The organism is Pseudomonas sp. B111 (genome assembly GCF_026428275.1).
GTDB lineage: Bacteria > Pseudomonadota > Gammaproteobacteria > Pseudomonadales > Pseudomonadaceae > Pseudomonas > Pseudomonas aeruginosa.
Map to the genome: position 1 here is coordinate 4,108,464 of NZ_CP097857.1, position 56,615 is coordinate 4,165,078.

Sequence of the window (56,615 nt, forward strand, 5' to 3'; positions counted from 1 at the left end):
GATGGGTTTGTCTCTGGTGTCGTTGGCAGGCATTTTCAGCAGGCCGCGGGCCTTCATCATCTCCAGGGCATCAGGGCCGCCCTGCTCCGCTGGACCCTCGAACCAGGCCTGAGAGATCGCACGATCTGCTGGATCTTTCTGGCGTGCGATTTGGATCAGCTCAGCACAGCCAACCTCCTCGGTCAGCATGTCCAGCACCGAGGCGGAACCCACGGCCTCTAGCTGGCGGCCATCACCGACTAAGATGAGTTTGGCGCCGGCCGCGTCGCAGTACCCAGCCAATTTGTGCAGGGTGCGCAGATCCGCGAGGCCCGCCTCATCGCAGATGATGACGTCGCTGGGACGCAGTTTTTCCCGGTACTGAGCGTTGTCGTTTTCCAGGCGCATCAGCAGCGAGTGGATTGTGCGAGCCTGGATGCCAGCCGAGTTCTGCAGCTCCGCGGCAGCTGCGCCAGACGGCGCCAGACCGATCACCCGGTTACCTGCAGACTCGTAGGCCTCGCGTAGCGCGGCCAGGCTGACGGATTTACCAGTACCGGCAGCGCCCTGGATGATCTGAAAGCGAGCCCCGGAAGTACAAAAACGAACGACTGCGCGCTGCTCGTCGCGCATAGGGTAGCCCTTTTCCCGCTCGATACGCGCGATGGACATTTCCACATCGAGCGGTTTGATCGTGAATCGAGCCTCAGGACGCTGAGCGGCATGGGCGTAGGCCAGCAGCTCGGCTTCGAGCTGGCGGTAGATCTCGGTCGTGAATTCGCGGTGGCGCCCTTCCTGCGGCAGCTCGATCACCCCGAGCTGACGGATAAGTCCAGCCTTGATTGCCGGGATCGCTGGCTCGCCTCCATGCAGAATCGCCAGCTGCGCAGCAGCGCGATCGAGGGCGTGCTCGCCAAATACGGAGGCGTTGCGGAACACAAGCTGTTCGGCGAAGAGCTTAGTTTCCGGGGTCAGGTCGCCGCGTTGCAGCTCCTGGTGAAGGTTCTGGAGTTGCTCGCGCCATTCGGCGCGGAGTTCGTCTGAGTCACGCTCCTTCTTTCCCTCGCGCGTGCGCTTGGCTGCGCCTCGTGCCGAATCAGCGCCACTCGCACCCATCTCGTCGAGCACCTTGAGGATCTCCATGCGGCGGGTGGAAAACTCCAGCACGGTTTCCCGGGAAATGCCGCCCACGCGAAGCCCGTTCCGCGCGAGGTCAGCTTCAAAATGCTTGGCAAGCTGAGGGAGATCCCGGCCGAGTGCGTGGGCTAGATAGCAATCAAATAGGGCCGCGAACTCTCCCTGACGCTTGTACAGCTCGCCACCATCGAGCGGCCGCCACTCGCCATCAGGCGTAAGGCAGGCGTTCGGAATCTCGATGTGAACATGGAGATGAGGTTCCTGGTTCCGATTGGTGAAGTGCAAATACGAAGCGGCCATGGCCTTTCCGGCGTAGCGCCCCACCCCTTGGGCGCCAAGCCTGTAGCCGAAGTACCCCTGTTTCTCCGCGTACTCAAAGGTCCTTCTCGAGGCCTCCATCATGGCCCGCTCAAAAATGATCTGCTGTTCGCGCGGTAGCGAGGCATAAACCAGCGAGAGGGTCTTATCCACGTTGAGGCTGGTCGAGAACCCCGCCGTCCCGGTGCCACGCTCAAGCTGATCCTGGCGGCGCTTGAGGACATAGGACTCCCTGGTGCGGGGGTTGATGCCGCTCATCAGGGCGGCGTAATCACCATCCTGTGGCGTGATACCCAACCCCATTGCCTCGGCGCCTTGACCGAGATACTCGGCCAGCAGCGTGTCGGCGCCGGGCTTGTGGTAGTAGTCCTCCCCCCCGGTAGACAGCACCTGATCGTGCTCGTCGCCGAGGACCTGGCCCTCGCCACGCTCGAAATAGTTCGCCCGCGCGCCGATATCGCCGCCGGTGAATTTGTCGATCGTGAAGATGGCCACCTCACGCACCCTCGGCGTTGAACAGAGACTTGAGGTGTTCAGCCACCGCGCGCTGCGCTCCCAACCGGCTCGCCTCCGCGATCCGAGCCCCCAAAAGGGCGAGTGAGGATTCAATCTCAGACCGGATCGCGAGCGACTCCTCGGGCTCCAGGGCGACGATTTTGGCCGTATGCAGAGCCAGATCACCGCGCACCAGGGCGACCAAATCTGCGGTCGGAACAGCCTCCAGGATGGTCTGCAGCACAGCCGATTTCGGGACCCGCAGGTCCCGAGCGAGGCGCTCGAACGCCTGCTGAGCGGCCTCAGTAGCCATGCTCTGTGTGTGGTTTTTCCTCTCGAAAGCCATTCCCTCTCCTGCCCTTCAGGGGTGGCTACTACCGCTGTAGTAGCTCGCCGATCTCTCGTAATGCCCGGGTGGTGCGGGCTGGCACGGATGCACCTCGCGAAGCGAGTGCAGCCGTGTTCTGCTTCCGCCACCAATATGCAAGCATTTCGCTTCTCTTTATGCAAGTTATGCTTGACTCGCATCAGTTTGCAACTAATATGAATAACAACCGCCAGATGTTTGCATCGTGTTTGCAACAAAAAGGCAAGGACAGGCGAAACCTTTGATAGAGTTGGAAAGCAGTTTCCAACTAATCACAACAAATCAAGGTGATCGCCATGTACGACCAACGCACTGACGCCGAGCGCGCCCGTGATGAGAAAGAAGAGCTGGAGTGGATCCGCATGCAGCAGGAAGAGGCCGACCGGAAAACGGCGGCATTGAAGGCCGAGCTGGAGCGCATGAAAGCAGCCGCACAATCAGGCAGCGGCCAAAAAAACGTAAGAGGAAGCGTCACGAAAGCTCTGCTCCCGCGAATCGACATCCTGCGCGAGGCAACGCGTTTAGGAACGCCCATTACGCAGCAGCAGGAAATGCTGGAACGAGCCGGGATCGTCGTCAGCTACAACAGCCTGCGGAAATTCATCCAAAAATTCCTGGCTCGTGAATATCGGGAGTTTCTGGCGAACGTCCGGACTACAGGTGCCGACCCTGATTTTGGGCGCGAGCTACACCCTGACGTAATCGAGAGGAACACCCCTTCTGAATCTGTAGCGACAACTGCAGCAACTCAAGAAAAGACCACCCCGCCTGCAAGCCAGGCACCGGCCGCCGCGGACCAGGCGAGACCTGAAAACGTGAACTCGCTCATCGAGCAGGTGCTCGGGCGAAAAGACCACTCAAGTTAGGAGTAACCCATGATTCGAATTCTCTGCACCTCGACCAAAGGTGGCGTCGGCAAATCCACCATCGCCCAGCAGGTGGCCACGACATATCTCCTAGATCGCGAGGGCACTGCCACGCTGATTGAGCTCGACGACCAGAACGTCGACTCGCGCTGGATGAAAAGCTCGGAAATCGAATCGCGCCAGATAGTAGTGGACGGTGATGCCGGCTTTGCCGTCCTCGATCTTTTTGAGGAATTCGCCGGTAAATCTTTCGTCCTGGATATCGGCAACCAGACCGCCGAGGCAGCGCTTGCCGCCATGGGCCGCAACGGCCTGCTCGGTCGGTTCGATCTGATCTTGGTGCCGGTCAAAGACGTGGGCCAGGACGTAGAAAACGCAAAGCGGACCATCAACAGAATCCGTGAAGATGAGCCTGCTGCAAAAATAGCTTTGGTGCTTAATGGGCTAAGCCGCAAAACCCAGGATCCCAACGACCGTCGCATCCGCGCTCTGTACGGCGACGTTTTTGACCTCGGCGAAGATCTCAATGTACCGGTTCTCATCATGCCCGGTGTTGAGGGGTATGGCCTGTCGCGCAACTTTGGGAAAACGCTGCTGGAAATCGCCGCCGGAGCAGACGCTCTGATCGCTCAGCTCCGCGAGCAGAGCCTGATCCTTGATCGCGATGGGAAAGGCAAAGACGCACGACGCTGTATGGTGCTGGTCGAGGTAGTAGCAATCGCGAAAGAAGCCAGCACCTGGATCAAGCAACTGCATGGCAAGTTCGACGAGCTCCGGGGAGCCGACCAGGAGGCTGCATGAGCACCCTGAGCGATGACAGTATCCAGAGCATCTTCGACCTGGTACACGAGCTCCGAACACTAGTTGTACGCCTTGAGGGCGTGGGAACGCAGCCAGGCCTGCTGGAGCTCACGGAGTCGCTAGCGTCGAAAATTGGTGCCGCTGGTAGCAGCGTCGGGCTATACGCCGATCGCCTAGCTGATGCTGCACAGTTGCATGAGCAGCTAAAAGCTTTGCCACGACAACTGCTTCGCCCAGAGGAGTCCCAAGCTTTCCGGGAATCTCTTGAGCGCGCTTTGCTCTCCGACACGACGCGAATCCTTCGTGTCGCTTACGAGGCGGCAATGAAATCTGGCTGTCTGGAAACGGTTGAAAATGCGCTCACAGAAATGCAGAAGCGTATCGACACCTCATCGTTGGAACGATGCCAGGCAGCAGAAGATCGGAGCAAAGCATTACAAGCTGAGCTAGAGCGGACACTGAAAGAACTGGCTGCGACCCGCGAGCGAGTTAAAGAGCACAACATTGCACTGAATAACGAACGCGATCTTTTGAGCACTCGATTTGCTGAGCACCTAGCGGCGGCACGTAAGTGGAGCTTAGCCAAATTTGCTACCGGGGCGATCCTAGGGGCCGTGTTGTCCATCCTCTACCTGGCCCCTCAGATCGAAGATTTCTTGGCATCTGAAATCATCTATAGGCCGATTCACGAACGGCGCTGATAACGCCAAACCACAGCAATGTAGAGAGGAAAATCGCATGAGCAATCGTGACGATGACGGGGATTTTCGCGCCCGGAAAAAGCGCGTGCTGATTAGTGGGGCCGACGCCCAAGCGTTCATCGAGGCACGCCGGAAAGAGCGTGAGGAGTTTCGACAGGCTGAAGGGAAGGATTTAGACGGGTTGGACCAGTTGGCCCGCGACCCCGCGATGGACGAGCTGCAGAAGAAGCACCAGGAGCAGCAGGAAACCCGCGAAGAAACTGACGCGGAGAAGAACCAGCTCACAACAAAACGACAGGAACAACAACTGCTGCAAGAACAGCAAGATCAGCAATCGAGGTCGATGTGATGGACAAGAAAGCAATGTATGCCGCCGCGGCTCTAGCCGCAGCGTTTATTGGGCCAGCAGGCGCATGCCCTCTCCAGGAGTGCATGCCAGGCCTGTCCGATGCGCCGTTTCAGTCGAGGGATCTAGACGATTTCGGCGGACTTTACGACCTAAAGCAGCCTGGCCAAGCGGTCCTGCACGTCGGGCTGATTGCGGCTGACTATCGCATTGCTCTGCTCGAAGCCGAGAACCGAGCTCTGCGCGCCGCTCTTACGGGTAGCCGCGCACTCGACGATAGCAGCCTCAAGTTTTTTCCAAGCCCTGCAAGCTTCATGGATGCGATGAACTCCGACATGAAACAGGTGAATGTGACAGGTCGGATGCCTCAACTACGGCATTTTGAGCAACGCGTTCGCAATGCAGAAACACGAGCAAAACTCACTGATGCGGGGCGGGCTCTGGGATCGGAAAGTACACGAATTGCAGCTGAGACGTCTGCAGAGTGAAAAGTTGGCTGACGAGAGCGGCAACTCTCGCCAGCCGATTCCGCGGCGGAACACCACGAAAGGAAGAAAGGTTATGGTAGAGCAATTCCGAAAATATATCGACGACCCACAGTCGCTCCTGCGCGACTGGCGGCTCGCACAAACGCGGGCGATGCGAGAAGCAGTCGCCGGTCAACTGGCCGAAGATGCGCCTGGGTGGCCAGTAGAGCAGATCCTGCATGATGATGTGAGCGAGCCAGAGCACCGGCCCGTTGATCGCGCCGGGCAAACCCGGCGCTTGTTGTTCGGTCGGGCTGCGCTGCATGTCGCCGCACGGATCGAGTCGCGCTTGCTCGCGCGGCAGTTCCTCCTCGCCCTCATTGCTCTGGTGGCCACGCTGTTACTCGGATCATTGGCATTGATCGCGAGCAAAGGGGGGCTGGTCTTTACTTGGGGATCTTCAGCAGCCGGTTTCAGCCTCGCTATGATCGGTGGTTACCTGCTGTACCTAGCCAGCGGCGTAGCACGTCGCGGATATGAGATTTTCCTACCTCGCGGGCCGATGCTGACTGACCCTGACAAGGCCGATCTCCGTCGATTGGCCGAGCGTGTACTGCTGCGCGTCGCACCTGATGATGTGCCCGCAGATCTCGCGGATCAGTACCGGCCGCTGACTGTCGATGCCGATGGCCAGCCGGTTGACGGACAAATTGTTGGTGACGATTACACGACAAGCTGGTTGCGCGAGGCCCTGAGTTCGATGCTGGCTGTTGTCGCGGCTGTGGGTCTTTCGGTTTTCGCGATTGGGCTTGCAATGACCGGGGTTCCGCTGTTCAGCCTGCTGACCTTGCCGCTCCTGGTGCTCGCTGTGATCTGGACAGGGATGAAAGTCTTCCTTCTTCCAGACCTCGCTAAGCGGCGGGGTCTGGACGCGCTCGAAGCGCTGCGTCGGTCGCCGACAGCAAAATTGGTTGACCAGGTGTCGCCTGTGGTTTTCCAGAAGTTCGAGGCGGCGAAGGTCGGCCAAATCACGCAGGCCACGGCCGATCAAACGCCATTTGTGGACCTCGGTCGGACTACAGGTTTGCTAAGTGGGCGGCGGGATCCATTCGCCCCAACCCAAGCGGGCATGCCCTGCGGTTTGAGCGTCGATGACCTCTCTACTCACCTACTCGCGCTTGGCGCGACTGGCGCAGGCAAAACCGCTGGTGTGCTGCGCCCAGTGATCGGTTCTTGGACTGATGCCGATGCAGGTGGACTTCTGGTGCTCGACGGAAAAGGGGTTTTACCCGAAGAGCTGGCTGACCTCGACGGATTCCAGGTGATCACGCCCGGGTTGCAGGTATTTGCCCCAATTGAAAATCTAACACCCGACCAGGTGGCTGATTCGTTGTACGAAATGTTCGCCGGGCAGAGCGAATCGAAAGACCCGTTCTGGGAAAAAGCAGCGGCCGAGCTGATTCGCTCTGCGGCGAAAACCCTCGCGCTGCTGGTCGATCTTGAGGTCGAAAGCTGGGATTGGACCTTAGGCCATTTGCATCATCTGATTTTCGGCGAGGGGATGATTGATGCGGCAAAGGCCGTGGTCGAATCTGCGCCGGAGTCGAAAGTGCTTTCGCTGATGCCTGGGCATGTACGCCGTGCGTACGATGACTTCACACGCACCTTCCCTGCCATGCCGGCCGACACCGCAAACTCTATTAAACAGAACGCGAGCGTCTGGCTCGGTTTGCTGGTCAACAACGCCCAGTTAAGCGCTTGGGCTGACGCCGCCACCGGTGTGCAGATTGAGCAGGCTCTTCACGGCGAACGAATTGGACTGCTGCTGCCCGAGTTCAAATTTGGCAAAGCCGGCGCCGTGATCACCAACTTCGCGAAGCAGCGCTTCTACAGCGAAATCAAACGTCGCGGCGAGGGTTGGAAATCCGAGCTGGATGGACACCGGCGCGTCATGCTCGTAGTCGATGAGTGCCAGGCGCTCATGACCGAGAGCGAAGCCGAAATTCTGCCGATCGCACGTTCCCTTGGCCTCTGCGCAGTGTTCGCGACTCAGAACATCGATGGTCTGCAGATCGCACTGAAAAACCAGCCGGCGCTGCTGCAGCAGATCCTCGGTCAGTTCCGTTCAATCATTGCTGTGGCGGTCAACACAGATGCCACATGTGAATTCGTCGCTGGCCGAATGGGCGCTGTACCACGGGCGATTTACAGCGAGGTCCCCGCACCTGCATCGGATGCCGCTGGAACCATCGCTGGGCTGCAGCTCGAAGCTGGCAGCTTCGGAGTCGGAACCGTAATGGCATCGGCCTCTTGGTCGAGCGAACTACGGGGGATGCGGGGAACTGGCGGCCTCGCCGGTGAAGCCTGGGCAATGGCGAGCCAGTTGGCGGAAAAATCGGGCGTGAGAAAAGCGTTCGAGCTACTCCCTGGTGCATTCAACCGGGAGGCGCGAGCAGGTTCGGCGAAGCTTGATACACATCCCCTGGTCAGCCCGGCCGAAGTGCGCGGGCTCACCGCAGAACGGTTCACCGCTCTGGCTGTGGTCAACCGCGCCGGCGTCGAACGGAGAGATCTGATCAAGCTCTCACCGCGGTTCGGCTTTGCTCAGCAGGAGGTGGCGTGATGACGTTTGAACGCGATGTCTTCGAGCAGCACAGCGCACTGCTTCAGTTGCGCTCGTCGAACGTCCATCCTGCGATTCCGGACCGAAACTGGTTACCGAGGCTGGCCTTGGCCGGGCTGATCTTGACTGGTGGCGCGATGGTCGCCGGAAAGCTGGAAGAGATACGCCGGGAAGAAGTCGCTCGGGTGGCCGCCGCGGAAAAAGCGGAGGCTGACCGTAAAGTTCAAGCTGAGCGGGTCGCGGCTGAGCAGGTTGCAGGCTTGAAAAAGCGGATTGAGGCCGTGCAAGCACAAATCAGCCAAGGGCGAGATGACCTCCTGAGCGACCTTCAGAGCGTAATTCGCGATGGTGAGACAATTGATGCCGTGGCGGTTGTACTGCGCCTATATCCAGCGCCCACGCACGATCTTCAGGCGCTCGATACAAGCGAGTTCGAGCAGTTTCTGGAGCTTGATCGCGAAGCCTGGATTGCAGGGAAAAAATCGCCACAGCTCGATGCGCACTACCAGGCAGAGAGGGCAAAGCTGACGTATGCATCGGATTATCTCAACCATTTCCAAGACGCTGTGAATTTCACTGCGCGGGGTCAAAAGCTTCCTGAGTGGATGGCTTACGAACGGTTCCGGGCTGCGCCCGTTGAAGCCCCGGAAGGGGGGAAAGTCGAACTGCAGGAGCGAGAGAAGACTGTGGCACAGGTTCCAGCCGAGCCGGAGCCGGAGCCGGAGCCGGAGGTTAAACCTAAAGAATTTGCTCTTCCAGCACCTAAACCCAGAACTGCACCTGCAGCTGGCGGACGAGTTCAGGTGCTTGATTGGTAAGCTGACCGACTCTCGCTGAACAGGAAGGCCCGGCAAGGTTACTTGCCGGCTTTTTCATGGGCATCTGAGCGAGCCGACTACCTCGTTGGATTGATGACTAAGCTCATGGTAGTTGCACTATCCGCGGCAGCGATGATAATGCAATCCATAAAGAGGAATGACTCATGGAAGATCATATATGCCCCATGAAATCCATAGCTGGCCCGACATTGCCAACGATTACGCTGGCACCTTATTAATAGGCAACGGCGCAAGCATCGCCGTTAGCAATAGATTTAAATATAACTCTATACTCGAATTTGCTCGAAATAACAATCTAATGACCGCTAATATCGAGCAGCTATTTAATTATTTCAACACAAGTGACTTTGAATTAATCTTAAGAATTGTCTGGCAATCGACATATGTAAACAAGTGCCTAAACATAAGAGATAACGCAACAGAGGAGGCATATATAAATATTCGCAACCTCTTGATACAAGTGGTTAGAGCCATACATCCAGAATACTCCGACGTATCTGAAAACCTTCAGAAGCTGTATACATTCACAAAGCGCTTTGATCGAATCATATCCTTAAACTATGATTTAGTTCTGTACTGGGTAATGATGTACGGAAACTCCATTCAAGACGGACACAGATTTAAAGATTGCTTCCTAGGGGCGCACTTTGACTGTAACTGGAAAAGATTTGAAGAACCGTACTATGGCGAAAATCATTGCACTCTAGTTTTTTATCCGCATGGAAATCTATACCTCTCTAGAAATCTTCGCCAAAGTGAGTTAAAGCTCAACGCCGACAGAGGAGATCTCTTGCGGAGCATACTAGAGAGCTGGGAGACAGGTGACAGAGTTCCACTATTTGTCAGCGAGGGATTAAAAGAGCAAAAAATCAGCTCCATACAAGGAAGTCATTATTTGGAAACCGTCTACCGAGAGACTCTAACGGCGCCGACAGAAAGCATTGTTATTTACGGCTGGGGCTTTGGACTTCAAGATACACATATATTAGAGCGACTATTGAAGTCAAACCCTAATAGAATAGCAATTTCTGCAAACCGAGCCGACCAAGCATACTGCAATAGAGTTTCAGAGATGATTACAGCAGCATTCGGCAACGTCGAGGTACAGTTTTTTGATCGCTCCAGCCCAAACTGCTGGAATAATTAAATTTCAATCTTTATTTTAAACCAAAACCATGAGCAATAGTAAAGGGCGCTAAATGGCGCCCTTTGTCATGCAACGCTTTAGTTTATTGCAGCCAGGAGTTCACAGCTTCAACTCCATACTGTTCCCGCCAAGCCTTCAGTACTTTGTGATTACCGCCCTTTGTCTCGACGACTTCACCTGTGTTGGGATTCTTGTAGACCTTAAATTGGCGCTGACGGCGTTGCACCACAACGGCAGGGGTGGAGTGAGGGGAAGGGTCAAGGATGTTAATCACATCTCTCAAGCTCATCCCGTACTCAGCTAACAGTGCCCGCAGTTTTTCCTCGAACTGAATTTCTTTTTTCAGTTCAGCATCATTCTTCAGTGCATCCAGTTGCTGCAACTGTGCGGCAAGTTGAGCCTCAAGACGTTTGAATTCGACAAGCTTACTCATTTATCGCCCCCACGTTGACTTTATCTTCCATCTCATCAAAAGCTCTTTGTCGAGAAAAATAATCTTCCAGAGCCTTCTCAAGCTGCCTTGCAAAAACAATATTTTTCAGCCAAAAGACAAGCTTAACCACAGCCCGATACTGAAAGACCATTTCCCTTACTTTATAGGCAATCTTGCTGCGCCCATACCTCCCCCCAAGCAACCTTATCTGCTCAGAGCGAATCTCCATCTCAATAAATTCGAGATTAAAAATCTCCCCCCACCGCTCAACATCACCCTTTTCTCTTCCTAAGTGTACCTCTAAGCGATCAGAGGGCGTCATATACTGCGTATACCCATAAGAGCAATCAAGGCTGGAGCCATCATCACGTAAGGCTTCTAACAGCTTAACTCTAATTCCACGGTATGGAGTCTCAACAAACCCATCATCAAATCTTAGGTCACGAAAGGGCAAGCTAGCCAATGCCGTCTGTATTGGCTTTTCTGTCAAATCAAACAGAGTAACCACATCTTGATACTCCGTTTTCTCGGATTCGCCTTTTACTAACAGAACCACCTTTTTGAATACATAACCCTTTCGAGCCCTCACCCAAATCAATGGGTTAACTAGTTTTCTTTTATAGTAATAGCGCCGCCACAGCACCCTGTACTCAATTTCATCACCTAGCTCGCTAGGCTTCCAGATGAACATCTCCCTGTAACCACTGTATAGCGTTGAAAGACTGTAGGCCCTGTAGAAAAGGATTTTATCCAGAAACTCAATTAACCCACCGAAAATCTTCTTTAAAACTCCACCAATGCCTATAGAAAGATCCAAGCCATCCTCCCTCGAAGCACTTCATCGCATCCAAGCAAATTGCGATCTCACGCGAGAACATCAATCCGCTTGTCACCTTCCTTATTGCCCAGCAGACCTCATCCGCTGAGCCACGCTCTTTAGATAATCCACTAGGTCATCTATCTGTTGCGAGGAGGTAGCGATCGGGTACTCCCCATGTGAGGCACGAAGCACATCATGGTGATCTACCCAAAATAGGTTGTTTTTGATGTAATCGATATACTGCTTACGCGGCAACTCATGCATCGTCGGAATGTCGATGACATCAACGCCAATTTCTAGAGAAAATTCGGTTCTCATATCTACTCCATGCTAAACAGCGCTGCTTTTAGGTATCACCGACTTGTTCGCCTCGCATTGCTTTTTGATAGTCCTCGTTGGACAACCCTGGCCGAATAGCAGTAAAACCGTTTGAGCCGCAATCAATACTGAAGCCAAGATCTCTAACGATTTCGTAAGGAACATCGGACTCCTCACTGATTTCCATCCAGTGATAGGACCGAATAGGCTCCCGCTGAGCCTGGATAAGGCGATTGGCTGCTTGTTCGATACGAGAAGCATAGCGGTTCGTTTCCGCTGCCTTTGCTTGCCTCTTAGCGTTCGCCCCGCGGTAATTATCTCGATGCACATGAACAGGATACGTAACCAACTCTTACTCCTTGAGCTTTGAGGACTATAGCCGAACACAGCCCGGCAAGATAACGTGCCGGGCTGCTAGTACCTCAGCGTGCCGACCAGTAGGTGTTGCCCTCGGGAATGACCCCTGGCGTCCGCCCGTAACGTTCAGCCACGATGACTGCAAGAGCAGGATACATAGTCTCCAGGTGGGGAACCATCATGGCCACGTATTCTTCAAACGACGGGTGCCTAGGCCAGTAACCGTCCGAAACCGCATCGTGAAATGACCTGTCGAACCAGCCACGAGTGATCATGAGAAGACCCGCAACGCGGTCTTCGACTTGTTCTGCATGGTTCGCTTGCTGGTAGCCGTCTTTCTTCATCCGTTCGCGCTCAACGTAGGTTCCAGGCCGATAACCCAACCTTTCATGCACCTCCATGAAGCGCTCATGCAGGTCGCGATGAGTTTTCAGATCTGGCTTATGATCCGCCGCGAAACGGAAGTCGCAGTACCGACAATGGCTGACGCCGTTCAATTCTGGAGTATCAACGTACCGGTTGATCAGCTCTTCGAACTGACGGTTAAGCTCGTGGTAGTTACGTACACCTGTAAGCTCTGCAGCTGCGATGTCGAGACGCTTCGCATGCGGCAGATCAGGGTGTGAGGCCTTGAGTTTTTTTGCGTGACGCTTGACGTTCTGGATGTCAGCGAAGGTGAGGGCGTGCTGCATACATCAGCCTCCAAAGGCTGGACCTGGTGTCCACTACGAGATCCCAATACAGGGCGGTTTGGTACAGTCACGGTAGTGCGTTGGCTTTGCCTTTGTGGACGGCGGGCACCTACCAGGCGCCTGGCAATACGATAGAGAGATGGTTCAGCTAGGGCAAGAGGAATCCTTGCCGTGGTATATACGGCCAGTATTTCAGCATTGCAGCCTCTCCTCGATCTCGTACCTAGCTAACAGCGCGGCCATCACCTCAAGGTGCTCGTCGTACTCCTGCAGTAGCACAGGATCTGCAGCGAGTTCGGACAGGTAGTCCGGCCCGAACTCGCCAGCAAGCGCCCCTCTCAGCATCCAGTCCTGGAACAAGGGACGAAGCACCTTCCCGGCCAACCCCGACTTTCCGTCCGGCCAGTAAAAGCGATGATCTGTAGTCGCGACGAAAGCGCATCGTTTCGCCCACTTCACGTAGTCGACTTCCCAGAAGATGCCGATCGCGTCCAGATGAATCGCAAACCACTGCGATCCGCTGGGCGCTTTCGATGGCCATGCTTTCCAGGCTTGCGGGTAGGCATTGCCGACCAGACCGGCGAACGCGGCTCCCGGGTAGTACGACATTCGATCTTGGCCGATCTGCAGGACGGGTACAGTTCGTTCGATGTGATCGAGGAGCAGATCGGCGAGGTGAGGTTTCATCATCGTTTGGATGCTACCGGGCCACCCTGCCCCGCTCAATTCCCGGCGGGATCAAAAATTCTCGATAAAATACATTATCGTTATAAATCTTCAGCTGCTCGGGGAGAACTCCAATGACATGGCGCGTGACCGTTGAAAAGGATGATGAAGGGAATCCAGTGGTGCCATTGCCCGATGAAGCCCTCGAATACCTGGGGGTCGGGATAGGCGACACACTGTATCTGTGGGAGGAGCACGTAGGCACTGAGCCCTGCCTCATTCTCTCGAAAACGCCTCAGGCACCTGGGCCGCTCGAACCGGCAGACTTGCCAGAACAGTCGTCGTGATCGCCAATGAGGTGGGGATCCAATCAATGAGGTGTTCCCCATGTTCTACGACGAAGACGACACTTGCCCGCTCTGCGGCCTGCCCTATCAGCCGGCGGAGTGGTACGCCGACCTGAGCGGCATCGGCGATGACTTGCCAAACCTGGTGGCCATCCAAGATGACGAAGAGCTGTGCCGTTGCACGGCCGAGGATGATGATGACTGATCTGATCGCGAAGCCAGCCGGAGGCCTGCAGGTCACCGGCGAGCGCCGGCTCACTGCTGCTGAGTTCCAGGGCCTGGCCGAGGTGCCGGCCGCGGCCGAGTGGTTCGCCAACCTGGATAACCCGCGCACACGTCGCGCCTACCAGGGCGACATCGAGGACTTCAGCGCCTTCATCGGCATCACCAGCCCGGACCAGTTCCGGGCTGTAACCCGGGCGCATGTGCTGGCATGGCGTCGCCAGCTCGAAAAGCGCGGCCTGGCCGGGGCGACGATCAGGCGAAAGCTCGCCGCGCTGGCCAGCCTGTTTGATCACCTTCTCGATGCGAACGCCGTCGCAGGCGGCAACCCAGTGCACGGCGTGAAGCGGCCGAGGATCGAAAGCAGCGAAGGCAAGACGCCGGCGCTTGGTGATCACCAGGCGAAAGCGCTGCTTGACGCGCCTGATCCGGCGACGATCAAGGGCCTGCGCGATCGTGCGATCTTGGCCGTGTTGCTTTACCACGGCCTACGGCGCGAGGAGGCGGCGCGCCTGGTCGTCCAGGACATCCTGGAGCGCCGAGGAATCAAGCATCTGCGTGTGCACGGCAAGGGCGGGAAGCTGCGCTATCTGCCGCTGCATCCGGTCGCCCTGGAGAGAATCCATGCGTACCTGGAGGCCTCTGGTCATAACCAGGAAGAGGCTACAGCACCGCTGTTCGTACCGCTGCGCGGGCGGAAAACTGGAGCCGGGGTGTCAGCCGAGGGGATTTACAGCCTGGTGGGCGGTTACGCCCGGGCTGCCGGCATCGAGGTCGCCGGCCTGGGCGTTCATGGCCTGAGGGCCACGGCTGCGACCAATGCCCTGGAGCATGAGGCCGATATCGCCAAGGTTCAGCAGTGGTTGGGACACGCAAACATCAGCACGACGCGGATATATGATCGCCGCGCCTCAAGGCCTGAAGACTCACCAACATATAAAGTCCGGTATTAAACCAAACGCTCTCAAAGCCCCTTTCCCAGGGGCTTTTTTCTATGCAGCAAAAATATTTTCAAACGTGCGTTTTAATACCTCGGTAAAAGCTACCAAAGTTATTCTTTTGAGATTGCGTTAATAAAATAGGCGATTTGTCGAGTGTTTACGCATGGTTGATAATTCAACCATGTAATGAGGACAAATCATGGCAACAGAAAAACCAGAATCTGAGATCCTTCTCGATAGCATCGAGAGGAAAACTCGCCGACTACGAAAGCTCCCTAAAGATATAGTCAACGCATCAAAGATTTTCGATCTTGTAAGCGAAGACATTGAGAAGCTTTCAGATCACGGATACAGCTACAGAAACTCACTTTCTTATATAAACAGATTGTTCTCTGAACGATTTGAAAGAACGAGCCTCGCCACAATGTGGAGCCGCTATAGGAGCAAGCACAATGCTTAAGCAATACATCTCTTGCATTAAAATTAGCCTTAAGCGTGAACACTTCGTAAAAATGGAAATGGCGGTAATTCTATTCTGCCTGCTAACAATTCTTTTAGGACCACCTCCAGCACCACGCTTAAATGAACTGCTTGAGAGTCAAGCCTCAACGCACCGGCAAGGCATTCGTCAAAAACAGGTTGTATTTGAACAAATACCTCCGCCTGAACTGCCTTACTTCGTGAAGGAGTAGTTGCCATGAATCCCTCCTTTTCGACATTGGTTGTAGTTTGGCTATTAGGCACCTGGTACGCGAATTTCCCGCCAGAGATCACAAGCCAGGCAACTGAGCTAACTCCTATTATAATTTTTGCAAGCTACTTCTCTCTTGTCGGGCTTGCAGGGTTTGGCATTCTTTCTTCTTGGGCAATGTTCCTTGGGATATTTCGGCTACGCCAGAATGGTAATTTCTTCGGTTCACGCGATGGAAATGAAGCCTTCTTCTATCCTCTCAGAATTGTTTTTGCACTTTGCATGTGCGCTCCAGTTATCCCAGCAGGGGCAACAAGTGGAACACAAGTAATTCTAACCCCCGGGCACCAATTGATAGCCAGCATAACCATAACCGGCAGCGAATGGGGAGATGATGCAGCTGTTACTAGCAACAGGTTAATGGGTGACTATATACATAGCGCCAACCCTGACTACTCAAATCCTGTCAAAGAGCGTGAAGCAAAAAATCTTATCAGGAATTGGCTCGACCTCGCATCGTCTGCTAGTGGATATCACACCAACAAAAACCCTCACGACATTCTACGAGATATGTCGTCTACGGAAATCGCAGAATTACTGATTGAAGGCCAGTGGCGTAGACAGTATACGTCCCCAAGTGATGCTGGCTATTTTGGCCCTAAATCAGCTACGCATCCCCATATATCAATGATTCTGGATTACACAAGAGTTCCGCTAATCCCACCAACGGACGAAATTGCTGCACGTATTAGTTACTCCTCTTCTGAAATGGACCACGAAACTGCGGGTGAAACAAGCACCGACTATGAGCTCAACTCTGAGAACATTTTGTGCCAGTTCGCTGGATCTGATTCTTTCGTTTGTCCAGAGGCTATAAATCAGCTAAGAGCCGTCAACGACAAGGCAATATCTGTTGGATTGGCAGCGGCCCAAAGAGACCTTTGGAAAAGGCTATACACCACTGCCTACAACACGCACAGCACAATATTTACGAACAACACAGAGCAAGCAGCTAAGCTTTCGGAGGACACTGAAAGCTATTTGAACGCTGAAACTAAATGGTACTCAGCAGTAGCAACACGCCTTATTAAAAACTACCTTGTTGAAACCCAAAAAAAGGCAACAGAGGACTATTACTCCAGTATGGAAAGTTGGGGCTGGATGACAATCGGAACCTTTGCCATGCGTGTCTCCAATGATTTTTCCCGCGCACAATCATATGGTAGCGGTGCGACATCTAAACTGTATCCGACAACAGCGCTATCTTCATTGACCAGTGCTGATGACATAACAAAACTTGGACAAACCACTTTGGAGCGTACTTCAGACGGCAAGATTCAAGGCATTGATCTCTATGAAGCATTAGGACTACCAATACTTAAAACCGATCCATCCAGAGCCAATCTACATACAATCGCTGCCTTTGGCCGTGAGCTTGCTGGCACAGGCATTATGTTTATATCCGGTTCTGGTCTGGCAAAGCTTTTTGGTAAAGATGGAAAAACAACTACCATTCTTGCAGTAATTGGTGGACTTCTTTTGCTGGCGGGCGCATTTCTTGGGTACATACTGCCAGTTGTATTTGCTATTTTTGGCCTTATGGGTGTTATCAGTTGGCTTACCTTCGTTGCCTCTGCGTTCTTTGGCGTTACCCTCTGGGGGGCTGCCTTCGCAGCTCCTAAAGGGGACGAACACACGTCGCAGATGGCCGCTAAAGGTTGGAATACACTGATTTTTTTGGGCTTCTATCCTGCTCTAGCAGTTGGCGGCCTCGCTGCCGCCGTGACTATTACAAGTATTGCGCTACCTCTTGTTAACGTCACGTTAGGTGGGGTGTGGGGAGCAATGACAGGATCCGCTGACCTCACTCAACCGTTCGATGCTCTTGCCGGTTATCTTATCGGCGCTGTCGTCATGGTTCTGGTGAACTCCATGCTGTTCTGGTCCGCCTGCATCACCTCTGCTCAACTAATCACCAATTTCCCTAGAACTGTTCTGAACATGGTTTCCTTTTCTGAGCCGGGTCTCAATCCGTATGAAAATACCGCTCCTGGGATAATGGGCAACGTCAGCTCAATGGTCCGGGCTCCTTTGTCGATGGCTACCACGGCGCTCACCAGACGCCTAGTAGGCGGTAATCCTAGGGCTCCTGAAGGGGGTGGACAGTAAATAAAAAGGCGGCCCTAGGGTCGCCTTTTTCATTGTCTTAAGAGGGTCACAGGTATTTTCTGAAAAGAGTTGGTATCTCTGCATATATGAACTCTTTCACACTGCTATTGAGGTTTTCACCAGGCTGAACCCTGTACCCATTTTCACGGGTATATTCAACATGGACGCCATCATATTGGCAGGGATTCAGATTGCCCGGCAAAGTTTGGATCGCACTCCGACTTGCGTAGTCAACCTGGATACCATCAATAAACACTCTAGTAACACAGGCATGGTTCCCACTGCTCTCTTTGACGACCTGAAGATGATACTTGTCACCGCGAAGGTTTTTCAGTGGAGGAACCTTCTTGTTGAAATAATCCGAAGCCTCAGCATTCCAATAGTCAGGCCTTACTTCTGGGCTTTTATCACACCCGCTTACAGTTACCGCTAGAGCAATGGCTAAGCCGAGTACGCTGATTGCAGTCTTCATTACACTGTTCCCCTACTCTCTATATTCAGTCTGATAGCCAGTGCATCCATCCGGCCGATCATTCCATCACCTTCGAGGTCAGCAACGCGAAATAGGCCAGAATTGTCAGCCATACGGCCCAGTTCTGAGCGTGACTGATCGATAGCATTTCGCTGTGTGCCGCCCATCCAACAACAACCATCGCGACAGGCCAGGTCAGGGCTGCGATGCAGCAAATGAATACCAGGAAGAACATCACCAGGCCGGCAATCCAACGAAAGAACCGAGGCGCAACCTCACCAGGAAAGGCCAGGCAGGCCTCCAGGCCGGCGACCAGGAAGCGCACGGGGTTGCGGGCGATCCGGCGAGCTGCGGAGAAACCAGGCCATACCAGGTTAAGCACGTTCATCAGCGATCTCCTCAGCCAGATCCTGCTGCGCTGCACGCCAGTCACGGATCAACTGCTTCAGTTCGTCGGCGCCGGCGCGGAGCTTCGCGCCAGTACCGGGGACCAAAGCGACCCGGCCGGAGTCGGCTAGGACGCAGTATTCTTCTGCCCGTAGGCGCAGCTCCTCGATCTCCTCCCGGCTGGCGGTCGCAGACTCGATCATCAGCGCCGCCTGTTCCAGGATCTCGCCCTGCTGCAGTAGCAGGGCGGTATCGAGGCCTGGCAGGGGTGCCAGGCGCAGGGTCATCACTTGGCCCCCTGTTCCAGGGCCACAGGCTGGATCGGAGCTTTCAGGCGGATCTCAACACGACGGTTCTGTGCCCTCCCCTCCTCGCTCGAATTGCTGGCGATCGGCTGAGACGGACCGGCTCCGTAGACCTGGATGCGGTTCTTTTCGATGCCCTGGCCGATGAGATGCTTGCCGACACTGATTGCGCGCTTCTGGCTCAGCTCGATGTTGCTGGCGTTGGAGCCCACGCTATCGGTGTGGCCGGTGACCTCGATGTTGTTGTCGCCGTACTGGCGGAAGCTGCCGGCCAGCTTGTCGAGGTTGAATTGAGCTGCTGGGCTGAGCTCAGTCGAACCAGTGTTGAAAGTGATCGCGCCAGGCATCACCAGCTTGATGTCGTCGCCCTGGCGTTGCACTTCGATCCCGGTGCCTGCGGTCGCCTTGCGCAATTCAGCTTCCTGTCGGTCGGCGTAAGCGCCATAGCCAGCGCCTGCCAGGCCACCGATACCTGCGCCGATCAACGCACCCTTGCCACGGTTGTCCTGGTTGATGAGCGCGCCTGCAGCTGCGCCGGCCAGGGTGCCGATGCTGCCCCAAGTCAAAGTTTGATTGCGACTACCGTCCTGATCGGTCGGGCCAATGCCAGCGCAGCCAGCGAGAGAGAGGATGCTGAGGATCAGCGATGCGGTGATGAGTTTTTTCATGTGTCGAGTCCTTTACTGCGACAGGTTGATTGAAGTTGCACGCGATTGCATGCGAAGCCGATTGAACGGCGGATCAACTTGAGGTCACAGCGAGCACTCGACAGAGCATTTCTTTTAATTGCCTAGCCTCCCCTGTCGCTGATCCTGGGAGGTTCGGTATATAGCAACCGCTCAAACAAAAAAAATCTTAACTTAATTATAATCCTCAAAACTCAATATACAAGCACCACAAACAAAAAATCGATGACTTTTACACACTAAAAAAGTACCATTTAATTAACCTTTGAAACGCTAGCCTTCGTAGAGTTTATCTAATGAAAAAATTTGAACGAGATAACTCTCTTGATCTAATCAAGTGGATCGCATTGATCACCATGATCATCGATCACTCCTGGTATATCCTGCCTGTTGAGTTACAAGAGACATTCCGCTGGATGCGCACCATCGGACGCCTCGCGTTCCCTCTCTTCTGCCTCGCAATCGCGGCGAATGTTTATCGGCAGCCGATAGGATATTCAGGCGGATTGAAATATCTCGGCGGAATGCTTTTATTTGCACTGATTAGCCAGCAACCTTATTCGAGATTTTTCGAGAGCAATTATTTAAATATCCTCTTCACCTTGGGCCTTGGTCTTGTCATCACTCAGGCGATACATCACCGAACGCCCTTACTGATCACTGCAGGGGTCGTAGCCCTGGCCGTCGCCACAGCTTATCGACCGATTCTGAGCTACGGCCTTGCTGGCGTACTTCTGCCAGCCGTTCTGCTGGCCGCTCTCCAGGCGCGCGTCATTGAAACCAGGATCGTCACTTGGTCGACTGCAGCTCTGATCGCGGTTCTCGCGAACACCGGCGCCGGAATCATGCTATTGCCCGATCTGCCTGCCAGGGCGCTGGCCAGTATCTCTGCAGCTGCCCTGGCGCCGCTGCTCGGCCTGGCACTACTGCAATTCCGCGTGCGGTCGATCAGGCCGGTCAGCACCTGGATGTACCCGCTTTATCCGATTCATATGCTGCTGTTCAGCTCCCTGTCGCTCGCCTGGATCTGAAGCGGCGAAGCCGCCACACAGCTCCCAACCACTCCCTTTCCCTTCTGGGGCTCTAAAGCGCCGTAAGGCGCTTAGTTGGGCAGGTATATCTGAATCCAATCTGTGCGCAGTAACCCCGACACCGAAAATCCTGAATCTCTGATGTTAAATACAATTTTAGAAACATGTTAGGGGCCCTACCTCATCGCTGGAGCCCGCGTGAAGACTGGTCTTCATCGTGTGTGCGCGCGCAGTAACCCCGATAATCCGCGCAGTAACCCCGAAGCAACGCGCAGCTACCCCGATGAGAGCTGCGCAGCTACCCCGACGCCTGTGGATAACTCATAGCCTCCTGCTTCTGACGTGAGGAATACGCGTCCATCGAACGATATCGCCTCCGATTGACCAATCTCTGATAACTCCCTCATTTTCTAATTCGTTAAGCGCACTCGGTAATGCCCGGCAATTGAAGTCGCGTGCGCGTCCTCGCGAACCGCTCCACACTCTGAGTTTGTCACAACCTATTCCGTGCCCCCCAACTTTATGTCCCGCAATATAATTTTGGAGATATTTTGCCAGAGGGCTTTTTAATCTCATCCGAACATCCATATCAATGAAAGCGAGATACTCATTTGCAAATATCGAAACAATCTCCGCATCCATCTCTATGGAGTACTGCCCACTCACGCCCCATCTTAATTTATCTATCAACCTAAAGCTTTCACCCCCCATTTGGCCTTGAACAAATATGGTGGCACTTGTAAGTCGCTCCATTGACTCATGAAGACGTCGATAACTCTCTGAAGAAAGATCGCTCCCACGACCAATTGCACGCAAGAATGATGATCGCTCGAAATATACCCTTTCGCCTGGGAAAGCACCTTGGGCCAACTGAATCGCATGCAAAAAAACATCATTGTCATACATATCTAACTCCTCGCCTGACATTCTTACTAAGCAATCAGACCGCCCCTCAAGAACTTGATTCTTTAAAGTTCTCCGCTCTCCTTTCTTGAGATTTGAAAACAAACTAGTCCTAGTCCACTGCGTCGGCATCGCTGATGCCATGACAGGTAGAAAGGGAAACTGATATTGAGAAGGAGCGGCCTCGCTGGTTTGGCGTCCAACTTCGGCTTGCATGGCATTTTTAGAATTTTCTCGTTCAGCAGCTTCTTGCAATCGCCTATGCAAAACTGCATGAACTCTTGAAGAGGTGCCGTGCGCAGCGTCTTCCCCCTGCCAAGGCTCATGCATACTGAGCCCCCCGATCCGCCAGCCTATTGCGAGCCAGCGTTTCGGACTTCCGCGGTCGCCCCGGCTTCCGCTTTTCGGGACTAAGAACAGGGTCATTGAGCCGGACGACGTGTTGCTGAAGCCATCGATCAACATCCTCTCGACGCCACAGCAGCCGGCCCGCCCCAGGAATGCGGCAGACAGGAGGTAACTTGTAGGGGTGCTTTGAGTGCTGATTTTTGATGGTGCCGGCCGACCGGCCTAAGATTTTGGCGAGATCATCGACTGTGAGAAGTTTTTCGAGAGACATAACTCATCCTCCCCCGATCCATGCATTGCAGGATCAGGTTTGGATGGGTGCGCGGCAGCGCCGGCGATTGCCAATTAGAACTGCTGGTTCAGCTCTAGAATGGGAACCGTGCCCGACGCGGGGTTTTGCCCTCAGCTGCTCCCGCTCTCCTCCATGTCTCACTAATTGGGTTCCGGCCCCATCAAAGCCGGTAGCTCGACATCATCAGGCGATAGCCTCGTTCGAGGCATCCTTTCTTCCGTAGCAGGTACTTCCGCTTTTCCCTACTACAGTGCTGAACCGAGGAACCCTGCTAACTCGTTTAGCTACACCAGCCACTACCAGGTGGCAGATGCCGAGCCAGGGCATTTTTCGTACCTCGCCAGCGCGATCTAGGACAGAGTAATCATCGGCGGTAATTCTCGCAACCGTCGCGGCACAATCTTGTCACACTGAGCGTGTGATTTCAGATGACTCATCGTGAACATGGATTATTGGTTAACAGCCTTAGACCCTTGATTTACAAGGCTTACACACCTGAAAGCCAGGTCTCACATCGTTCGTAAAATTGTCTTTATTTGCAGTTGCACTGCAAAGGCCCGACGGGAAAGGTTTCGCGGATCAGCGCGGGGGATGTCGACATGCAAGACTCCGATCACGGTCGGCGCGGCAAGCGCGCCATGGATTTCTATGAAACGCCAAGCATGGCACATCCGCCTGGTGCCGAGGACCGTCGGCGTCGGCTCAGGGCGCTTCGCGGTAGTCGCTGGGCAGCTTGCCGGTCCACTTGCGGAACGCCCGGCGGAAGTTCGACGAGTCGTTGAAGCCGAGCAACAGGGCAATCTCGTACAGCGGTAGCTGGGTGGTGGTCAGGTATTGCAGAGCCAGGCGCTTGCGCACATCGTCGAGGACCTGCTGGTAGGTGGTGCCCAGCGACGACAGGTGCCGGCGCAGGCTGCGCCCGCTGGTGTGCAGTTCGCGGGCGGCCTGTTCGAGATCGGGGAAGTCGCCGGGACGCGCCAGCAGCAGGCGGCGCACACGGGTCAGCAGGCCTTCCTGGACGTCCAGGGTGGCCAGCAGCGCCTCGCACTGCTGCTCGCACATCTGCACCGTGGCCGGGTTGGCCAGCGCCATCGGTCGTTCCAGGTACTCGCTGGGCATGCTCAGCCAGTGCCAGGGCTGCTCGAACTCCGCGGCCACCCCGAACACCTCGGCGTAGCGCCGGGCATGGGCCGGCGGCGGATAGGCGAAGCCGACCCGCACGTCCTGCAACGGCTCGCCGACCAGGAAGCAGGCGATGGAATACAGCGTCGCCATCAGGCCCTCGGCGGCGAACACCGAAGCGGCGCCCAGCGGCATCGACTCCACCGCGCGCAACTCGGCGCGGCCGTCATCGAGCACCAGTTCCAGTTCGTAGGCCAGGCCGAGCACCCGGTAGTACTTGAGGGCGAACTGGATGGCCTTGCCCAGGTTGGCGCTGGACAGCACCGCGTAGCCGAGGATGCCGTGGGCGGAGACGTTCAGGCGCTGGCCGAGCACCAGCCCCAGCGCCGGCTCGCCGCACAGGGCCTGGGCGCTGTAGGTGAGCTGGTTGAAGTCGAGGAAGGACAGGCGGCCGTTCGGGCTGTCCAGCACCTCGGGACGCACCCGCGCAGCGTCGAACAGCGCCTGGCGGGATACGCCGTACTCCGCGACAAGATCGAGTAGTGCCTCGGCATAGGCCACCGGCACCAGTTCGGCGGTGAAATTGAGCGGTTGTTTCATGGCTGTTTATTGTTCTGACCGCTGGCCGGATATGACCGGAAAGTTGGCAGAAGATAACCTTGTGAGGCTATCCCCCGCAAGCGATAGTCGATCCCATGGTCCTTCACCATCACAGGGAGCCGCTATGGCCAGCACCACCCCCGAAGGTCTGGAGATCCGCCCGCGTCATCTGGACTTCGACCTGCCCGATCCGATGCCGCGCCACTGGCACAGCGGCGACGCTTTCAAGACCCACATGTTCAACGCCATGTCGGTGCTGTTCCCCGATGGCGAGCGCTTCTTCATCGACTCCGTGCGCCACTACCGCGAGCGGGTCGAGGACCCGGCGCTGAAGCAACAGATCCGTGGCTTCATCGGCCAGGAAGGCCACCACAGCCGCGAGCACCTGGTCTACAGCGACCGCCTGCGCGCCCTCGGCTACGACATCGACCGCCTGGAAGGCGGCGCCAAACGGCGCATCCGCTTCGCCCAGCAGAAACTGCACCCGTCGCGGCAACTGGCGGCCACCGCGGCCCTGGAGCACCTCACCGCGATCATGGCCGACGGCCTGCTGAGCAACCCCAGGTGGCTGGAAGGCGCCGACCCGACCATGGCCCGCCTGTGGCGTTGGCACGCACTGGAGGAAACCGAGCACAAGGCGGTGGCCTACGACGTGTTCATGCTGGTCAACGGCAAGGCCAGGCTGCGCCGCCGGGCGATGGTCCAGGGCACCTTCTTCTTCGCCCTCGACACCACCAAAGGCCTGGTCCACATGCTCAAGCGCGACGGCCTGCTGTGGAACTTCAAGGTCTGGCGCGACGGCATCAAGTGGCTGTGGGGCAAGGACGGCGTGTTCCGCTCGCTGGTGGGCGTGTACCTGGACTTCTACAAGAAGGACTTCCACCCCTGGCAGCACAATAACCTGCACCTCATCGAGCAGTACCGCGACCAGTTCGAACCGGAACCGAAGGCCGCCTGACCCTCCTCGCCGCCCCTCCGCGCCGCGAGAGGGGCTTGCATCGCTTCCCTGCCCTGCCTGGTATTTCGGCCTTTCGTCCATGCATTAAAAAGCCCGCGACTGACCAGCGCGGGCTTCTTCATGACGGCCTGGGATCAGGCCATCAGGAAGCGCAGTGCATCCGCCGCGGTCTGCTCGGGAATCTCCTCCATGGGGATATGCCCGACGCCCGGATAGGTCTTCACCTGGATCCCCGGCAGGTCGCGTTGCCACAGCGGTACGTGCTTCGGCGAGATCCAGCGGTCGCGTTCGCCCCACATCAGCAGGGTCGGCGCGACGATCCGGGCGATGCGTTCGCCGGAGGTGCCGAGTTCCTCGCGGTTGACCTTCAGCAACACGCGGAAGATCTCCATCATGCCCTTGCGGTTGCCCGGGCGGCGGCTCAGGTCGTAGTAGCGGTCGACCACCCCCGGCTTGATCCGCCCCGGCTCGCCATAGACTTCCTTGATGCCCTGGGCGATCAGCGCTCGCGGCATCCACAGCGGCATCGCCAGGGTCGAGCCGGGCAGCGCCGCCGAGGCGATCATCCACGGCACCTTGCGCATCTGGTAACCGGCCGGGTCGATCAGCACCAACCGTTCCACCCGCTGCGGCTGCGCCAGGGCGAAGTTCCAGGCGATATAGCCGCCCAGGGAGTTGCCGGCGATCGAGGCCTTGTCGATCTTGAGGAAATCGAGCAACTGGCCGAGGATCGCCACCATGCGCTCGCCGGAGTAGCGGCTGTCACGCCCCGGCCCGGTCAGGCCGAAGCCCGGCACGTCGAAGCGTACGATGCGGAAGTACGGCGACATCGCCTTCACCCAGTCGTCCCAGGTGTGCAGCGAGGCGACCACGCCGTGGATCATCACCAGCACCGGCTTGTCGCGGCTGCCCTCGTCGCGGTAGTGCAGCGGGAAACCGTCCAACTCGATGAAGCGCGAGCCGCTGGACGGTGCGGCGTAGCGCTCGCGCAACGACTCCAGCGAGAGGGAGCCGAAGCCCAGGCGGGCGAATCCGACCGCCAGCGGCGGTTGCAGCAGATAGGGTGTCGCGGACATGGACGCACGTCTCCCGTCTTGTTGTTATGACAGGGCATCAGAGCATGGCCACGGCGGGCTGCGAGCCCAACCTAGGTTCTGTAGGCGCGAGCGGCGATTGCCCGGCTGTTACCCTTGCAGTCTCATCGGAGCCTGGGTGCTGGGACAGAGCGTACCCACCAGCAGGTCGCCGAGCACCCGCTTGACCCGCGGCAGCTCCAGCGGGTCGCTGGCATTGAGCAGCTCCAGCGAAGCCGCCTCCATCGCCCAGATCAGCACCCGGTAGGTCAGCGCATCGTGGGCCGCGCCCTGGGCGCCCAGGCGCTCGGCCCACAGCTCGATAATCTTCAGGTGCGCGCGCTGCCGGTGCGCCGCCAGCGGCGAGCCGGCATGCAGGGCCTCCTCCTGCATCATGCGGATGATCGGACCGACCGCCAGGTGGTAGTCGAAGAACAGCGAGACCATCGCCCGCAGCCAGTCCTCGTCGCTGCCGGCCTCGCTGCGCAGCCCGCCGAAGCGCGCCAGCAGCAATTGCACGGCGCTGTGGTAGATGCTTTCCAGCACCTCCAGCTTGCCGGCGAAATACTTGTAGAAAGTCCGCCGCGAGACCCGCGCCGCCTCCAGCAGGTCGTTGACCGTGGTCTCGGCGACTCCCTTGCGGGTGAACACCGGGATCGCCGCGAGCTGGATGTTGGTCCGTTGCAGATGCCCCACCAGCGGCCCCTCGCCCTGCGCCGCCTGGCGCGCCAGCGCGCCGTAGCCGCCGAGGTCCTCGAATACCGCCTGCAAGCCGTCCCACTGCGCCGTTGCCATCCCGTCCGCCCCAATCGAAGCGCGGGGTGACGGCGGCCCCGGCCATCGCTAACCTAGGCCGATCCACGCGCCCCGCAAGGAAAGTCCGTGCCGACCCTATCACGCCGCCTGCTCTGGCCGCTGGCCATCCTTTTACTGGTTCTCGGCCGCCCGCTCGCGGCCGCCGACCTCTACTACCTCGGCCAGCGCATCCCGGACATCCAGAAACCCTGGGACAGCCACGACTACCAGGTGTTGATCGACGCCCTGAAGAAGATCGAGGAAACCCAGAAGAACGCCCTGCCGCGACGCAGCGGCGAATTCACCGGGCCGCTCTACCTGCGCATGGTCAGCGAGGAAAACTTCCGCCCGCAGCTGAACATCTACAGCCCCCTGGAGATCCGCCAGAACGAGGCCCGCGAAGTGCTGTTCAAGCTCAAGGAGCTGATGCGCCTGTACTTCGACTTCCGCGCCGCCAAGCAGCCCTACGGCGCCGAGGCGCTGGGCCTGATGAGCTACTCGCTGCGCGAGCAGTCGATCCTGTTCACCCTCACCGTCGAATTCTGGATGACCCTGTCCCAGGCCGAACAGCGCAACCCCGCGCGCCTGCAGGGCATGCAGGAAACCAAGGCGGCCGCGGCGATGCTCACCGGCAGCGCCCTCGACTACCTCGGCCTCACCGCCCAGTTCGAGCGCCAGGACCTGGTGCTCTACTCCGCCGAACTGGCCAAGGAAATGCCCGAGCTGTTCATCCACCTGCCCTCCCCGGTGCGCACCCAGTTGCTGGAACGCATCGCCGCTTTCGCCAAGGACCACCCTTACCCCGAGGTCCGCGACAACATGCGCGACCTGCAACCGGTGTTGCAGGCGATCCAGGCCGACGTGGAAAAACAGCTGGCGCCCGGGCGGAACGCCAAGGCACCGGACAAACCCCTGGACCTGAGCCCACCTCCGGAGGGGAAACCCAGCGGCGTCAAAGGTTTATGAGCGGCGGATTGGACTCTCGCAGCCCTTTGCCGTAGACTGGTCGTCGACCTGTCAAGGTTTTGGGGCCGATTAGGATTCGACGCCGGTAACAAAACTTGAGGGGCATGCCGAGCTGGTAGCAGAACTCGTAAATTCGCTGCTGCAAACTTATAGTTGCCAACGACGACAACTACGCTCTAGCTGCTTAATGCGGCTAGCAGTCGCTAGGGGATGCCTGTAAACCCGAAACGACTGTCAGATAGAACAGGATCGCCGCCAAGTTCGCTGTAGACGTAACGGCTAAAACTCATACAGCTCGCTCCAAGCACCCTGCCACTCGGGCGGCGCGGAGTTAACTCAGTAGAGCTGGCTAAGCATGTAGAACCGATAGCGGAGAGCTGGCGGACGGGGGTTCAAATCCCCCCGGCTCCACCAATCAAATCGTTAAGTCTTTGATTTTTAAGACTTAACTGATCAAGGGGTTCAAACCGAGTCTGGAAATTTCTCGCAAATTTCCAATTACGACGAGGTTGAACCCCATGATCCATCTCTCTCATTACCTGTACCGCGACCACGCAGATCGCCTGACCTTCCGGCTGATCCTGCCCAGCCTCCTGCAACAACGTTTTCCTTCCGTGGGCCGCGAAATTCGCTGGTCGCTCGACGGTGTCCCGCTGGACGACGCTCGGGAGCTGGCCCTGAATCTCGCTCGGCGCATTCGCGATTTGCGCTTCCGTCTGGGCGACATCAAGACCGCCGAAGGCCTGCAGCAGGAACTCCAGCGGATTCAAGGCTCGATTCCGCCGCTGAGCCGTCAGAGTGCCCCCAGCCCGGCCGCGCGCCCCCACAGTTCGCAGGTCGCCTGCCCGGTTCAGGACCTCAGCCTCAGTGTCGGTCGTCAACGCTTCGAACAACTGCGCCTGACGCCGACCTTCCTGTTGCGAGACCAGCAGCAGCTCACCTTGCAGGCACCCTTGCCGGAGCTGCTCGGGGCCGCCTATCCATTGATGCTGAAGACCCAGGTGTTCGACCTGCACACCCTGAATCCCCAGGAAGGCGAGCAGCGTGCCGCTTTCATCCTGCAAGGCCTGGCGGAGCTGAGCGAGCGACTTCAACATTGCCTGGATCGCGGTGAATGGCTGCCCCTCTACCAGGCCAGCTTCCATCTCGAGGCCCTGCGTCGCTACCTGCTTCCGGAACACGGCCTGCACTTTCACCATGACCCGCGCTGGCTGCCACTGCGCCCACAGGATTTGCGCGAGCGCGACCACGAGTACCTACGCCGTCTAGACGCCCCGGCCGGTTCCGACACACCGAGCCATCGGTTGCATCCAGCGACCGGCGGCGCACATCGGCTGGACATCAGCACGCCTCAACTGCTGCGCGAGCACTACCCCCAACTGCCGGATCAGTTGACCCTCGACCTGCACACACAGGATCTACACGAGGCTGTGCTGAAGGCGGGCTTTGTGCTGGAGCGCTTCGACTGGCTGACCGATCTGGTGAGGCAGGGCCAGCACTTTGGCGGAGGCATTCCAAGCCTGCACGAATTGCGTCTGCACGTGGAGGCAATTCGGGGCCGCTTGCGCACCGATGACGACCATCCCCAGCCTCCGCGCCCCACGCAACCCGACGCTGCCGCCTCAACGCGAGACGCCAGTTGGACCTTGCCCAGCGCGCACGCCGATACGGTGCCAGCCAATCCCCTCGGCGCATTGTTCGCCAATGGCTTCCAGCCCCGCAGCGAACAGCGCACTGAGGGCCAGATGAGTGTCCATCAACTGATGGAGCGCTACCGGCGCGAGCAGGAGCTGACCGGCCAGTGGTCCCATCAAGGCACGCGCTTTCTCAACTGCGCACGCCTGGAAGTAGTCTGCGAGCTGTTGGGGCCTACGCGCCCCATTGCGTCGATCACCACCGAAGACTTTCGCAATCTGCGCACTGTGCTGCTGATGTACCCCCGCAACCGCCGACAGATCAGCGAGCTGAACGACACACCGATCCACGTCCTGATCGCACAAGGGGGCTATGAAGCCATTCACGCCAAAACGGCGAAGAAGTACTTCGACCTGGCCAAGGGCATGTTTCGCTTCGCCTACGACAATGAGTGGATCGGCCGCGACATCGCGGGCCCGGTTCGGCTCAAGGAAATATCCCGGAAGAAGAGCAGCCGCATCCGCCGCGCCTACACGCAGCAGGAACTGCAGATGCTGTTCAACGGCCCGGTGTACACCGTCAGCGAGGTCCCGCGCTGGCGCATGGACAACTACAAGTTCTGGCTGCCGCTGCTCGGGCTGTTTACCGGCTCCCGGCTCAACGAACTCTGCCAACTCACCCTGGAGGATATTTGCCAGAGCCCCGGAGGTATCTGGGTCATACGCCACAACCTCAACCACCCGCACAAGCTGCTGAAGAACGCCAGCAGTGAGCGAGACATTCCGCTGCACTCGGTGCTCATCGAGAAAGGTTTTCTGGAGTTCGTCGCGCAACGCAGTGCCGAAGCCTCATCGCGCAAGGAGCTGCTGTTTCCCGAAATGCGCGCGGACATTCGCCGGGCTCACAGCCATCTCGCCTCGCGCTGGTTCTGTGGCGACCCGCAACGGGTCGGCTACTTACAGCAGTGTGGCTTTCCTCGACGCAATGGGCTCAGTTTCCATTCGCTACGCCACACCTTCGTCAACCAGTTGCGCCAGACCGGCGTGGACCAGCCACGTATTCAAGCGCTGACAGGGCATATCAATGACTCGACGACCGGGGAGTATGGCAATGGCTACAGCATGGAGCTCAAGCAGGAGACCATGGAGATGTTGCGCTTCCACCTCGACCTCAGCCATGTCAGCTATGAGCACTTTCAGGCCCTACAGAAACGCAGCTTTCGCCCCGGTCGCCCCACCTCGGCACGACACCTGACCAGTGCGATCCGAAACACCTCGCCGGCCGAGAAACCGGACAACCAGGCACTGGTGGATTGGCTGAAGCAACAACACGACCCACAGTAACCCGTCTGAATGCCAGGCGCCGGTCAGAGTGCCGGCGTCACCATCGACCGCATCCATGGGCTCAGCCCGCCTCCTTACGTTCCCCTTCACACAAAAAATTTCCTACCTATTGATTTTTCTACAACCTCCGCCAGCCGGAGGTTTAAAAATAATCAAGCATCGTTTTAACGCATATCGACATACAGCAACGCTCATACTCTCTTGACAGAGTTAAAACCGTTTCTATATTGGGGCCACAAGCTTGGTAGCCCCAGGCTTGGTCATAGAAAGAGTCTCCTTATGGCCTCACTTCGGAGCCAAGGAGTTGCAATGTCATGCACTAATACTCTGACCTTTACTGTCCCGCAACATAATACGCTCGACCCGCTCATGCTGGCCGCCACAATTCAAGCGCTGCTCAATAACCCTCAGCACTTGAACACCCTCCCCGGTCAGTCTCTACGAGAGACGGCAGCCCCACACAGCTCACCAGCTCCATCGCAGCAGGTCACGCTGCAGTATGCCGCCAACGCCATGGTTCATGAGTACGCCGCGCTTGGACATTGGGAGTACGGCTCCACCTACAAATACCGCTCACAACTGCAGCAAATCATTAACTTGCTGGGCCCTGATCGTCTGACGAGTTCCTTGTGTACGAGCGACCTCACTACGCTGAAAGACTCCCTGAAGTTCAAGAGCAAGAACTCCTTGTATCTACCTGCGATCGACTCCTCGCGGATTCACGATGCGAGCATTGAAGGCAATATCGGCGGCGAAACCATTTACCGCTACTTCAACCTGTTGAAGCGCTTCATCGTTTTTTGCCAGGAATCCAAGTATTCGCTCGGCCAGATAGATATGAGCGTAAAACTTGCCGGGCAATCCCCCAGTACGGACCACTACGCAACGTTCGACTCAACCGAGCTCCATGCGATCTTCAGCAGTCGTGTCTACACCACCGAACCGACCGATCGGTTCCGCTGGACGCCCTACAGTTATTACTTCTGGCTTCCATTGCTTGGCGTGTTCACGGGTGCACGCCCTGGTGAGCTGTGCCAACTGAATGCCGGTGACATCTTCGAAGAGTCCAGCCTCCCCGTCGTACGCATCACCGACAGAGGCCCCCTGCAGCGCCTGAAGACCGAAGCCAGCGCCCGGTCCATACCACTTCATCCTCAACTGATCGCCACAGGTTTCCTCGACTTCGTCGCCATGCGACGCCAGCAGGGCGGCCGATTCCAACCGCTGTTCCCCGAGTTGCCCTATGACCGGCGACATGGTCATGCCCGCGCGGCCTCCCGCTGGTTCAGTGGCCAAGGCAGCACTGACTTGGGTTACCTCAGCGCCTGCGGCCTCAGTAAAGGAATGGGCTACTGCCTCTACAGTTTTCGCCACACATTCATTGACCTACTGCGTAAAGCCGGGGTGCAGGAGATGATGATCAAGACGCTCGTCGGCCATGCCATGGAGGACGACATGACCATCAACTATGGCCAGAATTTCTCCCTGGCCCAACGATACGAGAAGCTTGCTCAACTTCATCTGGATATCGATCTCTCGCACGTCGCGTGGGAGAGCTACCAACGTCTCCAGCGGCTCAAACCGCATTGCCAGAAGAACAGGAGAGCTGCGTCTTAGTGCTGCTGCCGCCCATCACGCGGCCATTTCCAGGAGGCAACCCACCTCCTGGCTGTCAAAGGTTGGCTGCTTTAACGAGCGAGGCAGAACGTCCCCTGCAAAGCCGCCTACGACTCACGGAGCGGGCAATTCCGACTGGGGACGGGGTCGCCCATTCAGCAGCCCTTCATCGTGCTCATCCATGACCTGAGAACGTTGTATGGGTACAGCTCCCAGCATCCTGGGTGGGCCCCCTTCGCCCTTCAACTGCCGCAGCTGACTCGAAAGCTGCATTCCCATCGTTCTGGGAGCGAGCCTGACTCCACTACAGGACTGCAGATGTCCATCACGCCAGCAATCAAAACCAGGCAATGGGAAGGACACGCTGCCGATGTGCCCCCGAACGCTCGCCTGAAGCCCAATCTGCACCTGCTCTGCCAAGCCATCCATAACGTCGCGGCGCTCACATCCATAGTTCACGTGAACGAAGATATCGGTCACACCGTTCCGGGTGAACTGGATGGTCGGCTCGATTCCCCGTGCGCTCAGCACCAAGAGGTCCGCCTCAGTTACATTGACCAGATGCAGCCAGCTGTCAGCCGATGTGAGCGACAACTGCACATTGTAGCCCTGGCTGTTCAGCACCTGTAAGTTGGACCAAGCAGAGTGAACCTGCTCACTCGCAGTCAAATTGCAGAGTGGCTCGTTGCCGGGTCTAGCGCACGCGATACTCCACCGCGTAAACCTGCGATCCAGCTCCCATACCATGTCCATAATGGTCTGCAAGTCCTCGGTTTCGAGCGCAGAATGCACACCCTGGCGCAGCAAAGCCGCCTTCCCCAGGCGAGAGGCTCGGCGCATATAGGGCGTGAAGTGAGGCTCGGGACTCAGTCCTGCACCTGCGGATACGAGGACCTCAACACGGTTTTGAACTCCGTCAACATCGCTCGAAGCTCGCTCATTTCCGCCCTCATTTCCTGAACCTCGTTGCGCATCAACACACGCATTTCCTTGAGCAGCACCTGGTTCTCCAGTGCCAGTGATGTCATGCCCTGAAGCAACGGGTACATCGCCTCCGCCAGTTCCTCGCTGGTCGACACTTTCGCCCTCCGCATGGCATCCAACTTTACGGACAGGGCCAGAGACATCTCCTCCGTCCGGAGTTGGACCTCCTGCCGAGCCATCTCCTCGGCCATTTTCAGCTTGCTCATTCATCCACCATCCCAATCGAAATCTATCTGCTTCTGTTGGTTCATACCCCACAACCGAAATGCCACGCAGCGCCAGCTCGAACCACATCCGCCTGCGGAATACCTCACCTCCGGTAACACCTACTCGCTTCACCCCAAGCAGCCGAGAACGCTCGGCCATTGCCTCGTAAACAGATTGATGGGCGGATCTGGCAACGCACACCTTGGGCGACTCGATGAATGCGGTCCGTGTCGGCTTGTTCCTCCATACCCAATCGATGCGTTGATCACTGACAGGCTTGGCAATAAATCGCTTGAGCGTTGGAGGCTTCCCTTGTGGCAAAGCCGGTACGGAAGGATCGGCCTCCATGTGTATCGACCCCGGATCGACGGGATCAACCGCGAAAGGCCGTAGCAGGTGAAGATGCTGCGATGGCGCAAAGTTGAGCTGTTTGGCGAGCGCCGACCATGCGTAGCCCTTCCCCAGGTCACTTCCTTTCATAGGAAACCCATCCCCATACTGAAACGAGATTCCAGAGACTCGACCAGTACTCGCTATACGGGGGATTGGCGTGACACCGGCATCGAGCAGGCGCTGCCAGAAAACAGGAAATGGGGGATTTCCAGCCAACGCCACATCGACTATTTGCTGAAGCAACATTCGGTTTGAGGGCTGCCCGGTGCGAATGGCCATATTCAGCTCATTGCCCGTTGGCGACCTTTTCCGAGCCGGCTCCCCACCAGGCCGTCCAACGGTCACCTGATACAAGCCATGTTTCACTTCCAGCCGAGCTGCGGCAGCTTCCCAGAGTCGAAAATCCATGCGCGGATTCCAGATCCGTCCACCACGCTCGACGACAGAAAATACGATGTGGACATGCAGGTGAGCCTTATCACCATGCACGACATACATCGCCTGCCGATCTCCAGGAGCGACTTCAGCCATCGCTTCTTTAGCCAGCTCAATCGCCTGCTCGGCTGTCAATTGATCAGCCTTGTGCTCGGCATCGCCGGGGAAAAAACTCAACACGGAATGCACAAAATAGTCCTCCGGTGGCTTTTTCCCGCAGCGCTCCCGAGCAGTGAATTCCCACAGCGAAGCAGCCCACTGTTTCGCATAGCTGAGCGGTGTCTCGCCGGGCAACATCGGCAACGCGTTGATCGACTCATGCCGCAGCACGCGCTCATTTGACTTGCCCTTACGAGACAGCAGATACCGAACCAGGATGCGCAAATGTCGCTTCGAACGATGTTTGCGGACCTTAAAAATCATCCAGCAGCCCCCGCAGGGCACGCAGTTCGGCTGCGATTTCACGCAGTGCTGCGTCATCCACAAGCAGTCCAGCATTGGCCGAGTGAGCCAACTGATTGAGATTGTTGCCGATGCGAGACAAGTGATTGATCGACTCAGCGTCCCAGACTGGGATTGGCGGAATGATTTCGCGATCCAGCGCGGCCCGGACCAGCCAATCGGCAACGCTGAGATGGAGACCACGTGCTTTGGCGGTGATGATTTTCTTGTCGTGAGGAGTTATTCGGAGGCATAGCCTCGCTGTTTTTCTATCCATGATGAGCACCTTGTTATTATTTTTATGTCAATGCTATTGACGCATTAAGTACGCCTTTTCTTTTTCAAGCGAAGCGCCGAAAAAGCGAGCCGCGTGGGGAGGAACGAAGTGACGTACAACGCCTTTGCTCGCAATCGCGCGGCCTCAAATAAAGTATCTCACAGCTAAACCTACGAAAAACGCCGACAGGGAAACTTGGTCGTTTTCCAGGGAAATTCGGTAAGTTACCCTCAGGTTAGCCACCTTTTATGAGCGCACAGTCGTCGAGTGTCTTTCCCACTCAGGCCTTTCTTTTCCAAATTTGGACACCTAACGTCCGAATTCGGCCGTGCCATTCCGATTTCGGCCGCGCGTGGCCATACGCGGTGGTCGTCTGCCGTATTTGGCTCATTGCCACCGAAATCGCCGAAGAAAAACCGAATTGGGAAAGGAGGTGCCAATGGCTCAGCTACGTATGATCAACGAACCTGGACTGGTCGAGCAGGTGCAATCCAGCCTTTACGAGGCCGGAATGATCTCCCTGACCGAGGTCAGAGACTGCATCTCGAACCCCAGGATCCGGGATTTCTACGTGCGAGATCTCGACACCTCGGGTCTTCCGCTCGCCGGTATCAGTGCCCTGAGTGAAATCAGCATGCTGGCGGACAACTGGCAGAAAACCTATGCCATCAGCCTTGACGGCTGGCGAGACAGGCAGGGGTCGCTTCAGCTTGTCGATGGCTTCCACTTCCAGGACCCGAGCATCTCGATCGTACAGGTCTGGTACTGCGATCCACTAGAGATTCGCTCGCACGAACTGAACTGGCTGCTCGCACTGGCAGTGTCATTCACCGATTGCGAATTGCGTCGCTGCGAACGGACCTGCGGGGCGATGAACGAAGTACTCGTACCCCATGGCTTTGCGCTGGAGGACTCCTGGTTCTGAGGGCAGAACGAATCACCTAGCTCTTGAGTGAGGGCAACACTTATGGACAAAAACCTGGAATCCATCCTGTGCTCACGGTACCCCAAGCTTCTCCCTGCGCAGGGGCACGGATGCCTTCAGTTATTCGGCGTCGAATGCCACGACGGCTGGTTCGGCCTGATTTACGCGGCATGCAATTTGATACAGCAGCACATCGATTGCATAGGCTCAGAACAGGCCATTGCCTCACAGATAAAGGAAAAATTTGGCGGGCTTCGCTTTTACCACCACGGAGGGGATGACTACGTCACGGCGATAGTAGACCTTGTGGAGCAACTATCAGTGTCAGTTTGCGAGCTATGCGGGGCCCCGGGCTGCATCCACGAGCGGGATGGCTGGCTCGGCGCTCGTTGCCAACTGCATGAGCAATACAATGAAACACCACCGCCAGATTCGAGCGCCTGGCTCAGGCGGGGGGAGTCGCTGACTGAGGTACTGAAGGCAGCACTCGTGCTCTTCGCCTTCAACTCAAGCCAAACATCCCGCTGGTTGGCATCTCCGGCGAGAGCCTTCGATATGAAATCCCCTGTCGAACAACTGCAAGAGCACAACGGCTTTCGTGATGTGATGACTCTGATCGGGCGGATTGAGTATGGAGTGCTCCGGTAATCGAATCCGCGTGGCCAACCATCAGCTCAACACCAACCAGACTGGACCGGTTGGCGTCGCATAGCTGTCACGAAGCAATGCCGGCGCCAAGGGATGACTGCCCCGGGTGTCTGCTACACCATGGGCTTCTGACCTTGGCCTCGCTTTATTAGCTCTATTGCGTTGATTAGCTGTACAGCTAATCAATCTGGATTACAAAATCTGCGATGGCACACTCCGTGGATAGACACCAGCAGTCCCACTTCGAACGAGAGATGCTTGAGCTAGTCCGGCAGGCCCTGACAGAGGCTTTCGGCAGAAGCGTTCAAGCAGAATCCAGATCCACGATCATTACCTCTGCTCACTCCGTTAGCCTGCTCAAGATCGACTGGGATGGGGAACCCGCATTTGTTGCGATTGAGGTCATCCGAACTGCCTATCCCCGAGATATCCATGGGGTGCTGTGGCGCCTTGATACACTAGAGTTGTGCCCAGGAAGGGCAAAGCCAGGGACTCTCATAAAGCTGATCGCCGCTGCGCACCTCAGCCCCGGAGCGAAGTCAGCACTCAAAGACAAGGGCTACGCCTTCTTCGAACGCAGCGGAAGTCTTTTTCTGCGTACGGAAAAAATGCTCATCAATATCGAGTTCCCGTCCACGTCGTCAGCCCGTTCACACTCCGTTGATCTATTCACAGAAGCCCGTGAAAGGGCTGTACATGGACTGCTCAAAAACGCCTCTCAATGGATGGCAGGCGCAGACCTCGCAGAGCAAGCACGGACCTCCACATACACCTGTTCCGTCGTGCTACAGGAACTGGAACGTCGAGAGTGGTGCGAATCTCAAGGTGCAGGTCGAACTAAACGGCGGAGGCTCGTTCAGCCTGGAAAGCTTCTGGATGAGTGGGCTGAACATTGGCGGCAGCGAGACGTAAACAGGAGCCGCTGGTACATCTTCGTCGAACATCCTCGCCTGCTGATCGATCGGCTTAGCGAGCTGGTAAAGGAATCTGGCGTTGACTTTCCTTGGGCCTTTACCGGGGCAGCGGCAGCAAACATCTACGCCCCTTTGCTCACCCATGTTGATTCAGCTGAAATCATCGTTCCACCTGGGTATGCGACTATTCTGGGGACAACACTTAATATGAAACCCGCGCCGAAAGGCAGCAACGTCACGATCGTCGAGCGTGGTGGCGCCAGCCTGCAGTTTCGAGAGTGCTCCCCCTTGCATCCCCCCTACTTCGCCGGTCCATATATCCAGTACCTCGATCTGCTCGATGGGCGTGGAAGAAATAAAGAACTGGCAATCCATCTCAGAGAAAGACTGGAGCAGAAATGGGTGACAGTAAGCCTGTAATCTGGAAAACATCATCACGAGGTTTCAATCCACGCCCTCTCGCACGGAGTGCGACCAAAGCTCGATGCTCAGAAGGCCTAGGCAGTCTCCCAAACATGTTTTCAACGTGCGATTCGAAACGCAACGCCTCGCCCTTGGTCTTGAAGGTCTTCCGGAACCGCTTCACTGGCGATACCCGAACGTCGACCGTCCAACGTCCGTCTTCCAGCTTCGTGATCGCCACTAGACAGCCCTCCCCCAACGAAGATTTCGCTCTTCAAGGAGGTCTTTCACGTGCTTATAGATCGCGTCGAGGTCCTTTCCCTTTGCGGCGTAATGGTCGCGAATGACGGGCCAGCATTCCCATTCCTGAAGTCTGGCCATCACCCGTGAAGACCAGTACGCCATCCTCAACGGCTGGCTCAATCATGCCGAGAATCTGGAGCTGGAAGTCACTGGAGTACGGCAACCGGACGGCAGCATTAGCCGTTCAGCGCTGGAGCAAGCGAAAAGCATCTTCAGGAGCGAGGTTTACAGCAAGCATGAGGAGTTGGCCGAGCGCTCAGCCGGCACCCAGGCAACCGCTAGCAGCAAACCCCAACCGAGCGTTGCCCCCTCAAGCCCCCAGCTCACCCTAGTGCAACTGCATGCACTCCAGCAGATCGATGCGGAAGAGCTGGAGGGGCCGCTTACCAGTCGAACCCGAGATGAGTATGAGCGCTATGTGGAGCGAATCATTCGGCTGCCGCGGGGCGCTACAGGAGTCGAAAATTCTGTGATGGCGCCTCCATGATGGGGGGCAACAATGCCAGTCAGGCCACGCAGATGGTTAGCAGGAATGGAGGGGTAATCGGCATCCCCGGTAAGCAGAACCTTTTCAGGGCGGTGTTCCAGTTTAGCCAAGAGGGCAAGTGATTCATTGTTCCTCAGGTAGGCTGCGCTGGACTCGCGCCGTTGCGACGGGCTGCAACGTACGACGGTGTAGTGGGTGAAGTCCAGCCTGGCTCGTTTGGCCGGCCAAAAAGTCAGAGCGGGGCTGCCGTCGGAAAGGGTGGTGCGGCTCAGCGTCAAAACGAAGTGGATGTGACTTGGGCCAAGTTTGTGTCGGTGACACCGCGGACGCCGCATCAGCCAGGGCCTGCGAAGGGCCTCATCCTTGTACTTGACGACTGAGCGCCAATGGCAACGCTGTGGGTCAAACAGAGCTCGTCCGGAGTGGAACGCAAATCCCCAGTGGTCCCAATCGAGATGAGACAGAATGACTGGCTGGGACCGCTGCCTCGGCGAGCTGGAATAAAGGGATTGAACGGCCCGGGCAGACGGCGAGACTTACCATTAAAGGACAGCGGCCAACCGAGATCGAAGAAAACAACGGGATGCTCAAACGCGTCTACCAAGGCGCAGAAGTTCTGCCTGCCCCACATCGTAGACAGCTACGCCGCGAATTTTTCCTCCACAGTCGAAGACGACCAGGCTCGAAGCGTTAGCGTCGGCAACGGCCGGCAACTCAGCGAGCGCTGCGAGCGCATTCAAATTGCGCTTCGCCACCGAAGTGGATTTTACCTTCACCCAAAATGACGTTCGAGCACCGTCTTCATCCCCTTCGAAGGAAATCGCCGAGGCTTCGAAACTGTCTTCTTCGCCAAAGCGATCGGTTCCAATCGACAGTTCGAGCCAGCCGGGACTGTCCACCAAGGCCTCGGCTCGCTCCGACTCCAGAGTGGCCGTCAGCAGGAAAACTGGGAAGTGATGATCCAGATCTTCGACAACCCTTTCGCGCTCGAGCGTTTTGAGGGCTGTGGCGGCGGATTTGGGTATAGCGTCAATGACCACGGTGGCGAGATCACCGGGGGCCTCGGAATCACTAACGACGGTTTCGAATGAAGCGTAATAGTCGACCCATCGGGTTTTTCCCCTACCCCAGCTTTCCATGCTGCTGTCTGTTCCTTGAAATATATTGAGCGGACGCCGGATTACCGAATGAGGCCTGAGCGACTCCGAACCAGGCTGGGTGCGATGGTATCGTGGGGTAAGGCATTACGCCACCATCAGATTACTCAGCACGCAGTTCAGGACCAATCCGTGCCAGTCCATCGACACACGTTTCTCAGCGAATACTTCCGAGAAGCAAAGCTTGTTCCGGGCGGGGGAGTTCGCCTTTGCATGATTTCAACGTCGCATGTGGATGGCGAACAGCGATTGTAGAAGGCGCGCATTTACCAGGTCATTGGTGCCCTCACTCAAATGCGCAAACATGATTACAGTCCCCCGTAGGATAATTTCCGGCTTCTAAGGACCAAGCAACTACACGCGCGAATTATCTGGGCGTCGTCCCCAAGCGCCGCACTTCATCATCAAGGGCGGTCATCGCTTTCATCAGGTACCGTTCTACCGCATTCGGCGCCCAGTGCCCAGACGACTCTAGAAGGCGCGGACGCACGAAATGGTAGTCACTCAGTGGAGCGTTCAGAGTCGTGGACAGATCGTGGCCGCGCGCGGATAACTCAGCAAAGTGCCGTTCGATACTGCCATCCAGCGAGACGAGAGCTTGATCGTCGAGAATCCAGACGTCGCCGCCGAAGTTCGGAAAGGACGCCAGTTGGTAGGAGATCAACATCTGCCCGATATTCTGACTGAGCTCGTGCAGTCCGTCTTGCACTTGCCCCGGATCAGGAGCAGCGTCGTAGTGCTCGGTCAGTGACCTTTCCAGGTTGGAATACCCCTCAACGACAGCGGGCAACCAACGGGAATAAGCTGCCTGAACCTTGCGAGCGTCAGCGACGCTTTGTGGCAGGTGCTTCAGTTCGACAACCGCATTGTCAAACCGGCGTACCTGCTCAATTAGAGACGCATCCCCCACTTGCGTGGCCATTTCGTGCAAGCGTCCCATTGCACGGGTGGAGACCTCGATGTTCTCTGCCTCATAGGGGGAGCCATTGAGGTTGTAGTAGAGCAGCGCATTGACAGCTGCCCGGATCGCCAGAGTACGCATCTCATGCAACGCCTGTCGGTCCTGTGCTCCCAGAGCCTCTCCCCTGGCACAAGCCAGCAGCATCAATATCAACAGGTAACTCTGAAACCGATTGTCTTTCTTGTTATCGCGATTCAAGTAGAAGTTCCTTCACAAATCCTGTGATGCCTTCGACCCAATGGCAATGTCCGGCCCCAGGCAGAGCTGAACCTACCCTCAACGATTTCCCTAGGCTCAGCTGAAATTTCCGTCGGTGAATGCCGACCAATCGCGCCACTGCTCCACTTCGCGACTCAACGCCGCCAGTTTTCCTGTCATTACCTGCAGGGCATCGGAACCGGCCAGGTAGCGCAGCGGCGGATGCTCTTCACCGGCCAGTCTCACAAGCATCGCACCTAGCTTGGCGGGATCACCATTCTGTTGGTGATTGTTAGCCGCCGACGACGCCTTGATACGACGACTGAGCTCAGCATAGTCCTCCAGGCTGATGCTGCCCAAAGCAGCCGAACTGCCATCGAGAAAGTCGGTACGAAAGGCGCCTGGCTCGACCAGGGTTACGCGAATGCCGAACTGCGCCACTTCTTGGGCAAGGGATTCGGAAAACCCCTCCACAGCGAACTTCGCCGAACAATACAGCGCCGCACCAGCCATGCCGGTCACACCAGCAATGGAGGAAACATTGAAGATGTGTCCACTACGCTGTCGGCGCAACGTTGGCAGCACTGCACGGCAGACATGGAACAGACCGAAGACATTGGTTGCGAACTGCCGCTCTGCAGCTCCGGCGTCGTTCTCCTCGAAGGGACCCAGTTGGCCATATCCCGCATTATTCACGACAACATCAATACGCCCGAAACGTTGTACTGCTGCCTCAACCACGGTCGCCGCCTGGCCAGCTTCGGTGACATCTAATTGCAGAGCCAGTACACGCTCGGCAAAGGGCTCGAACGCCCGCTCGAGACGAGTCAGATGGCGTCCTGTCGCAACGACATTGTCACCTGCCTCCAGCGCTGCTCTGGCAATGGCCTCGCCGAGACCACGAGTGGCCCCCGTGACGAACCAAGTCTTCCTCATTGTTGTTCTCCGGGCTCGATGGATTGCTGGGCCAGCCAATGTCGAAGGCTGGCTTGATGATTGCCTGGAAATCATATGAACAAATTTTACATTTATGTTCAAATAAGATTTCATAAAACCGTGTCACTGCCTTGCAACTCCCCCTGAGGACTACACCGTGCTGATCGATATCCATGCTCACCTCGTGACAAAGGGAATGCTGAACCGCCATGAGTTCTGGGGTCCCTTCATGAAGACCACAGGCTTCACCGTCGGTCACTTTTCCCTGGGCACCAAGCAGCCGTCCAAAGCGCAAAGCGACGAGGAAGCAGAAGCCAACTTACTAGCTCGCATGACCCATGAAAGCCGCCGGCGTCTGATGGCCGAGCGCGGCGTAGACAAACTGGTAGTCTCTGCACCCTCTCATGCATTCATGTACTGGGCAGGTGAGTTCGGGAGCGAATACGCACGCATATGCAATGACGAGATGGCCACCTATTGCCGTCGGGATCCGCAGCATTTCGACTTCTGGTGCCATGCAAACCTGGCCGAACCGGAAACAGCGACAAGGGAGATCGAGCGCGCTGTCCAGCACCTAGGCGCCAAGGGGGTCTGTGTCGGCGGTACCAATTTCAATGGTATCGAGACCCATGACGAACGCCTGTTTCCGGTCTGGGAGAAAATCGAGCAGTTGGATGTGCCTATCATGGTGCACGGCTTCAACCAGTCCATCTACTGGGGCGAGAAGCACACCGACGACAAGTTCGAGACCACCTCGATCGTTGGTGACTGCGTCGATGAAACGCTGTTCTTCTGGTACCTGATCTGCGGTGGTGCGCTGGATGCGTTTCCCAAGCTCAAGGCTTACATCACCCATGCTGGCGGTATGGCGGTGTTTCAGCTCGGCCGCCTCAGCGAACTGAATCAGGCCATGGCACCGGACGCCCGCAACCGCAGGCCATTGATGGACTACCTGGACAACTTCTACTTTGACCTCGACGTTCATGCGCCAGGCCTGCGCCGTGGCGTGGTGGAGGTCGTCGGTGTGGATCGGCTGGTCTACGGCACTAACTTCGGGGGAGCCTATGCCCATGGCGACCTCACCGAGAACCTGGGCTTGAGCGAAGATGACCGGGAGAAGATTCGCAGTGGCAATGCGATCCGTTTGCTCAAACTGGAACCCTAGGCCAGCCGCTGATCATCCCGAGGCGGGCTCAGGTGTTGGAGCACCTGGGTCCCGTACCTCCCGTACCGTTCCTGGTCCCACTGCGCGACATCGGTACGAGTCCCTGCACCACAGCGATGCCAAACAGAATCAGGCCGCCACCAATAGCGTGATAGCCATGCAGTTCCTCGCCCATCAGTAGCACTGCCAGCAAGCCGGTGAACAATGGCGTGAGGTTCATGAACACCGCAATTTTCTCCGCTCCAATCTCCCCAAGCGCATGGTTCCAAAGCCCAGGCGCCAGCGCCGACGCGAACAAACCGGCATAAGCCACCAACGGCAAGTTGCGTGCTGTCAGTTGTACCGAAGGGGTCAGCAGGAACGCTGGTAGCAACACGATCAAGCCACAGAAAACCTGCACATAGAGTGATTCCCAAGTCGCTATCGGCAATCGCCAGCGCTTGAGCAGCAGGCAGTAGACCGCATAGGACAGCGACGCCATGAGCATGAGGAACTCGCCCAAGCCCATGCCTTCTCGCCACAGCCGACTCGGCCGTCCGGCACTGATAAGCAGGGCGAGCCCGCAGAATGAAACCAGACAACCGAGCCAGACAGTACGCGTCGGCCGTACCCCCATCAACGGTAATGCCAGCAGTGTGGTCAGCAACGGCATGGTGCCCAGAATAAGGCCCATCGAGGTGGCAGAAACCTTATGCGCGGCGAAATAGGCCAGCGACTGATACAGAGCCATACCCAGCACTCCAAGGGCAAAAAGCTGCCAGAAGTGCCGGCGGATCAACCGCCGCTGCTTCCAGACCCTGGGCAGCAGCCAGGGACTAAGCACGATGAGCGCTAGGAGCCAGCGATAGAAGGAAATGGCCGCCGGCTCGATAGCACCGACGGCCAGTCGATTGACTACCGTGCTACCGGCCCAGATCAGCGACGCTAGAATGGGGAGCAGATAGATCATGAGTCATCCGTCCTAACGAACCCGGGCGTCACTGGAAACCAGCGCACATCCAGACAGGCTCCCCGCTTCGCGTACGACAATGCCCTTCAGGTCTCAGGGCGTACGTAATAGCCGACCGCCACGGCATATCGCCCTACCTGGCGAAGCAGGGTGTTCTTCTGCTCAAGGCGGCTGTTCGCAGGGTTGCGCCACAGATAGCTCACCTCTGCATATCCACCGCCCTTCTTCAGTGCCTCGAGCATCTGTATACCGATCCGCTTTTGGTCGGCGGACTGCAAGGCACGGAATTGAGTGCCAACCAGGCGCAGGTTGTAACCGTGGGCGCTGAACTTCAAAGTATCCAGATCGACGATGAATACATACAGGTCATCACGGATAAACTCCACGTCCAGGCTGTTGACCTGCTCGATCACCTTCGCGGGGTTGGCTGCCATCGCGGCACTCGCGCGCGCTAACAGTTGGATAGCCTCCTGCTTGCTGGAGCGAGGCATGTAATAGCCAACCGCGAAGATCCGCTCACCAACGCGCCTGAAAAACACTCGTTTGCGCTCGGCCTTGCCATCAACCCAGTTCACCCAGTGGTAGTCGGCGGTATGGGTTTCACCATCCTCTGGCAACGCCAACGCAGCCTTGAAGGACTTGTTCAATTCAGCGTCGAGCACGCCACCGATATTGCGCCCCACCAGGTTCGCCGACGGCCCGCCGCTGGCCAACATCACGCCACTAGTGTCGACGACATAGACATAGAGCTGGCCATCGATGAACTCTCCCTGACGACTGAAGGCCGCAAAAGCAGCCTCCCCCTTTGCCCGGTAGTAGGCAACAGCCCGTTCCAACAGACGATTGGCCTGCGTGGCCTCCGCCGCATAATTTCCTTCGTCCTGGGCCAGGGCGCTGGACAGGTAAAGCATACCGAGCAGCAGTAGCAAGACATGGCGAAAGATAGACAACTTGGAGGTCATTGGCGCGAAGCCCTCCGATCACAGGGTACGTCCAATGATTTCCTTCATGATTTCAGAGGTGCCGCCATAGATGCGTGCAACCCGTGCATCCACCCAGGCGCGGCTGACCTTGTATTCGCTCATGAAGCCGTAGCCACCGTGCAACTGGAGGAACTCGTCGAGCAACTTGCCCTGCATCTCCGAACCGAGCAACTTGGCCATGGCGGCGACATCCGCCGGTAGTTCACCACGCATCACCTTGGCCAGGCAGTCGTCGACGAAAACCCGCAGCATGGTCGCCTGCGCCTTGGCCTCGGCGAGCTTGAAACGGGTGTTCTGGAAATCCAGTACCGGCTTTCCAAATACCTTACGATCGCGGGTGTATTCGATGGTTTCTTCCAGCAGGGTATGGATCGACTGCGCCGCACGGATGGCGATGATCAGACGCTCCCAGGCCAACTGGTGGGTCAGATACTTGAATCCCTGCCCCTCCTCGCCCAGGCGGTTGCTAGCCGGCACCCGCACCTCGTCAAAGAACAGCTCGGCGGTATCTTGCCCCTTGAGGCCAATCTTCTCCAGCAAGCGCCCCTTGGAGAAGCCCTTGCGCTCTTCCTCGATACAGATCAAGGTCAGTTCCTTGGCCGCCGGGTCGAGCTTGGTGGCAGTGACTACCAGTCCGGCATTACCACCATTGGTGATGAAGGTCTTCTGTCCAGAAACGATGTAGTCTCCGCCATCGCGGCGTGCCAGTGTGCGCATCGAGCGTAGGTCGCTGCCGATGCCCGGTTCGCTCATGGCGATCACGCCAATCAGCTCGCCACTGACCATCCGTGGCAGCCACTTCTGCTTCTGCTCTTCGCTGCCATAGGCGACGATGTAGGGTGCGACTATCTCCGAGTGAGTGGTGAAACCCACGGCAGTCGCATTGGCCCTGGCCAACTCTTCGATCATCACTGCGGAGTGGCCGAAATCGCCACCGGAGCCGCCATATTCTTCCGGCACCGTGGAGCACAGCAGCCCGGTCTCGCCCGCTTTCAGCCAGACATCCTTGGGCACGATGCCATTCTTTTCCCACTCATGCAGATGAGGCACGATCTCGCGATCGACGAAACGTCGCGCCTGCTCGCGGAACAAGTTATGGTCTTCACGAAAAACACCACGCATAACTATCACTCCAATTCAGTCGGTCTTCTCAACGGTCCAGATAATCCGGCTTGCGCTTGTCCAAGAATGCGGAGACCGCTTCCCGGTGGTCTTCCGTGTGGTGGGCCAGCGACTGGTATGCGGCGGACAGCTCCAGCAGCGAATCGAGGCGCAGGTGCTGGCCCTCTCGCAGCAACCGCTTGCACAGACGCAGCGCATGCCCCGGATTGCCAGCGATGCGCTGTGCAAGCGACAGAGCCTCGGCCTGGAGCGCCTCGTGGGTGCAGACCTGTTCCACTAACCCCCACTCCAACGCCTTGGCGGCATTGATGGTGTCACCGGTGAAGGCCATCAGACTTGCCTTGGGGATGCCGATGATGCGTGGCAGCAACCAGGCCCCCCCATCGCCCGGGACAATCCCCAGTCGGACGAAACTTTCCGCGAACAGTGCCGTGGTCGACGCCAGTCGGACATCGCACATGCAAGCCAGGTCTAGTCCAGCACCTATCGCCGGGCCGTTGATGGCGGCAATCACCGGGACATCCAGTTCGTACAACGCCAGCGGGATGCGCTGGATACCATCACGATAGGTATTACGCAGTTCGTAAGGGGACCCGGCGAATATCCCCTCGCGACTGCGCATGTCCTTGACATTGCCACCGGCGCAGAAGGCGCTGCCATTGCCGGTAAGCACCATGACCCGCACCGAGTGATCCCGACGCAGTTCGGCGCAAAGGTCGACGAACTCTTGGATTTGCTCCGGCGAGGTCAGCGCGTTGCGGGTTTCCGGGTGGTTCATGCGTACGGTGACGATAGCGCCGTCCCGCTCGATCTGCAGAAAGGGATTCATGCTGTAGTCACCCGAGTTCAGGTAGTGATTGGGCTGCGTGCCCTGTAAGCAACGGCCAGTAGCCTTGGCCGCCAGCGGCGCAGGCCAGTTGACCGATACGCTGACTCCACAGACTGGCCGAGCCGAACTCGCTACGCCAGGCCCACAGGCGACGAGACAACAGGTGCAGCGAGTACTCTTGGGTAAAGCCGATGGCACCGTGCACGGAATGGGCGATACCGGCGCCGACGCTGGCGGCCTCGGCGGTACTGACCTTCGCAACAGCAATACTGAGGGCGGCCAAAGCGCTGTCCGACTCGACGAAGGCGGCCTCCGCTGCGACACCAGCGGCCGCCGCCTGCTCAGCTAATACCGCGAGCTGTTGCTGGATAGCCTGAAAGGCACCGATCGGACGGCCGAATTGGTGGCGTTCGCAAGCGTAGCCGGAGGTCATTTCCAGCAGCGCTCGCAAGGCCCCAGCGATTTGCGCGGAACGCAGCAGCGCTCCCCCCAGTAGCAGGACATCACCTGACATTCCCGTGGGCAGTGGCGCGCTGGCAAGCACCGGAGCCGAACTGAAGCGCAAACCATCGCGCGGCTCGCCAGCCACATTCAGGGCCAGGAACTGTGCGACCGCCGCGGTACGATCCAACAGGACCACACGTGGGCCATCGGCGGCATCAGCAATGGCCACCACGGCATCGGTATGCCGGCCCCAAGGCACGTCATGCACAAGGCCATCCACCTTGTCGCCCCGTAGGCTGAGCTGGGCGCTGGCGGCAAAGCTGAGGACATCACCACGCCCCTCGAGCCCGGCCTTGCCAAGCAGCCAGTTGGCAAGTAGCGCTTCCCCTAGGGGGATTGGTGCAGCAAAACGGCCGGCGGCACGTGCCAGCACATAGAGATCAGCCCACCCCGCCTCGGCACCACCCAGGGCTTCGGGTACGGCAGCCAGGCTGAAACCGGAGTCCTTCAGGACGCTCCAGAGTTCGGCCGGCCACACACCACCCTCGCAGCCGAGCACGTATTCCGGCGTGGCTAAGTTGCCGAAAAGGCGCTCGATGGTTGATTCGAATAGTTCTCGCATAGTTATCGCAACCCCAGGCCGCGCGCGATGATGCCGCGCAGGATTTCGCGGGTACCGCCGCGCAGAGAGAAGGAAGGCGCCATCTGCATCAGATAGGCCAGAACCCGGGCATGCTCGCTACCGCCAACCAGGCGAGGTTCGGCCTCGAGCAGGAGTTGGGCAACCTCGGGCAGTTCCTGCTCAAATAGATTTCCCAGATCCTTGACGCAGGAAGCAGCCCAGGTCGGATGCTCGCCGGCAGCCAGTTGCGCAGTGACTGCCAGCGACATGTTGCGCAAGGTCAGTAACTTAGCCGTGAGGCGACCGATCTCGCGGCACTGCAGGGCATCCGGGCTATGACCCAGCGCATCGACCAGTGTTGTAAGCAAGGCCATGCAACTGAGGAAGCGTTCCGGACCGCTACGCTCGAAAGCCAGTTCGGCGGTGACCTGCTCCCAGCCCTTGCCTTCGGTACCGATCAGCGCATCCGCATCGAGCTGAACGTTGTCGAAGAACACCTCGTTGAAATGCTCGCCACCGGCCAGGTCGCGGATAGGACGGACGGTGACCCCCGGTAGACTCAGATCGACGATGAACTGCGACATGCCCTCATGGCGCGCCGCCTGTTTCTCGCCGGTGCGCACCAGTGCAATCATGAAATGCGAGTGCTGGGCGTTTGTGGTCCACACCTTCTGCCCGTTGAGCAGCCAACCGCCGTCATTGCGGCGAGCTGAGGTCTTGATCGACGCCAGGTCGGAGCCGGAGTTCGGCTCGCTCATGCCAATACAGAAGTAGCTTTCGCCGCGGCAGATCGGCGGCAGGTAATACTCTTTCTGCGCCTCACTCCCGAAACGATTTATCAGCGGGCCGCTCTGCCGATCGGCAATCCAGTGTGCCGATACCGGCGCGCCGGCTGCCAACAACTCTTCGATGATCACGTAGCGCGAGAAAGGGCCGGCTTCACTGCCGCCATAGCGCCTGGGCAACGCCATACCGACCCACCCCTGGGCGCCGAGTTGGCGACTGAACCTCGCGTCAAAACCCATCCAGGATTGCGCCATAGCAGTCGGTGGATAATCGCCAAGACGGTCTTGGAGAAATGCCCGCACCTCGTGACGGAGCGACTCCGCCTCAAGGGGAATCTTGCTGTAAGTGAATTGAGCGATAGACATGCGAACTCTCGAAATGGGGCACAAGGCCAATCACGGAAAGGTGATCCGAAACCTGCCAGCCCTCTTCCGACACAGGGAAGAGGGCTGGCAGGTGCCTTATCAGAGAGCGGTGCCAGCGTCTGCCTTAGCGAACATCGCATTAATATCGCCGGAAGTGACAGGTTTTCCGTCGGCACGTCCGTGGTCGGCGCCGCCGAGACCCAGAGCCGGCTCGGTCTTCACGTGCGCAGCTTGGGCGCGCAGGGCACCGACCGTGCAGTTGTCGCGACCAAGGATCGCGAACGGGTCGTAGGAGAACTCGCGCATGGCGTTGAGGTGAGTGACCTTGTCGATGGTCTCCTTGGGCAAGTGTCTCAGGCCCTCCCAGGCCGTTTCCGGCGAGTTCGGCCAGGTGCAGTCGGAGTGCGGGTAGTCGCTTTCCCAAGTGACCATCTCTTCATTCATGAACTTCAGGTTCTGCAGCCCGAAGTTATCCTCGATGAAGCAGGTGATGAAATGCTTCTTAAAGATGTCGCTGGGCATCTGCCCGCCGAAGTTGGAGTTGGTCCAGGCGTTGTGATGGCGATGAGTGAAATCAGCGCGCTCCAGCAGGTAAGGGATCCAGCCGATACTGCCCTCAGAAAGAGCCATGCGCAGCTTCGGGAATTTTTTCCACATCGGCGCCCAAATCCAATCGGCCGCCGAGTTGGCGATGGAGATCGGCATTGAGGTGATCCAGGCATCGATCGGAGACAAGTCGGAAGCGTGCTCTGCCTTGACGCCCGTGCCAATGTGACAACAGATCACTACGTTGTAGTCAGAACAGGCTTTCCACAGCGGATCCCAGTAGTCGCTGTGGATCGACGGGTAACCATGAATCGCGGGATTGTCCGACAGCGACAGGGCATGCACGCCTTGCTTAGCCAGACGTGCAACCTCTGCAGCAGCGGCCTGCATGTCCCACCAAGGTACTAGCATCAGAGGAATGAAGCGTCCCGGGGCGGCGTTGCACCAGTCATGCAGGTGCCAGTCGTTGTAAGCCTGAATGGCCGCCAGGGACACGTCACGGTCCGCATGTACCTGGAAGCGCTGGCCGGCGAAGCCGGGGAAGGTCGGGAAGCAGAGCGAACCGAGTACGCCATTGGCATTCATGTCGTCCACACGGTCCCTGATATTCCAGGTGCCGCGACGCATCTGCTCATAGCCCAGCGGCTCCATGCCGTACTCCTCCTTGGGCCGGCCTACCACCGAATTGAGCCCCATGTAACCGGTGGCCTGCTCCTCGAAGACCCACACATCGCGCTCTCCGCGCTTGACGACGTGGGGCTCGCGCCCCTTGAAGCGGGCCGGCATGTGGCGTGCAAAGGCATTCGGCGGCTCGATCGCGTGGTCATCAACGCTGACGAGAATCAGATCTTCAATCTTCATTGTTGTTTTCCCCTTGGCTTACGGGTTCCTGATGTGCCCCTGATCATAGTGCACGCCCGAAATAAATTAAACACTTTATTTAAAAATGTTCAATTAACTCCTCTGCCAGGAGCACCATGGCGCGCCCCGCAAAGCGCTGGGCGCATGCCTCAATCCCAGATCACATGCAGGTGATGGGGGCCACGCAATTGCGCTCCGATAATTTGCGGAGCCGGTTTGTCGACATCGAGACGAATGTTCGGCATCAGGTCGAGGACAGCATTGAGCGCACAGTTGATTTCCGTCTTGGCGACGAACTGGCCAATACACATATGCGGACCGAAGCCGAAGCCGAATGACGGTTTGGCCTTGCGGTCGATGTCGAAACTATCGGCCCGCTCGAACGCATCCTCATCGCGGTTGGCAGAGGTGACAATGCACGAGACCATGGCCCCCTTGGGAATGGCCACACCGCGAATTTCGACATCCTTGGCCGCCTGGCGCACCTTGAAGGTGGCTACCGGTTCGTAGCGCACCGCTTCGTCGATGGTCCTGGGGACCAAGCTGCGGTCCTCGCGAATACGCGCGAGCAACTCCGGCCGCTCCAGCAGCAGAGTCATCAAGGTGCCGAAGGTGCGAGTGGTCGTCTCGCTGGCCGCCGGTAGCAGCGAACGGACAAAAGTGGTGATCTCATGATCATCAAGCGAGCGCCCCTCGTACTCGGCCCGAATCAGGCGGCTGATCAGATCATCGCCCGCAGCGCCTTCGGCACGACGTTGCGCCACGACCACCTTGACCACGTCGTATAGAGCCTGGGCGGCCTCCATCGCCGCGCCGCGTGCGGCAGCAGCCTTCTCGGGGTCAACCTGCGGGCCAGCCAGGATAGCCAGCGCCCAGGCAGCATACTGCTCGATCTCCTCAGGGCGGTCCTCGGGGAAGCCGATCAGCGAGTAGATCACGCGAATGGGGAAGTACAGGGCGAACTCCATGAGGTCCGCACGCTTGCTGGCGACCATGGGCTTCAGGTACTCATCGCGGATGACCCGGTCGATCTTGGTTTCCTTCCAGCGATTTACCGTCTCGGGCATAAACACCGGCTGCAACAGGCTGCGGATGTTCTTGTGCGCACCTCCATCCATAGCGGTGAGAATCAGGCCATCGAAGAACGCCCCTAGCCCTTCGGCGATGAAGCCACTGGTGAAGTTCGTGGCGTCGCGCATCACAGCCATGACATCGTCGTACTTGAACAGCGTGAATACCGGACGGTCAGGATCAAGTCCGGCAATCGATGGAACGCCAAGGCGCGCCATGAAGTTCTCTGGGAGAACCGGGGATTTCTCGCGCATCTCACGATATACCGCGTGCAGATCGATATCGGCACCTCGGTAGTTGCTCGCGACATTGGCGAAGACTTGCTCCAAGTTGCTCTGGATCGGGGCGGACATGGACATCTCCTTTCTTGTTGTATGTAGCCGGTATGCGTGGTCCTGCGAGAGACACGCCGTATCGGGCATATTAGGCACGCCACGCAAAAATCTGAACGATTTTTTACATTTTGTCCGAAATCAAGAAAAGAAATGTCCAGCCCAGGCGTTTGAGAGACGCACTCAGTAAGCCTGCTGGACGTAAGTCATACGCCCACCGGCCAGCATCAGGGCACAATAGAGATTGATTTCCGTCACCTGAGCCGGGCTGAAGAATTCAGACATTCGCGCGTAGTGCCCGTCGTCGATGGCCATGTAGTCACCGGCAAACAGTTCGGCAAAACGCAGAGCGGCCCGCTCCGCAGGACTGAAGCGCTCGCTGTCGATCGCCAAGCAGGCAATGTCGTCCTCGCTGACCTCATCGGACTTGCGCGCCAACTGGCACGCCTGACAGGTGGTGATACTGGCGATCTTCAGCCGCAACAGCTCGCGCAAGCGCTCGCCCAGCAAGCTGTCCCGATAGAAGCCGGCCATCAGTTCCAGCCAGGCCAGGGCCAGACCAGGGCGATGCGCCCAGACCTGAATCGGCCTTGTCGAACTGAGCATGCGGGTTTCCTGCCCCCGCACGATCGCCTCGAGCAGCTCGGCCGGCATATCCTCTAGCGGTACCGTGGAAATTCGCGCCATGTCTGCAGCCCTCTCCATCTGTTCAGCCAAGGCGCTCGATGATGGTCGCGGTCCCCATGCCTCCGGCACAGCAAATCGCCTGCAGCCCATAACGGGCATCACGCCGCTCCAACTCGTTGAGCAGCGTGGTCATCAGCCGTGCGCCACTGGCGCCAAGCGGGTGGCCCAGGGCGATGGCCCCACCGTTGACATTGAGGCGCTCGTGCGAGACGCCAGTTTCATGCATCCAGGCCAGCGGTACCGAAGCGAATGCCTCGTTGACCTCGAACAAATTGATATCACGAATTCCCAGGCCAGCTTTCTGCAGCACCTTGTACGTAGCTGCGATCGGGCCAGTGAGCATCAGTGTCGGATCGGACCCCACCGTGGTGAATGCACGAATCCGCGCCCGAGGCTTCAATCCCAGACGCTGAGCAGTTTCCGCCGACATCAGCAGCAGTGCTGCCGCACCATCGGAAATCTGTGAGGAGTTTCCGGCGGTGATGCGGCCGCCCTCGGGGCGGAAACTGGTCTTCAAAGTCGACAACTTAGCCCGCGACGTGTCACGACGAATGGTCTCGTCCGCCCGCAGTGGTGCTGCAGGTTCGCTAAACCCATGCTCGCGCAAACCCTCGACCGGCACTTCTACGATTTCATTGGCGAAATGTCCGGAATCAGCCGCAGCGGCCGCCCGGCTATGGCTGACGAAGGCGTAGTCGTCCAACTCGTCACGGCTGAGCGACCACCTCTCAGCAATACGCTCGGCGGCCTCACCCTGACTGGTCAGCTCATAACGCTCGGCGGCCATCCAACCAAATGCTTCGCCGTGAATCTCGCGGTTGCTCCCCATCGGTACACGGCTCATGTTCTCCGCACCGCCGGCAACCACGATATCAACGGCCCCGGCGACGATGGCGCCAGCAGCGACATGCACCGCCACCTCGCCCGACCCGCACTTGCGGTCGATGGTCAGTCCAGGGATATCCACCGGCCAGCCGGCACCAAGCAACGCGGTTCGGGCAATGTTGGCCGACTGTTCGCCGATCTGGGTGACGCAGCCGAGTATCACGTCATCAACCTGCGTTGGCGACAGACCTACGCGCTCCAGCAGTTTGCCAATCACCAGCGCTCCCAGGTGGTCGGCACGCACACCGGCCAGGCCGCCGCGGAAACGGCCAATCGGAGTACGCACTGCATCGACAATCACGATGTCTTTCATAGTGCGCTCGCCTTGAGACCGGAGCCCGGTACGCGCTTGCCATCCTCATAGCGATAGACGCCATGCCCGGTCTTGCGGCCGAAGCGCCCGGCGGCGACCATCTTGATAATCAGCGGGCAGGGCCGGAACTTCTCTCCCAAGGTCTGATGCAGGTAGCGCAAGACAGACAATCGGGTATCCCAGCCGGTCAGGTCGCCCAGCTCTAAAGGCCCCATGGGGTGGTTGAAGCCCAGACGCAGAGCCGTGTCGATATCCTCAGCACTGGCCGTGCCCTCCTGGAGCATGTACATCGCCTCGTTGCCGAGCAATGCGGACATCCGGCTAGTGGTCAGTCCGGGTGACTCGTTGACAACGATCGAGGTCTTGCCAATGGCATCGCACAGCCCACGAGTACGCACCAGCGTCTCGTCACTGGTCGCCAGACCGCGAACCAGCTCCACCAGCTTCATCTTGTGCACCGGATTGAAGAAATGCATGCCGATGACCCGCTCGGGGCAGGCTAGGGTGGCAGCGATCTCGGTCACACTCAGCGCCGAGGTATTGGTGGCGATGATTGCGCCGGGGGCGAGCAGCGGCTCGGCCTGGGCAACCACTGCCCTCTTCACGTCCAGTCGCTCGGAAACCGTTTCCACCAGCCAATCGGCCCCCTGCGCGGCCTCGGCCAAGTCGCCACTGGTGGACAGGCGCGCGAAGGATGTTTGCGCCGACTCAGCAGAGACTTTGCCGAGAGATACACCATCCTCGAGGATCTTGCCGATATTGCCCCTGGCGCGGGACAACGACTCAGGGTTGGTATCCACCAGCACGGTGGGATAGCCAGAACTGGCGAACCCATGCGCAATACCGGTCCCCATCAGACCAGCCCCCACCACCACGATCTTTTCTTGTTTATCAGTGCTCATGCTTCGCTCTCGATTCAGTCGCGGGACTTCTTGCCCACTACGTTGCGCAATGTGCCTATGCCCTCGATGGTTGCCTCGACGACATCACCGGGATTGAGGAATCGGCCAGTTCCCATGCCGACACCGGCCGGCGAACCGGTGAACAGCACGTCACCGCAGGCGAATCTGGATCGCTGCTGGACAAAACGAATCAGTTGACCAACATCCCAGGTCATCTCTGCAGTTGAGCCGTCTTGTCGAATCTCGCCGTTGACCTTGAGGATTAGGCGCAGCTCAGGCGAGCCGGCTGGAAATTCGTCCTTGGTGACGATCCAGGGCCCAAGCCCGGTAGTACAGTCCTGACTCTTGGCCGCAAACAGGTCCATGCCGATACCCGCCGGACCACTGCGCTGCAGGTCCCGTGCGCTGACGTCGTTACCAACGGTGTAGCCCAGAACGCTGGCCAGCGGGTCATCGAGGTCTATCTCCGAACTACCGATCACTGCCACCAATTCGACCTCGTGGTCTAGCTCCTCGGTCAAAGGTGGATAGCGAATCGGGTCTTTAGCGCCGATCAGCGCACCGTAGGCCTTGAGGAAGGCCACTGGCTGTGAAGGGCTGGCGAGACCGAAGTCGTCAGCCAGGTGCTTGGCATAGTTTGCACCCGCCACCACCACCCGGTTGACCGGCTCTATCGGAGGTAGCAGGCACATCTTAGACAGCGGTAGCGACGGTCCGGAAAGGCGCAGGGCACTGATACCTGCCCCCCTGGCCAATGCAGGGGCCCACTGGGAAAATTCCCCATCGATGGCATGAACCTCGTCGCGCTCAGGGTCGACGACAGCCCAGAAGGGCCCCGTCTGGAAATAGGAACAGCGCGCCAGCTTCATCAGGCACCCACCTTGCCCACTTTGGTCGGATCCAGGTGCAGGAGATCGCAGGCGTTTTTCCAGCGGATCTTCTGCAGATCTTCGTCGGACAGACGCAGCCCATCCGTCAGGTCATGGCGCACCGCATCACTACCGCCGAAGTTGGAGCCGTACACCACACGATCAGCACCAATTACGTCCAGCATGGCCTGACGCATGGGGAGCTCGTGCAACTCCACGTCGAAATAGAAATTGGACAGATAATCCAGGAATGGCTTCTTGTTGTGATAGACGTCGAGGTTGGGATTGGTCTGCGCCATGCGCCCCAACTGATAGGGCACGAAGCCACCACCATGGGTGATGTAGACTTTCAGGTTCGGGAAGCGATCCAGCACACCACCATTGATCAGGTACCAGAAGCACTTGGTTTCGTCATAGTTCATACCGACGATCGCGGTTGTCTCATAGCGATCGGTATTGGCGTCCTTACCCCAGGTCACGGACTGGTTGTAGCCGTGCACGAAAATCGGCAGGTCGAGGTCGCACAGCGTCTCCCACACGGGATCTAGCTCGGGTGAGTCGTATTCCAGTCCGCCAAAGTTAGAGCCACCGGCAACCAGACCCTTGGCGCCCAGTTCAGTGCAGGCACGACGGATTTCCTTGGCCGCTTCGAGCGGTACATTCAGTGGCGCGTGGGCCCAGAACATCAAGCGATTGGGCGCGGCGGAGCAGTAACTTGCCAGCGCATCATTGACCCGGCGAGCAAAGGGCACGGCGAACTCGGCTTCCGCCCAGTACATGTAGCAGTGGCTCGGCACCGAGAGCACCTGAGCAGCCTGACCCGCCGCATCCATCGCAGCGAGGCGATGGCTCGGATCACGCCATTTCGCCATGTATTCCGCCACGTTCAGCGTTTCGCCACGGGCATGCGCCTCGCGCAGGGCCTTCTTACGCTCCGGAGC

General features: G+C 57.7%; 55 protein-coding genes, 1 other RNA gene and 1 pseudogene (2 of these 57 cut by a window edge). 21 read left to right on the forward strand and 36 right to left on the reverse strand.

Features of this window, described 5'->3' with window-relative positions; translation table 11 throughout:
• Together mobF and M6E97_RS19130 are read right to left on the reverse strand one after the other, a co-directional pair.
• Positions 1–1,929, reverse strand: the 5' portion of a protein-coding gene (mobF, locus tag M6E97_RS19125) for a MobF family relaxase (RefSeq protein ID WP_174217658.1). Its footprint begins 2,199 nt before the window's first position; only the first 1,929 of its 4,128 coding nucleotides appear in the window; it begins with the start codon at positions 1,927–1,929; the stop codon falls past the left edge of the window.
• Between the two features lies 1 nt (position 1,930).
• On the reverse strand, positions 1,931–2,275 hold the full coding sequence (locus M6E97_RS19130) for a hypothetical protein (RefSeq protein WP_174217659.1): 345 nt from the start codon (positions 2,273–2,275) through the stop codon (positions 1,931–1,933).
• A gap of 317 nt (positions 2,276–2,592) precedes the next feature.
• On the opposite strand from M6E97_RS19130, the gene M6E97_RS19135 reads away from it, so the two are divergent.
• The 8 genes from M6E97_RS19135 to M6E97_RS19170 all read left to right on the forward strand — a co-directional run bounded on the left by M6E97_RS19135 (position 2,593) and on the right by M6E97_RS19170 (position 10,086).
• Entirely contained in the window at positions 2,593–3,162 is a 570-nt protein-coding gene (locus M6E97_RS19135; protein ID WP_174217660.1) for a hypothetical protein, read from the forward strand.
• Between the two features lie 9 nt (positions 3,163–3,171).
• On the forward strand, positions 3,172–3,963 hold the full coding sequence (locus M6E97_RS19140) for a hypothetical protein (RefSeq protein ID WP_174217661.1): 792 nt from the start codon (positions 3,172–3,174) through the stop codon (positions 3,961–3,963).
• Positions 3,960–4,664, forward strand: a complete 705-nt coding sequence (locus tag M6E97_RS19145; RefSeq protein ID WP_174217662.1) for a hypothetical protein — start codon at positions 3,960–3,962, stop codon at positions 4,662–4,664. The genes M6E97_RS19140 and M6E97_RS19145 overlap by 4 nt, the downstream gene beginning before the upstream one ends.
• Positions 4,665–4,701: 37 nt before the next feature.
• Positions 4,702–5,013, forward strand: coding sequence for a hypothetical protein (locus M6E97_RS19150; protein WP_174217663.1), 312 nt, complete (start codon positions 4,702–4,704; stop codon positions 5,011–5,013).
• Positions 5,013–5,498: a hypothetical protein gene (locus M6E97_RS19155; protein WP_174217664.1), complete on the forward strand. Its 486-nt coding sequence runs from the start codon at positions 5,013–5,015 to the stop codon at positions 5,496–5,498. The genes M6E97_RS19150 and M6E97_RS19155 overlap by 1 nt, the downstream gene beginning before the upstream one ends.
• Before the next feature lie 73 nt (positions 5,499–5,571).
• Entirely contained in the window at positions 5,572–8,100 is a 2,529-nt protein-coding gene (locus tag M6E97_RS19160) for a hypothetical protein (RefSeq protein ID WP_174217665.1), read from the forward strand.
• Entirely contained in the window at positions 8,100–8,918 is an 819-nt protein-coding gene (locus M6E97_RS19165; RefSeq protein ID WP_174217666.1) for a hypothetical protein, read from the forward strand. Before M6E97_RS19160 ends, M6E97_RS19165 begins: the two co-directional genes overlap by 1 nt.
• A 178-nt stretch (positions 8,919–9,096) precedes the next feature.
• Positions 9,097–10,086, forward strand: a complete 990-nt coding sequence (locus M6E97_RS19170; RefSeq protein ID WP_174217667.1) for a DUF4917 family protein — start codon at positions 9,097–9,099, stop codon at positions 10,084–10,086.
• 82 nt (positions 10,087–10,168) lie between these two features.
• Here M6E97_RS19170 and M6E97_RS19175 read toward each other — a convergent pair whose 3' ends face one another.
• From M6E97_RS19175 to M6E97_RS19195, 5 genes are all read right to left on the reverse strand, one after another.
• Complete coding sequence (locus tag M6E97_RS19175; RefSeq protein ID WP_174217668.1) at positions 10,169–10,519, reverse strand: histone-like nucleoid-structuring protein, MvaT/MvaU family; 351 nt, start codon at positions 10,517–10,519, stop codon at positions 10,169–10,171.
• Positions 10,512–11,336: a hypothetical protein gene (locus M6E97_RS19180; RefSeq protein ID WP_174217669.1), complete on the reverse strand. Its 825-nt coding sequence runs from the start codon at positions 11,334–11,336 to the stop codon at positions 10,512–10,514. Before M6E97_RS19180 ends, M6E97_RS19175 begins: the two co-directional genes overlap by 8 nt.
• A gap of 81 nt (positions 11,337–11,417) precedes the next feature.
• Positions 11,418–11,657 (reverse strand): hypothetical protein, encoded by a 240-nt coding sequence (locus M6E97_RS19185; protein ID WP_174217670.1) that lies wholly within the window; start codon positions 11,655–11,657, stop codon positions 11,418–11,420.
• A 422-nt stretch (positions 11,658–12,079) separates the two neighbouring features.
• Positions 12,080–12,706, reverse strand: coding sequence for a hypothetical protein (locus M6E97_RS19190; protein ID WP_174217671.1), 627 nt, complete (start codon positions 12,704–12,706; stop codon positions 12,080–12,082).
• Positions 12,707–12,898: 192 nt separating this feature from the next.
• Positions 12,899–13,396, reverse strand: a complete 498-nt coding sequence (locus tag M6E97_RS19195) for a hypothetical protein (protein ID WP_254611641.1) — start codon at positions 13,394–13,396, stop codon at positions 12,899–12,901.
• A gap of 363 nt (positions 13,397–13,759) precedes the next feature.
• Between M6E97_RS19195 and M6E97_RS19200 the strand changes: the two genes are divergently transcribed.
• The gene (locus tag M6E97_RS19200) at positions 13,760–13,924 is read left to right on the forward strand and encodes a hypothetical protein (RefSeq protein WP_174217672.1); all 165 of its coding nucleotides are present in this window, start codon (positions 13,760–13,762) and stop codon (positions 13,922–13,924) included.
• The gene (locus M6E97_RS19205; protein ID WP_174217673.1) at positions 13,917–14,894 is read left to right on the forward strand and encodes a tyrosine-type recombinase/integrase; all 978 of its coding nucleotides are present in this window, start codon (positions 13,917–13,919) and stop codon (positions 14,892–14,894) included. The genes M6E97_RS19200 and M6E97_RS19205 overlap by 8 nt, the downstream gene beginning before the upstream one ends.
• A 477-nt stretch (positions 14,895–15,371) precedes the next feature.
• Here M6E97_RS19205 and M6E97_RS19210 read toward each other — a convergent pair whose 3' ends face one another.
• Positions 15,372–15,581, reverse strand: coding sequence for a hypothetical protein (locus tag M6E97_RS19210; RefSeq protein WP_174217674.1), 210 nt, complete (start codon positions 15,579–15,581; stop codon positions 15,372–15,374).
• On the opposite strand from M6E97_RS19210, the gene M6E97_RS19215 reads away from it, so the two are divergent.
• Positions 15,580–17,742 carry a hypothetical protein gene (locus M6E97_RS19215; RefSeq protein ID WP_174217675.1) on the forward strand — a complete coding sequence of 721 codons (2,163 nt, stop codon included), beginning with the start codon at positions 15,580–15,582 and terminating at the stop codon, positions 17,740–17,742. The genes M6E97_RS19210 and M6E97_RS19215 overlap by 2 nt on opposite strands.
• 46 nt (positions 17,743–17,788) lie before the next feature.
• Here M6E97_RS19215 and M6E97_RS19220 read toward each other — a convergent pair whose 3' ends face one another.
• The 4 genes from M6E97_RS19220 to M6E97_RS19235 are packed head-to-tail and all read right to left on the reverse strand — an operon-like array spanning position 17,789 to position 19,574.
• On the reverse strand, positions 17,789–18,214 hold the full coding sequence (locus M6E97_RS19220) for a hypothetical protein (RefSeq protein ID WP_174217676.1): 426 nt from the start codon (positions 18,212–18,214) through the stop codon (positions 17,789–17,791).
• Between the two features lie 58 nt (positions 18,215–18,272).
• Complete coding sequence (locus tag M6E97_RS19225; protein ID WP_174217677.1) at positions 18,273–18,602, reverse strand: hypothetical protein; 330 nt, start codon at positions 18,600–18,602, stop codon at positions 18,273–18,275.
• Positions 18,589–18,888 carry a hypothetical protein gene (locus tag M6E97_RS19230; RefSeq protein WP_174217678.1) on the reverse strand — a complete coding sequence of 100 codons (300 nt, stop codon included), beginning with the start codon at positions 18,886–18,888 and terminating at the stop codon, positions 18,589–18,591. The genes M6E97_RS19225 and M6E97_RS19230 overlap by 14 nt, the downstream gene beginning before the upstream one ends.
• On the reverse strand, positions 18,888–19,574 hold the full coding sequence (locus M6E97_RS19235; protein WP_174217679.1) for an OmpA family protein: 687 nt from the start codon (positions 19,572–19,574) through the stop codon (positions 18,888–18,890). The genes M6E97_RS19230 and M6E97_RS19235 overlap by 1 nt, the downstream gene beginning before the upstream one ends.
• A gap of 314 nt (positions 19,575–19,888) precedes the next feature.
• Here M6E97_RS19235 and M6E97_RS19240 point away from each other — a divergent pair, with 314 nt between their 5' ends.
• Entirely contained in the window at positions 19,889–20,623 is a 735-nt protein-coding gene (locus M6E97_RS19240) for a TraX family protein (protein ID WP_174217680.1), read from the forward strand.
• Between the two features lie 321 nt (positions 20,624–20,944).
• Here M6E97_RS19240 and trfA read toward each other — a convergent pair whose 3' ends face one another.
• The 4 genes and pseudogenes from trfA to oruR form a co-directional block, all read right to left on the reverse strand.
• The gene (trfA, locus tag M6E97_RS19245; RefSeq protein WP_174217681.1) at positions 20,945–21,856 is read right to left on the reverse strand and encodes a plasmid replication initiator TrfA; all 912 of its coding nucleotides are present in this window, start codon (positions 21,854–21,856) and stop codon (positions 20,945–20,947) included.
• Complete coding sequence (locus M6E97_RS31210) at positions 21,849–22,145, reverse strand: helix-turn-helix transcriptional regulator (RefSeq protein WP_093503801.1); 297 nt, start codon at positions 22,143–22,145, stop codon at positions 21,849–21,851. Before M6E97_RS31210 ends, trfA begins: the two co-directional genes overlap by 8 nt.
• 559 nt (positions 22,146–22,704) lie before the next feature.
• Positions 22,705–22,767, reverse strand: a pseudogene (locus M6E97_RS31215) (hypothetical protein); the annotation flags it as partial.
• Between the two features lie 101 nt (positions 22,768–22,868).
• The gene (gene oruR / locus M6E97_RS19250; protein WP_003114220.1) at positions 22,869–23,888 is read right to left on the reverse strand and encodes an ornithine utilization transcriptional regulator OruR; all 1,020 of its coding nucleotides are present in this window, start codon (positions 23,886–23,888) and stop codon (positions 22,869–22,871) included.
• A 124-nt stretch (positions 23,889–24,012) separates the two neighbouring features.
• Here oruR and M6E97_RS19255 point away from each other — a divergent pair, with 124 nt between their 5' ends.
• Positions 24,013–24,846, forward strand: a complete 834-nt coding sequence (locus tag M6E97_RS19255) for a metal-dependent hydrolase (RefSeq protein ID WP_003109433.1) — start codon at positions 24,013–24,015, stop codon at positions 24,844–24,846.
• A 134-nt stretch (positions 24,847–24,980) separates the two neighbouring features.
• Here M6E97_RS19255 and M6E97_RS19260 read toward each other — a convergent pair whose 3' ends face one another.
• Both M6E97_RS19260 and M6E97_RS19265 read right to left on the reverse strand, forming a co-directional pair.
• On the reverse strand, positions 24,981–25,922 hold the full coding sequence (locus M6E97_RS19260) for an alpha/beta fold hydrolase (protein ID WP_003085798.1): 942 nt from the start codon (positions 25,920–25,922) through the stop codon (positions 24,981–24,983).
• 108 nt (positions 25,923–26,030) lie between these two features.
• On the reverse strand, positions 26,031–26,714 hold the full coding sequence (locus M6E97_RS19265) for a TetR/AcrR family transcriptional regulator (RefSeq protein WP_033939108.1): 684 nt from the start codon (positions 26,712–26,714) through the stop codon (positions 26,031–26,033).
• 87 nt (positions 26,715–26,801) lie between these two features.
• Here M6E97_RS19265 and M6E97_RS19270 point away from each other — a divergent pair, with 87 nt between their 5' ends.
• From M6E97_RS19270 to M6E97_RS19285, 4 genes are all read left to right on the forward strand, one after another.
• Entirely contained in the window at positions 26,802–27,680 is an 879-nt protein-coding gene (locus M6E97_RS19270; RefSeq protein WP_021264318.1) for a hypothetical protein, read from the forward strand.
• Between the two features lie 61 nt (positions 27,681–27,741).
• Positions 27,742–28,094: a transfer-messenger RNA gene (ssrA, locus tag M6E97_RS19275) on the forward strand.
• 104 nt (positions 28,095–28,198) lie between these two features.
• On the forward strand, positions 28,199–30,658 hold the full coding sequence (locus M6E97_RS19280; protein WP_049311127.1) for a site-specific integrase: 2,460 nt from the start codon (positions 28,199–28,201) through the stop codon (positions 30,656–30,658).
• Positions 30,659–30,967: 309 nt separating this feature from the next.
• Complete coding sequence (locus tag M6E97_RS19285) at positions 30,968–32,275, forward strand: site-specific integrase (protein WP_049311128.1); 1,308 nt, start codon at positions 30,968–30,970, stop codon at positions 32,273–32,275.
• Positions 32,276–32,389: 114 nt separating this feature from the next.
• On the opposite strand, the gene M6E97_RS19290 is transcribed toward M6E97_RS19285, so the two are convergent.
• Together M6E97_RS19290 and M6E97_RS19295 are read right to left on the reverse strand one after the other, a co-directional pair.
• The gene (locus M6E97_RS19290; RefSeq protein WP_161802122.1) at positions 32,390–34,717 is read right to left on the reverse strand and encodes a relaxase/mobilization nuclease domain-containing protein; all 2,328 of its coding nucleotides are present in this window, start codon (positions 34,715–34,717) and stop codon (positions 32,390–32,392) included.
• A complete protein-coding gene (locus M6E97_RS19295; protein WP_071534427.1) occupies positions 34,707–35,012 on the reverse strand; it encodes a MobC family plasmid mobilization relaxosome protein in 306 nt (101 codons plus the stop codon). The genes M6E97_RS19290 and M6E97_RS19295 overlap by 11 nt, the downstream gene beginning before the upstream one ends.
• Before the next feature lie 439 nt (positions 35,013–35,451).
• Between M6E97_RS19295 and M6E97_RS19300 the strand changes: the two genes are divergently transcribed.
• From M6E97_RS19300 to M6E97_RS19310, 3 genes are all read left to right on the forward strand, one after another.
• Positions 35,452–35,937 carry a hypothetical protein gene (locus M6E97_RS19300; RefSeq protein WP_049311133.1) on the forward strand — a complete coding sequence of 162 codons (486 nt, stop codon included), beginning with the start codon at positions 35,452–35,454 and terminating at the stop codon, positions 35,935–35,937.
• Between the two features lie 42 nt (positions 35,938–35,979).
• Positions 35,980–36,585 carry an MbcA/ParS/Xre antitoxin family protein gene (locus tag M6E97_RS19305; RefSeq protein WP_049311134.1) on the forward strand — a complete coding sequence of 202 codons (606 nt, stop codon included), beginning with the start codon at positions 35,980–35,982 and terminating at the stop codon, positions 36,583–36,585.
• Between the two features lie 254 nt (positions 36,586–36,839).
• The gene (locus M6E97_RS19310) at positions 36,840–37,919 is read left to right on the forward strand and encodes a type IV toxin-antitoxin system AbiEi family antitoxin (protein WP_071534430.1); all 1,080 of its coding nucleotides are present in this window, start codon (positions 36,840–36,842) and stop codon (positions 37,917–37,919) included.
• A gap of 1,359 nt (positions 37,920–39,278) precedes the next feature.
• Here the strand turns inward: M6E97_RS19310 and M6E97_RS19320 are convergent.
• The 3 genes from M6E97_RS19320 to M6E97_RS19330 all read right to left on the reverse strand — a co-directional run bounded on the left by M6E97_RS19320 (position 39,279) and on the right by M6E97_RS19330 (position 41,943).
• Positions 39,279–39,830, reverse strand: a complete 552-nt coding sequence (locus tag M6E97_RS19320; protein ID WP_049311136.1) for a hypothetical protein — start codon at positions 39,828–39,830, stop codon at positions 39,279–39,281.
• Between the two features lie 385 nt (positions 39,831–40,215).
• Positions 40,216–41,007 carry a hypothetical protein gene (locus M6E97_RS19325; RefSeq protein ID WP_049311137.1) on the reverse strand — a complete coding sequence of 264 codons (792 nt, stop codon included), beginning with the start codon at positions 41,005–41,007 and terminating at the stop codon, positions 40,216–40,218.
• A gap of 96 nt (positions 41,008–41,103) precedes the next feature.
• Entirely contained in the window at positions 41,104–41,943 is an 840-nt protein-coding gene (locus tag M6E97_RS19330) for an oxidoreductase (RefSeq protein ID WP_049311138.1), read from the reverse strand.
• 157 nt (positions 41,944–42,100) lie between these two features.
• Here M6E97_RS19330 and M6E97_RS19335 point away from each other — a divergent pair, with 157 nt between their 5' ends.
• Complete coding sequence (locus M6E97_RS19335) at positions 42,101–43,108, forward strand: amidohydrolase family protein (RefSeq protein WP_033970253.1); 1,008 nt, start codon at positions 42,101–42,103, stop codon at positions 43,106–43,108.
• A 28-nt stretch (positions 43,109–43,136) separates the two neighbouring features.
• Here the strand turns inward: M6E97_RS19335 and M6E97_RS19340 are convergent, their stop codons facing one another.
• From M6E97_RS19340 to M6E97_RS19400, 13 genes are all read right to left on the reverse strand, one after another.
• A complete protein-coding gene (locus M6E97_RS19340; RefSeq protein ID WP_049311139.1) occupies positions 43,137–44,057 on the reverse strand; it encodes a DMT family transporter in 921 nt (306 codons plus the stop codon).
• A gap of 86 nt (positions 44,058–44,143) precedes the next feature.
• A complete protein-coding gene (locus M6E97_RS19345; protein WP_231278067.1) occupies positions 44,144–45,019 on the reverse strand; it encodes a cache domain-containing protein in 876 nt (291 codons plus the stop codon).
• Between the two features lie 18 nt (positions 45,020–45,037).
• Complete coding sequence (locus M6E97_RS19350) at positions 45,038–46,162, reverse strand: acyl-CoA dehydrogenase family protein (protein ID WP_033970251.1); 1,125 nt, start codon at positions 46,160–46,162, stop codon at positions 45,038–45,040.
• 28 nt (positions 46,163–46,190) lie between these two features.
• Positions 46,191–46,991 (reverse strand): crotonase/enoyl-CoA hydratase family protein, encoded by an 801-nt coding sequence (locus M6E97_RS19355; protein ID WP_033970248.1) that lies wholly within the window; start codon positions 46,989–46,991, stop codon positions 46,191–46,193.
• Between the two features lie 7 nt (positions 46,992–46,998).
• A complete protein-coding gene (locus M6E97_RS19360; RefSeq protein WP_049311140.1) occupies positions 46,999–48,057 on the reverse strand; it encodes an acyl-CoA dehydrogenase family protein in 1,059 nt (352 codons plus the stop codon).
• Between the two features lie 2 nt (positions 48,058–48,059).
• Positions 48,060–49,208, reverse strand: a complete 1,149-nt coding sequence (locus M6E97_RS19365) for an acyl-CoA dehydrogenase family protein (protein WP_033970243.1) — start codon at positions 49,206–49,208, stop codon at positions 48,060–48,062.
• 99 nt (positions 49,209–49,307) lie between these two features.
• Positions 49,308–50,615, reverse strand: coding sequence for an amidohydrolase family protein (locus M6E97_RS19370; RefSeq protein ID WP_058187947.1), 1,308 nt, complete (start codon positions 50,613–50,615; stop codon positions 49,308–49,310).
• Positions 50,616–50,764: 149 nt separating this feature from the next.
• On the reverse strand, positions 50,765–52,039 hold the full coding sequence (locus tag M6E97_RS19375; protein WP_049311108.1) for a cytochrome P450: 1,275 nt from the start codon (positions 52,037–52,039) through the stop codon (positions 50,765–50,767).
• 162 nt (positions 52,040–52,201) lie between these two features.
• The gene (locus M6E97_RS19380) at positions 52,202–52,705 is read right to left on the reverse strand and encodes a carboxymuconolactone decarboxylase family protein (protein WP_049311107.1); all 504 of its coding nucleotides are present in this window, start codon (positions 52,703–52,705) and stop codon (positions 52,202–52,204) included.
• A 22-nt stretch (positions 52,706–52,727) separates the two neighbouring features.
• Entirely contained in the window at positions 52,728–53,903 is a 1,176-nt protein-coding gene (locus tag M6E97_RS19385; protein ID WP_033970239.1) for a thiolase family protein, read from the reverse strand.
• A complete protein-coding gene (locus tag M6E97_RS19390; protein WP_033970238.1) occupies positions 53,900–54,805 on the reverse strand; it encodes a 3-hydroxyacyl-CoA dehydrogenase in 906 nt (301 codons plus the stop codon). Before M6E97_RS19390 ends, M6E97_RS19385 begins: the two co-directional genes overlap by 4 nt.
• 14 nt (positions 54,806–54,819) lie before the next feature.
• Complete coding sequence (locus M6E97_RS19395) at positions 54,820–55,674, reverse strand: fumarylacetoacetate hydrolase family protein (protein WP_033970236.1); 855 nt, start codon at positions 55,672–55,674, stop codon at positions 54,820–54,822.
• Positions 55,674–56,615 carry the 3' portion of an amidohydrolase family protein gene (locus M6E97_RS19400; RefSeq protein WP_033970234.1) on the reverse strand. Its footprint extends 135 nt past the window's final position, so only the last 942 of its 1,077 coding nucleotides appear in the window; its start codon lies off the right edge, out of view — the gene reads right to left on this strand; it ends in the stop codon at positions 55,674–55,676. The genes M6E97_RS19395 and M6E97_RS19400 overlap by 1 nt, the downstream gene beginning before the upstream one ends.

Excerpts from the sequence above, each read along its gene's own strand:
- M6E97_RS19185 (WP_174217670.1), bottom strand. The coding sequence starts at position 11,657 with ATGAGAACCGAATTTTCTCTAGAAATTGGCGTTGATGTCATCGACATT.
- M6E97_RS19140 (WP_174217661.1), top strand. The coding sequence starts at position 3,172 with ATGATTCGAATTCTCTGCACCTCGACCAAAGGTGGCGTCGGCAAATCC.
- M6E97_RS19340 (WP_049311139.1), bottom strand. The coding sequence starts at position 44,057 with ATGATCTATCTGCTCCCCATTCTAGCGTCGCTGATCTGGGCCGGTAGC.
- M6E97_RS19350 (WP_033970251.1), bottom strand. The coding sequence starts at position 46,162 with ATGCGTGGTGTTTTTCGTGAAGACCATAACTTGTTCCGCGAGCAGGCG.
- M6E97_RS19195 (WP_254611641.1), bottom strand. The coding sequence starts at position 13,396 with ATGATGAAACCTCACCTCGCCGATCTGCTCCTCGATCACATCGAACGA.
- M6E97_RS19230 (WP_174217678.1), bottom strand. The coding sequence starts at position 18,888 with ATGACCCTGCGCCTGGCACCCCTGCCAGGCCTCGATACCGCCCTGCTA.
- M6E97_RS19300 (WP_049311133.1), top strand. The coding sequence starts at position 35,452 with ATGGCTCAGCTACGTATGATCAACGAACCTGGACTGGTCGAGCAGGTG.
- M6E97_RS19130 (WP_174217659.1), bottom strand. The coding sequence starts at position 2,275 with ATGGCTTTCGAGAGGAAAAACCACACACAGAGCATGGCTACTGAGGCC.
- M6E97_RS19355 (WP_033970248.1), bottom strand. The coding sequence starts at position 46,991 with ATGAATCCCTTTCTGCAGATCGAGCGGGACGGCGCTATCGTCACCGTA.
- M6E97_RS19345 (WP_231278067.1), bottom strand. The coding sequence starts at position 45,019 with ATGACCTCCAAGTTGTCTATCTTTCGCCATGTCTTGCTACTGCTGCTC.
- M6E97_RS19220 (WP_174217676.1), bottom strand. The coding sequence starts at position 18,214 with ATGAAGACTGCAATCAGCGTACTCGGCTTAGCCATTGCTCTAGCGGTA.
- M6E97_RS31210 (WP_093503801.1), bottom strand. The coding sequence starts at position 22,145 with ATGTCTCTCGAAAAACTTCTCACAGTCGATGATCTCGCCAAAATCTTA.
- M6E97_RS19215 (WP_174217675.1), top strand. The coding sequence starts at position 15,580 with ATGAATCCCTCCTTTTCGACATTGGTTGTAGTTTGGCTATTAGGCACC.
- M6E97_RS19395 (WP_033970236.1), bottom strand. The coding sequence starts at position 55,674 with ATGAAGCTGGCGCGCTGTTCCTATTTCCAGACGGGGCCCTTCTGGGCT.
- M6E97_RS19240 (WP_174217680.1), top strand. The coding sequence starts at position 19,889 with ATGAAAAAATTTGAACGAGATAACTCTCTTGATCTAATCAAGTGGATC.
- M6E97_RS19330 (WP_049311138.1), bottom strand. The coding sequence starts at position 41,943 with ATGAGGAAGACTTGGTTCGTCACGGGGGCCACTCGTGGTCTCGGCGAG.
- M6E97_RS19260 (WP_003085798.1), bottom strand. The coding sequence starts at position 25,922 with ATGTCCGCGACACCCTATCTGCTGCAACCGCCGCTGGCGGTCGGATTC.
- M6E97_RS19390 (WP_033970238.1), bottom strand. The coding sequence starts at position 54,805 with ATGAGCACTGATAAACAAGAAAAGATCGTGGTGGTGGGGGCTGGTCTG.
- M6E97_RS19155 (WP_174217664.1), top strand. The coding sequence starts at position 5,013 with ATGGACAAGAAAGCAATGTATGCCGCCGCGGCTCTAGCCGCAGCGTTT.
- M6E97_RS19145 (WP_174217662.1), top strand. The coding sequence starts at position 3,960 with ATGAGCACCCTGAGCGATGACAGTATCCAGAGCATCTTCGACCTGGTA.
- M6E97_RS19295 (WP_071534427.1), bottom strand. The coding sequence starts at position 35,012 with ATGGATAGAAAAACAGCGAGGCTATGCCTCCGAATAACTCCTCACGAC.
- M6E97_RS19365 (WP_033970243.1), bottom strand. The coding sequence starts at position 49,208 with ATGTCTATCGCTCAATTCACTTACAGCAAGATTCCCCTTGAGGCGGAG.
- M6E97_RS19320 (WP_049311136.1), bottom strand. The coding sequence starts at position 39,830 with ATGGAAAGCTGGGGTAGGGGAAAAACCCGATGGGTCGACTATTACGCT.
- M6E97_RS19200 (WP_174217672.1), top strand. The coding sequence starts at position 13,760 with ATGTTCTACGACGAAGACGACACTTGCCCGCTCTGCGGCCTGCCCTAT.
- trfA (WP_174217681.1), bottom strand. The coding sequence starts at position 21,856 with ATGCATGAGCCTTGGCAGGGGGAAGACGCTGCGCACGGCACCTCTTCA.
- M6E97_RS19135 (WP_174217660.1), top strand. The coding sequence starts at position 2,593 with ATGTACGACCAACGCACTGACGCCGAGCGCGCCCGTGATGAGAAAGAA.
- M6E97_RS19235 (WP_174217679.1), bottom strand. The coding sequence starts at position 19,574 with ATGAAAAAACTCATCACCGCATCGCTGATCCTCAGCATCCTCTCTCTC.
- M6E97_RS19165 (WP_174217666.1), top strand. The coding sequence starts at position 8,100 with ATGACGTTTGAACGCGATGTCTTCGAGCAGCACAGCGCACTGCTTCAG.
- M6E97_RS19385 (WP_033970239.1), bottom strand. The coding sequence starts at position 53,903 with ATGAAAGACATCGTGATTGTCGATGCAGTGCGTACTCCGATTGGCCGT.
- M6E97_RS19190 (WP_174217671.1), bottom strand. The coding sequence starts at position 12,706 with ATGCAGCACGCCCTCACCTTCGCTGACATCCAGAACGTCAAGCGTCAC.
- M6E97_RS19380 (WP_049311107.1), bottom strand. The coding sequence starts at position 52,705 with ATGGCGCGAATTTCCACGGTACCGCTAGAGGATATGCCGGCCGAGCTG.
- M6E97_RS19375 (WP_049311108.1), bottom strand. The coding sequence starts at position 52,039 with ATGTCCGCCCCGATCCAGAGCAACTTGGAGCAAGTCTTCGCCAATGTC.
- M6E97_RS19305 (WP_049311134.1), top strand. The coding sequence starts at position 35,980 with ATGGACAAAAACCTGGAATCCATCCTGTGCTCACGGTACCCCAAGCTT.
- M6E97_RS19160 (WP_174217665.1), top strand. The coding sequence starts at position 5,572 with ATGGTAGAGCAATTCCGAAAATATATCGACGACCCACAGTCGCTCCTG.
- M6E97_RS19255 (WP_003109433.1), top strand. The coding sequence starts at position 24,013 with ATGGCCAGCACCACCCCCGAAGGTCTGGAGATCCGCCCGCGTCATCTG.
- M6E97_RS19150 (WP_174217663.1), top strand. The coding sequence starts at position 4,702 with ATGAGCAATCGTGACGATGACGGGGATTTTCGCGCCCGGAAAAAGCGC.
- M6E97_RS19285 (WP_049311128.1), top strand. The coding sequence starts at position 30,968 with ATGTCATGCACTAATACTCTGACCTTTACTGTCCCGCAACATAATACG.
- oruR (WP_003114220.1), bottom strand. The coding sequence starts at position 23,888 with ATGAAACAACCGCTCAATTTCACCGCCGAACTGGTGCCGGTGGCCTAT.
- M6E97_RS19370 (WP_058187947.1), bottom strand. The coding sequence starts at position 50,615 with ATGAAGATTGAAGATCTGATTCTCGTCAGCGTTGATGACCACGCGATC.
- M6E97_RS19310 (WP_071534430.1), top strand. The coding sequence starts at position 36,840 with ATGCTTGAGCTAGTCCGGCAGGCCCTGACAGAGGCTTTCGGCAGAAGC.
- M6E97_RS19210 (WP_174217674.1), bottom strand. The coding sequence starts at position 15,581 with ATGGCAACTACTCCTTCACGAAGTAAGGCAGTTCAGGCGGAGGTATTT.
- M6E97_RS19360 (WP_049311140.1), bottom strand. The coding sequence starts at position 48,057 with ATGCGAGAACTATTCGAATCAACCATCGAGCGCCTTTTCGGCAACTTA.
- M6E97_RS19205 (WP_174217673.1), top strand. The coding sequence starts at position 13,917 with ATGACTGATCTGATCGCGAAGCCAGCCGGAGGCCTGCAGGTCACCGGC.
- M6E97_RS19225 (WP_174217677.1), bottom strand. The coding sequence starts at position 18,602 with ATGAACGTGCTTAACCTGGTATGGCCTGGTTTCTCCGCAGCTCGCCGG.
- M6E97_RS19170 (WP_174217667.1), top strand. The coding sequence starts at position 9,097 with ATGCCCCATGAAATCCATAGCTGGCCCGACATTGCCAACGATTACGCT.
- M6E97_RS19175 (WP_174217668.1), bottom strand. The coding sequence starts at position 10,519 with ATGAGTAAGCTTGTCGAATTCAAACGTCTTGAGGCTCAACTTGCCGCA.
- M6E97_RS19280 (WP_049311127.1), top strand. The coding sequence starts at position 28,199 with ATGATCCATCTCTCTCATTACCTGTACCGCGACCACGCAGATCGCCTG.
- M6E97_RS19290 (WP_161802122.1), bottom strand. The coding sequence starts at position 34,717 with ATGATTTTTAAGGTCCGCAAACATCGTTCGAAGCGACATTTGCGCATC.
- M6E97_RS19265 (WP_033939108.1), bottom strand. The coding sequence starts at position 26,714 with ATGGCAACGGCGCAGTGGGACGGCTTGCAGGCGGTATTCGAGGACCTC.